The sequence below is a fragment of the Kitasatospora fiedleri genome (genome assembly GCF_948472415.1).
GTDB classification, from domain to species: Bacteria; Actinomycetota; Actinomycetes; order Streptomycetales; family Streptomycetaceae; genus Kitasatospora; species Kitasatospora fiedleri.
Map to the genome: position 1 here is coordinate 6,794,578 of NZ_OX419519.1, position 57,671 is coordinate 6,852,248.

The 57,671-nt window shown below is 73.0% G+C and carries 43 protein-coding genes and 6 pseudogenes (2 of these 49 only partly in view); 27 read left to right on the forward strand and 22 right to left on the reverse strand.

Translation table 11 applies throughout. The features are described from left to right. From QMQ26_RS30730 to QMQ26_RS30750, 5 genes are all read right to left on the reverse strand, one after another. On the reverse strand, positions 1-397 hold the 5' portion of the coding sequence (locus tag QMQ26_RS30730; protein ID WP_282203509.1) for a hypothetical protein. The gene continues 242 nt to the left of window position 1, outside the view; 397 of the gene's 639 nt are visible here — the first part of the coding sequence; it begins with the start codon at positions 395-397; its stop codon lies off the left edge, out of view. Positions 398-512: 115 nt separating this feature from the next. Next, positions 513-1,649 carry a beta-ketoacyl synthase N-terminal-like domain-containing protein gene (locus QMQ26_RS30735; protein ID WP_282203510.1) on the reverse strand — a complete coding sequence of 379 codons (1,137 nt, stop codon included), beginning with the start codon at positions 1,647-1,649 and terminating at the stop codon, positions 513-515. Continuing rightward, a complete protein-coding gene (locus tag QMQ26_RS30740) occupies positions 1,646-1,993 on the reverse strand; it encodes an acyl carrier protein (protein WP_282203511.1) in 348 nt (115 codons plus the stop codon). Before QMQ26_RS30740 ends, QMQ26_RS30735 begins: the two co-directional genes overlap by 4 nt. Continuing rightward, positions 1,993-2,259 carry an acyl carrier protein gene (locus tag QMQ26_RS30745; RefSeq protein ID WP_100839394.1) on the reverse strand — a complete coding sequence of 89 codons (267 nt, stop codon included), beginning with the start codon at positions 2,257-2,259 and terminating at the stop codon, positions 1,993-1,995. Before QMQ26_RS30745 ends, QMQ26_RS30740 begins: the two co-directional genes overlap by 1 nt. A 170-nt stretch (positions 2,260-2,429) precedes the next feature. Next, positions 2,430-3,836 carry a class I adenylate-forming enzyme family protein gene (locus QMQ26_RS30750; protein ID WP_282203512.1) on the reverse strand — a complete coding sequence of 469 codons (1,407 nt, stop codon included), beginning with the start codon at positions 3,834-3,836 and terminating at the stop codon, positions 2,430-2,432. Positions 3,837-4,024: 188 nt separating this feature from the next. Between QMQ26_RS30750 and QMQ26_RS30755 the strand changes: the two genes are divergently transcribed. The 6 genes and pseudogenes from QMQ26_RS30755 (at position 4,025) to QMQ26_RS37585 (ending at position 8,601) form a co-directional block, all read left to right on the forward strand. Then, positions 4,025-5,131, forward strand: coding sequence for an alpha-hydroxy acid oxidase (locus QMQ26_RS30755; protein WP_282203513.1), 1,107 nt, complete (start codon positions 4,025-4,027; stop codon positions 5,129-5,131). A 555-nt stretch (positions 5,132-5,686) separates the two neighbouring features. Beyond that, a complete protein-coding gene (locus tag QMQ26_RS37580; protein ID WP_404813995.1) occupies positions 5,687-6,130 on the forward strand; it encodes a class I SAM-dependent methyltransferase in 444 nt (147 codons plus the stop codon). Beyond that, a pseudogene (locus tag QMQ26_RS38455) lies at positions 6,130-6,507 on the forward strand (alpha/beta hydrolase); the annotation flags it as partial. The gene QMQ26_RS37580 and the pseudogene QMQ26_RS38455, both read left to right, overlap by 1 nt. Before the next feature lie 116 nt (positions 6,508-6,623). Further along, positions 6,624-7,088, forward strand: coding sequence for an alpha/beta hydrolase fold domain-containing protein (locus QMQ26_RS38460; protein WP_404814226.1), 465 nt, complete (start codon positions 6,624-6,626; stop codon positions 7,086-7,088). Then, positions 7,085-8,338 carry an aminotransferase-like domain-containing protein gene (locus QMQ26_RS30770; RefSeq protein ID WP_318552087.1) on the forward strand — a complete coding sequence of 418 codons (1,254 nt, stop codon included), beginning with the start codon at positions 7,085-7,087 and terminating at the stop codon, positions 8,336-8,338. The genes QMQ26_RS38460 and QMQ26_RS30770 overlap by 4 nt, the downstream gene beginning before the upstream one ends. Beyond that, positions 8,266-8,601: a hypothetical protein gene (locus QMQ26_RS37585; protein WP_318552088.1), complete on the forward strand. Its 336-nt coding sequence runs from the start codon at positions 8,266-8,268 to the stop codon at positions 8,599-8,601. The genes QMQ26_RS30770 and QMQ26_RS37585 overlap by 73 nt, the downstream gene beginning before the upstream one ends. Before the next feature lie 89 nt (positions 8,602-8,690). Here QMQ26_RS37585 and QMQ26_RS30775 read toward each other — a convergent pair whose 3' ends face one another. The 4 genes and pseudogenes from QMQ26_RS30775 to QMQ26_RS37595 form a co-directional block, all read right to left on the reverse strand. Further along, a complete protein-coding gene (locus QMQ26_RS30775; protein WP_100839389.1) occupies positions 8,691-9,455 on the reverse strand; it encodes an ABC transporter permease in 765 nt (254 codons plus the stop codon). A gap of 62 nt (positions 9,456-9,517) precedes the next feature. Next, on the reverse strand, positions 9,518-9,949 hold the full coding sequence (locus tag QMQ26_RS37590; protein ID WP_318552286.1) for an ATP-binding protein DrrA1-3 family domain-containing protein: 432 nt from the start codon (positions 9,947-9,949) through the stop codon (positions 9,518-9,520). Beyond that, entirely contained in the window at positions 9,910-10,470 is a 561-nt protein-coding gene (locus QMQ26_RS30785; protein WP_318552287.1) for an ABC transporter ATP-binding protein, read from the reverse strand. The genes QMQ26_RS37590 and QMQ26_RS30785 overlap by 40 nt, the downstream gene beginning before the upstream one ends. Before the next feature lie 370 nt (positions 10,471-10,840). Continuing rightward, a pseudogene (locus QMQ26_RS37595) lies at positions 10,841-11,188 on the reverse strand (glycosyltransferase); the annotation flags it as partial. 1,042 nt (positions 11,189-12,230) lie between these two features. Between QMQ26_RS37595 and QMQ26_RS30795 the strand changes: the two are divergent. The 6 genes from QMQ26_RS30795 (at position 12,231) to QMQ26_RS30820 (ending at position 17,942) form a co-directional block, all read left to right on the forward strand. After that, positions 12,231-13,163: a 3-oxoacyl-[acyl-carrier-protein] synthase III C-terminal domain-containing protein gene (locus tag QMQ26_RS30795; protein WP_282203514.1), complete on the forward strand. Its 933-nt coding sequence runs from the start codon at positions 12,231-12,233 to the stop codon at positions 13,161-13,163. Positions 13,164-13,317: 154 nt separating this feature from the next. Next, complete coding sequence (locus QMQ26_RS30800; protein ID WP_282203515.1) at positions 13,318-13,686, forward strand: acyl carrier protein; 369 nt, start codon at positions 13,318-13,320, stop codon at positions 13,684-13,686. A gap of 5 nt (positions 13,687-13,691) precedes the next feature. Beyond that, a complete protein-coding gene (locus QMQ26_RS30805) occupies positions 13,692-14,609 on the forward strand; it encodes a hypothetical protein (protein ID WP_282203516.1) in 918 nt (305 codons plus the stop codon). Next, a complete protein-coding gene (locus QMQ26_RS30810; RefSeq protein ID WP_282203517.1) occupies positions 14,606-15,376 on the forward strand; it encodes a 4'-phosphopantetheinyl transferase family protein in 771 nt (256 codons plus the stop codon). Before QMQ26_RS30805 ends, QMQ26_RS30810 begins: the two co-directional genes overlap by 4 nt. Before the next feature lie 9 nt (positions 15,377-15,385). Beyond that, the gene (locus tag QMQ26_RS30815) at positions 15,386-16,267 is read left to right on the forward strand and encodes a class-II aminoacyl-tRNA synthetase family protein (RefSeq protein WP_100839384.1); all 882 of its coding nucleotides are present in this window, start codon (positions 15,386-15,388) and stop codon (positions 16,265-16,267) included. A 4-nt stretch (positions 16,268-16,271) separates the two neighbouring features. After that, the gene (locus tag QMQ26_RS30820) at positions 16,272-17,942 is read left to right on the forward strand and encodes a condensation domain-containing protein (RefSeq protein ID WP_282203518.1); all 1,671 of its coding nucleotides are present in this window, start codon (positions 16,272-16,274) and stop codon (positions 17,940-17,942) included. On the opposite strand, the pseudogene QMQ26_RS30825 reads toward QMQ26_RS30820, so the two are convergent. Then, positions 17,939-18,497 (reverse strand): annotated as a pseudogene (locus QMQ26_RS30825) (MarR family winged helix-turn-helix transcriptional regulator). The gene QMQ26_RS30820 and the pseudogene QMQ26_RS30825 sit on opposite strands and share 4 nt — an antisense overlap. 118 nt (positions 18,498-18,615) lie before the next feature. Between QMQ26_RS30825 and QMQ26_RS30830 the strand changes: the two are divergent. From QMQ26_RS30830 to QMQ26_RS30840, 3 genes are all read left to right on the forward strand, one after another. Beyond that, the gene (locus QMQ26_RS30830; protein WP_282203519.1) at positions 18,616-20,133 is read left to right on the forward strand and encodes an MFS transporter; all 1,518 of its coding nucleotides are present in this window, start codon (positions 18,616-18,618) and stop codon (positions 20,131-20,133) included. Positions 20,134-20,358: 225 nt separating this feature from the next. Next, positions 20,359-21,054 carry an MIP family channel protein gene (locus QMQ26_RS30835; protein ID WP_282203520.1) on the forward strand — a complete coding sequence of 232 codons (696 nt, stop codon included), beginning with the start codon at positions 20,359-20,361 and terminating at the stop codon, positions 21,052-21,054. A 145-nt stretch (positions 21,055-21,199) separates the two neighbouring features. Next, a complete protein-coding gene (locus QMQ26_RS30840) occupies positions 21,200-22,153 on the forward strand; it encodes a DUF5996 family protein (RefSeq protein ID WP_282203521.1) in 954 nt (317 codons plus the stop codon). On the opposite strand, the gene QMQ26_RS30845 is transcribed toward QMQ26_RS30840, so the two are convergent. Beyond that, positions 22,147-23,679, reverse strand: a complete 1,533-nt coding sequence (locus QMQ26_RS30845; RefSeq protein WP_282203522.1) for an ArnT family glycosyltransferase — start codon at positions 23,677-23,679, stop codon at positions 22,147-22,149. The genes QMQ26_RS30840 and QMQ26_RS30845 overlap by 7 nt on opposite strands. Positions 23,680-24,000: 321 nt before the next feature. On the opposite strand from QMQ26_RS30845, the gene QMQ26_RS30850 reads away from it, so the two are divergent. From QMQ26_RS30850 to murQ, 3 genes and pseudogenes are all read left to right on the forward strand, one after another. Further along, complete coding sequence (locus QMQ26_RS30850) at positions 24,001-24,459, forward strand: hypothetical protein (RefSeq protein ID WP_282203523.1); 459 nt, start codon at positions 24,001-24,003, stop codon at positions 24,457-24,459. A gap of 98 nt (positions 24,460-24,557) precedes the next feature. Beyond that, the gene (locus tag QMQ26_RS30855; RefSeq protein ID WP_100839377.1) at positions 24,558-24,974 is read left to right on the forward strand and encodes a hypothetical protein; all 417 of its coding nucleotides are present in this window, start codon (positions 24,558-24,560) and stop codon (positions 24,972-24,974) included. An 818-nt stretch (positions 24,975-25,792) separates the two neighbouring features. Beyond that, positions 25,793-26,697, forward strand: a pseudogene (gene murQ, locus QMQ26_RS30865) (N-acetylmuramic acid 6-phosphate etherase). A 40-nt stretch (positions 26,698-26,737) separates the two neighbouring features. On the opposite strand, the pseudogene QMQ26_RS30870 reads toward murQ, so the two are convergent. Then, positions 26,738-28,809 (reverse strand): annotated as a pseudogene (locus QMQ26_RS30870) (SpoIIE family protein phosphatase). 270 nt (positions 28,810-29,079) lie between these two features. On the opposite strand from QMQ26_RS30870, the gene QMQ26_RS30875 reads away from it, so the two are divergent. After that, a complete protein-coding gene (locus QMQ26_RS30875; protein ID WP_282203524.1) occupies positions 29,080-29,535 on the forward strand; it encodes a hypothetical protein in 456 nt (151 codons plus the stop codon). Between the two features lie 161 nt (positions 29,536-29,696). On the opposite strand, the gene QMQ26_RS30880 is transcribed toward QMQ26_RS30875, so the two are convergent. The 8 genes and pseudogenes from QMQ26_RS30880 to QMQ26_RS30910 form a co-directional block, all read right to left on the reverse strand. After that, a complete protein-coding gene (locus QMQ26_RS30880) occupies positions 29,697-29,939 on the reverse strand; it encodes a chaplin (protein WP_199847186.1) in 243 nt (80 codons plus the stop codon). A 125-nt stretch (positions 29,940-30,064) separates the two neighbouring features. After that, a complete protein-coding gene (locus QMQ26_RS30885; RefSeq protein ID WP_282203525.1) occupies positions 30,065-31,381 on the reverse strand; it encodes a tetratricopeptide repeat protein in 1,317 nt (438 codons plus the stop codon). 91 nt (positions 31,382-31,472) lie between these two features. After that, positions 31,473-32,840: a DUF4331 domain-containing protein gene (locus QMQ26_RS30890; protein ID WP_282203526.1), complete on the reverse strand. Its 1,368-nt coding sequence runs from the start codon at positions 32,838-32,840 to the stop codon at positions 31,473-31,475. A gap of 798 nt (positions 32,841-33,638) precedes the next feature. Beyond that, entirely contained in the window at positions 33,639-34,037 is a 399-nt protein-coding gene (locus QMQ26_RS30895) for a hypothetical protein (RefSeq protein WP_159073268.1), read from the reverse strand. A 154-nt stretch (positions 34,038-34,191) separates the two neighbouring features. Beyond that, positions 34,192-34,554: a hypothetical protein gene (locus QMQ26_RS30900; RefSeq protein ID WP_100839369.1), complete on the reverse strand. Its 363-nt coding sequence runs from the start codon at positions 34,552-34,554 to the stop codon at positions 34,192-34,194. Between the two features lie 869 nt (positions 34,555-35,423). Continuing rightward, a pseudogene (locus tag QMQ26_RS30905) lies at positions 35,424-35,822 on the reverse strand (AMP-binding enzyme); the annotation flags it as partial. Between the two features lie 445 nt (positions 35,823-36,267). Next, positions 36,268-36,654, reverse strand: coding sequence for an IS3 family transposase (locus tag QMQ26_RS38470; RefSeq protein WP_404814227.1), 387 nt, complete (start codon positions 36,652-36,654; stop codon positions 36,268-36,270). 145 nt (positions 36,655-36,799) lie between these two features. Next, a complete protein-coding gene (locus QMQ26_RS30910) occupies positions 36,800-37,126 on the reverse strand; it encodes a transposase (protein ID WP_282203527.1) in 327 nt (108 codons plus the stop codon). Positions 37,127-37,706: 580 nt separating this feature from the next. Between QMQ26_RS30910 and QMQ26_RS30915 the strand changes: the two genes are divergently transcribed. From QMQ26_RS30915 to QMQ26_RS30925, 3 genes are all read left to right on the forward strand, one after another. Then, positions 37,707-41,753 carry a LamG-like jellyroll fold domain-containing protein gene (locus QMQ26_RS30915; RefSeq protein WP_282203528.1) on the forward strand — a complete coding sequence of 1,349 codons (4,047 nt, stop codon included), beginning with the start codon at positions 37,707-37,709 and terminating at the stop codon, positions 41,751-41,753. A 91-nt stretch (positions 41,754-41,844) separates the two neighbouring features. Continuing rightward, positions 41,845-48,327: an RHS repeat domain-containing protein gene (locus tag QMQ26_RS30920; protein WP_282203529.1), complete on the forward strand. Its 6,483-nt coding sequence runs from the start codon at positions 41,845-41,847 to the stop codon at positions 48,325-48,327. A 24-nt stretch (positions 48,328-48,351) separates the two neighbouring features. After that, positions 48,352-48,981 (forward strand): hypothetical protein, encoded by a 630-nt coding sequence (locus tag QMQ26_RS30925; RefSeq protein ID WP_282203530.1) that lies wholly within the window; start codon positions 48,352-48,354, stop codon positions 48,979-48,981. 121 nt (positions 48,982-49,102) lie between these two features. On the opposite strand, the gene QMQ26_RS30930 is transcribed toward QMQ26_RS30925, so the two are convergent. Next, on the reverse strand, positions 49,103-50,875 hold the full coding sequence (locus QMQ26_RS30930; protein ID WP_282203531.1) for an AMP-binding protein: 1,773 nt from the start codon (positions 50,873-50,875) through the stop codon (positions 49,103-49,105). 434 nt (positions 50,876-51,309) lie between these two features. On the opposite strand from QMQ26_RS30930, the gene QMQ26_RS30935 reads away from it, so the two are divergent. The 5 genes from QMQ26_RS30935 (at position 51,310) to QMQ26_RS30955 (ending at position 57,419) form a co-directional block, all read left to right on the forward strand. Next, complete coding sequence (locus tag QMQ26_RS30935; protein ID WP_282203532.1) at positions 51,310-52,140, forward strand: GDSL-type esterase/lipase family protein; 831 nt, start codon at positions 51,310-51,312, stop codon at positions 52,138-52,140. A 187-nt stretch (positions 52,141-52,327) separates the two neighbouring features. Beyond that, a complete protein-coding gene (locus QMQ26_RS30940) occupies positions 52,328-52,738 on the forward strand; it encodes a hypothetical protein (RefSeq protein WP_282203533.1) in 411 nt (136 codons plus the stop codon). A gap of 145 nt (positions 52,739-52,883) precedes the next feature. Then, positions 52,884-53,723 (forward strand): alpha/beta fold hydrolase, encoded by an 840-nt coding sequence (locus QMQ26_RS30945; RefSeq protein WP_282203534.1) that lies wholly within the window; start codon positions 52,884-52,886, stop codon positions 53,721-53,723. 238 nt (positions 53,724-53,961) lie between these two features. After that, complete coding sequence (locus tag QMQ26_RS30950) at positions 53,962-55,776, forward strand: glycoside hydrolase family 13 protein (RefSeq protein ID WP_282203535.1); 1,815 nt, start codon at positions 53,962-53,964, stop codon at positions 55,774-55,776. Then, complete coding sequence (locus QMQ26_RS30955; protein WP_282203536.1) at positions 55,773-57,419, forward strand: alpha-amylase family protein; 1,647 nt, start codon at positions 55,773-55,775, stop codon at positions 57,417-57,419. The genes QMQ26_RS30950 and QMQ26_RS30955 overlap by 4 nt, the downstream gene beginning before the upstream one ends. A gap of 40 nt (positions 57,420-57,459) precedes the next feature. Here the strand turns inward: QMQ26_RS30955 and QMQ26_RS30960 are convergent, their stop codons facing one another. Further along, positions 57,460-57,671, reverse strand: partial view of a low affinity iron permease family protein gene (locus tag QMQ26_RS30960; protein ID WP_282203537.1) — the 3' portion only. It continues 160 nt past the right edge of the window; 212 of the gene's 372 nt are visible here — the last part of the coding sequence; its start codon lies beyond the right edge, outside the window; it ends in the stop codon at positions 57,460-57,462.

The following is a 57,671-nucleotide window of genomic DNA, read 5'->3' on the forward strand; positions in this document are numbered from 1 at the left end:
CGGCGGCGGTGGCCCGGGCCAGCGCGTCCGCGGTGCCGGTGTCGCCGCTCGGGCTGGCCAGCAGCAGCGCGGTGCGCGGCGCCCCGGCGGCCGGGGGCGGGCCGTAGTGGGCGCGCAGGCAGCGCTCGGCGGTCTCGGCCACCAGCGGGCTGAACGAGGACTCCACGAAGCCCGCGATGGCGGGCAGTTCGTCCCCCGGCCGGTCCGGCCAGCGGGCGGCGGCCAGCACCCGCAGCGGCCCGGCGAGGACGCGCGGCGCCGCCGACGGGGACGCCGGGTGCGGGTGGCCGGGGACGGGGACGGGGGCAGGGGCGGGAACGGAGACGGAGACGGAGACGGGGACGGGGACGGGGACGGGGGCGTGGTCGGGGAGGACGGCGGGTCTCGGGGCGGTCATGCGGGAGTCACCAGGGGTGCGGGCCGGGCGGCGGCCGGACGGGAGCGGACGGGGAGGACGCGGTGGCGCGGGCGGTGCGGACGGCACGGGCGGTGCGGGTGGCCGGGGCGCGGGGTCATGCGGGGGCCACCAGGAGCGCGGTGTTGGCGCCGCCGAACGCGGCGTTGACGGTCAGCGCCAGGCCGGGGGCGGCCGGGCGGGGGCGGTCGAGCACCAGGTCCAGCGGGCAGCCCGGGTCGGGGGCCTGCCAGCCGGCGTTCACCGGCAGCGACCCGGCGCGCAACGCGCCCACGGTGGCGGCGAGTTCGAGCAGGGCGGAAGCCTCCAGGGCGTGGCCGTGCACGGACTTGGTGGAGCTGACCGGCGGGGTGCCGGCCGGGAAGACGGCGCGCAGCGCGGCGGCCTCGGCCAGGTCGCCGAGCTTGGAGCCCGCGCCGTTGGCGTTGACGTAGCCGATCGCCTCCGGTGCGGCGCCCGCCCGGTCGAGCGCGCCGTGCACCGCCCGGGCCAGGCCGGTGCCGTCGGGGTGCGGCCGGCAGACGTGGAAGGCGTCCCCCGTCCGAGCCCAGCCGGCGATCCGGGCGAGGGCCCGGCCGCCGCGCCGGCGCAGGGCCGGTGCGGACTCCAGGACGACGGCGACCGCCGCGTCGCCGAGCAGCATGCCCCGGCGGCCCAGGCTGAACGGGCGGACGGCGCCGTCCGTGGCCAGCGCCCGGCCGGCGTCGAACACCGCGAAGGTGTCCGGCTCGACCAGGTACCCGGCCGCGACCAGCACCCGTTCGCGGCGCCCGGAGGCGATCAGCGCGGCGGCGTCGGCGACGGCGCCGGACGCCGCGACGCACGCCCCGGTGTAGACCCGGGGCCGCAGCCCGGTCCGTTCGGCGACCTCCGCCGCGACCGGACCGGCCCGCCGGTCGCCGTGCAGGGCGAGCAGCACCTCCTCCTCCGCAGGCGGCTGTCCGGGGTCGACCGGGCCGGAGAGCGCGCCCGCCTCGGCGAGCACCGCGACCAGCTGGTCGGCCAGCCGGGGCGAGCCCGGCCCGGTGGCGGCCCGGTCGGTGCGGTGCGCGGCGGTGTCGAAGCGCTCCACCGGGGTGAAGGCCGGCCGCCCGGCGAGCACGCCGTCGGTCAGCGCCGCGAGCCCGGCGCCGAACGCCGAGCGCACGCCGATGCCGCCGACCAGGACGGCGCGCCGCGGCGGACCGTCCCGGAGCGCGGTCGCGGACGTGGTCGCGGACGCGGTCGGGGTCATGGCGCGGCGGCCCCCGCCTCCGTGGCGGCCTCGACACCGGCCGTGGCACCCGCCGTTACACCCGCACCGGGACCGGCACCGGCACCGGCACCGGCCCCGGCCGGGGCGGCGGCGAGCTGCGCGCCGAGCGCGGCGACGGCGTCGTCCACCGTGCGGATGGCGTCCAGGCGTTCGTCGTCCAGGTCGACCTGCACGCCGTAGCTCTGTTCGGCCTGGGCGATCAGCCAGGCCAGTTCCAGCGAGCCCAGGTGCTCGTCGACCTGCTCGGGGGAGCGGTCGCCGTAGCGGGCGAGCATGGCCAGCGCCTCGGCCCGGCCGAAGCGCGTGCGGGCGTCCGTGCTCATCAGGCGGTGCTCACCGTGGACTTGGCGACCCGGGCGGCCACCTCGGCGCTGAACTCGTCGATGGTCATCAGCGCGGTGGACTCCATGTCGTCCAGCTCGAAGCGGATGCCGAACTCCTCCTCGACCTGCACCGCGAGGTCGGCCAGCGCCAGCGACTCCAGGTCGAGGCCGGCCGGGCCGAGGTCGGTCTCCGAAGTGACCTGCGAGACGTCGTAGTTCATCCCGGCCAGGGCGGTCAGGACGAACGTGCGGATCTGTTCCTGCATGGACGGACTCTCTCCAGTGCGTCGGGGAGGGGGAGGGGAAGGACAGTGTTTCCGGGCAGGGCGCGCCGACGGACGGGCGGACGGTGTCTGGAGCCGTCCACCCGGCCGGTGGCGGCCGCACCGGAAGGGGGGAGAAAACGCGGGATGAGCGGGATGAGCGGAGGGGTGGATCAGCGGGCGGCGTCGGCCTGTCGGCGCAGGGCGGCGACGTCCCGCAGCAGCTTCCCGGTGGCGGTCCGGGGCAGCCGCGGCATCAGGTGCAGCCGGCGGGGCAGCTTGTAGCCCGCCAGCTCCTTGCCCAGCAGTTCGCGCAACTGCTCGGCGGGGCCGCCCCGTTCGGACGGCGCGGAGGTGACGCCCTCGGCGGTCGCGGCGTACGCCTCGATCGCGCCGTCGGCGAACAGCACCACGGCCTCGACCACACCGGGGAGCCCGGTGAGGGCCTGCTCGACCTCGTTCAGGTCGACCTTGAGGCCGCCGATGGAAATCTGTGAGTCACGCCGCCCGAGCACGGTCACCAGGCCGGTGCCGTCCTCGATCAGCGCGGCGTCGCGGGTGTGCAGCAGGCCGTCCGACCAGCGGGTCGGGTCGGTCGGGCCCAGGTACGGGGACCGCTCCCGGACGATGTGCAGCTCGCCGCCCGTGACGGACAGTTCCATCCCGTGGACGGGGGCCACCGCGGGGTGGTGGTGGCCGTTCAGGTCGGTGGCGATCACGCCGGTCTCGGTCATCCCGTACATGGTGCCCAGCGGGACCCCGAACCTGGCCCGGAACGCCGCGGGCAGCTGCGGGCGGACGAGTTCGCCGGCCACCACCATCCGCCGCAGCTGCGGCAGTTCGGGCGGCGCGGCGGCCGAGGCCAGCAGCTCGGCGTGGAACGGTACCCCGATCACGGTGGTCGGGGCGCCGCCCTCGGCGATCGCGGCCAGGATGCCGGTCGGGGTCATCCGCTGCGGCACCACCAGCTCCACGCCCGCGTGCAGGGCGTGCAGCAGTCCGCCGACCAGGCCGAGCACGTGCACCGTCGAGGACAGCAGCACGGTGCGCTCGCCGCGGGTCGGGAACTCCGGGAGCCGGGCGTAGCGGTCGAGTTCGCGCAGCAGGTCGGCGGCCGTCCGGGCGATCACCTTGGACGGGCCGGTCGAGCCCGAACTGAGCTGCACCAGGGCGTGCTCGGTCGCGGCTTCGGCACCCTCCGGCAGCGACCGGAACTGCGGTCTTCCGTCGGCGAGTTCGGCCAGCACCCGGGGGTGCAGCCGGTCCACCGCGCGGTCCACCTCGACGGCGGTCAGCCGGTGGTCCAGCAGGATCGCCTGGGCGCCGGAGCGCCAGGCGGCCAGCAGGACGGCGACGAACTCCGCCGACGGCGGCATCCGCAGTGCCACCGTCCCGCGTTCGCCGAGCCCGGCGGCGGCCAACTGCCGCTGCCGTTCGGCCACCAGGGCCCGCAGGGTGCCCCTGTTCACCGGAGCGCCGAAGCGCAGGCACGGTTTGCCGTCCGGTCCGGCGAGTAACTGCTCGTCCACCCAGTCCGCGGCGACCGTGCCGCCGCGTACCGGGGTTGGGGTAAGCGTCAACGCAACTCCACGCGCTCGTGTGGGAAGCAAGGTTCGGAAGTTGTGATGCTTCAGTGTGGAACCCCCGTCGGTGCCGACCTTTGCACGGGAGCGCATCAAGGGTCAAGGTCTATACCAGTGGCGGACTGCCCCCTACGCTGTCCCTCGTTTTCGCACGAGTTGACGGAACATCAGGAGGTTCGGACGCGATGGTTCCGCTCACCCTGGCAGAGCACGGCGCACTGGCCAAGGCCCGACTGCCCGCCGTGATCTGGGACTTCTTCGAGGGAGCGGCCGGGTCCGAGTGGACCGCCGAGGCCAACCTGGACGCCTGGCGCCGGTACGTGCTGCGCCCGCGCGCCCTGGTGGACGTCTCGGCCCCCGACTGCGGCACCGAGCTGTTCGGCGACCGGCTGGCCGCCCCGTACGGCGTCGCCCCGATGGCCTACCACGGGCTCGCCCACCCCGACGGCGAGTGCGCCACCGCCCGGGCCGCCGCCGGGGCCGGGGCGCTGCTGGTCACCAGCATCTTCGCCGGGTGCGCCCTGGAGCGGATCGCCGAGGCCGCCCCCGGCGCGCCGCGCTGGCTCCAGCTGTACTGGCTGCGCGACCGCGAGGCGCTGGCCGGGATCGTCCGGCGGGCCGAACGGGCCGGCTACCGGGCCCTGGTGCTCACCGTCGACGCGCCCAAGGTCGGCCGCCGACTGCGCGACCTGCGCAACGGCTTCGCGCTGCCGCCCGGCATGACCGCCGCCAACCTGGCGCCCCGGCTCACCAGCGCCGCCGGGCAGGCCGCGCCCGGCCGCTCCGGCATCGAGGAGCACTCCCGGCAGCAGTTCGACCCGACGGTCACCTGGGCCGACCTGGCCTGGCTGCGGCGGCGCACCGAACTGCCGCTGCTGCTTAAGGGCGTGCTCACCGCCGAGGACGCCAGGCTCGCCGTGGAGCACGGCGTGGACGGCCTGGTCGTCTCCAACCACGGCGGCCGCCAGCTCGACGGCACCCCGCCCGCACTGGACGCCCTGGCCGAGGTGGTGGACGCCGTCCCGGCCGACCACCCGGTGCTGGTCGACGGCGGCCTGCGGCACGGCTCCGACCTCGCCAAGGCGCTGGCCCTGGGCGCCCGCGCCGCGCTGGTCGGCCGGCCCGTGCTGTGGGGCCTGGCGCACGGCGGCGCGGACGGCGCCCGGGCGGTGCTCGACCTGCTGCGCGAGGAACTGCTCGACACCATGGTGCTGGCCGGCCGGCCCACCCTCGCGGACCTCGACCGCGGCGCGCTCGCGCCCTGGCCGGCGGCCCCGCAGACGTACCGCTGAGCGCGCGTCCCTCTCCTTATATATAGGGGCCCGTGACGGAGCACCGACAAAGCACGTGAAAGAGAACGGAAGAACCCCCGTGACGCACACCGAATCCCGCGCCTCCGACACCCCGAGACCCTCGCCGCACCCGCCCCACCCGCCGCGCCCGCCGCGCCCACCGCACCCGCCGCGCCCGCCGCGCCCACCGCACCCGCCGCACCCGCCGCACCCGCCGCGGAGCTGTTCGCGGACTGGGACTGGGAGGACCCCGACGGCCTGGCCGCCCGCACCGACGCCTTCACCGAGGACCTCGCCCGGTGCACCACGATCGAACTGGTCCGCCCCGAAGTACCGCACACGCACCAGGACTTCCGGGACCTCGGCGTCACCGGCATCGAGTTCGCCGCGTTCCGCACCCGCCACCCGCAGGGCCTCGGCACCGACCTGGTCGGCCTGCACACCGACACCGAGGAGACCCGCCCCGGCCCGGTCTACCGGATCGACGGCACCAGCCTGTACACCCGGCTGGACATCGGCGCGCCGCTCCCGTTCGCCGACCACAGCGTCGACTGGGTGTACGCCGAGCACCTGATCGAGCACGTCCCGCTCGACACCGCCGTGCGCTGGCTCGCCGAGGTGCGCCGCGTCCTGCGCCCCGGCGGCCTGCTCCGCCTCACCACCCCCGACCTGGCCCGGTACGTCGAGGGCTACCTCGACGACCGCGAGCAGTTCTTCCGCCGCCACCGCCGCCGCCTGCGCACCATGCGGGTCGGACCGCCGATGCCGGAGCGGCGGGCCTTCATGCTGAACCAGATCTTCTACCACTTCGGCCACCGCTGGATCTACGACGAGGCCGAGCTGCGGTACGTCCTGGACCGCGCCGGCTACGGCGCGTTCACCGTCGTGCGGCAGGAGTTCCAGGCCGGCGCCCGACCGGACGTCGCCGCCCTCGACACCGCCTTCCGCAAGGACGAGTCGATCTACCTGGAGGCCGTCGCCCCCGGAGGAGCGCGCTGATGCCGCTGCACCCCCAGGCCGAAGCGGTGCGGGCCCGCCGCGCCGCCGCCGGCACCCCGCCGCTGTACACCCGCACCCTGGCCGAGGCCCGCGCCGCCGACCTCGCCGACCTGCGCGCCGCCACCGGCGCCGGCGAACCCGTCCACCGGGTCGAGGAGTCCACCGTCGAGGGCCCCGGCGGCCCGCTCGCGCTGCGCCGCTACCGGCCCGCGCCGCGCCCGCAGGACGCCCCGCCCGGCCCGGCCCTGCTCTACCTGTACGGCGGCGGCTGGGTGCTCGGCTCGCTGGAGACCGGCGACCCGGTCTGCCGCGCGCTGGCCAACGCCACCGGCGCCGACGTGTTCGCCGTCGGCTACCGGCACGCCCCCGAGCACCGCTTCCCCGCCGCCCTGCACGACTGCTGGGCCGCCCTCGACCGGATCGCCCGCCAGGCCCGCGGTGGGGCCTCGACCCGGCCCGGATCGCGGTCGGCGGCGACAGCGCCGGCGGCAACCTGGCCGCCGCCCTCACCCTGCTGGCCCGCGAACGCGGCGGCCCCGCGATCCTGCACCAGCTGCTGGTCTACCCCAACACCGACCACCGCGTCCCCGCCGACGGCGAGGCCGACCCGGCGCTGTTCAACCGGCACTCCGTGGCCTGGTACTGGTCGCACTACCTCGCCGACCCGGCCGACGGCGCGAACCCGCTGGCCTCCCCGCTGCGCGCCCCCTCGCTGGCCGGCCTGCCGCCCGCCACCGTGATCACCGCCGAGTACGACCCGCTGCGCGAGGAGGGCGAGGAGTACGCCGAGGCCCTGCGCGCCGCCGGCGTCCCCGTCGAACTGCGCCGCTACGACGGCATGCCGCACGGCTTCTTCGCCATGCCCGGCCTGCTGGACGACGGCCGCCGCGCCCAACTCTTCGCGGCCGAAAGGCTGGTGGCGGCCTACCGGACCGGCGCGGCGGAGGGCGCCCGATGACCAGGGTGCTGCACCTCGCCGACCTGCACGGCTCGCTGTCCGACCCGCTGCTGGACGCGATGACCTTCCTCAACGAGGTCACCGCCCGCTACCCCGAGGCCGTCTCCTTCGCCCCCGGCCGCCCGTACGAGGAGTTCTTCGACCCGGCGGACGTCCCCCGCCACCTGGAGACCTACCTGCGCCACCTGCGCGAGGAGCGCGGCCTGACCGACGGCCAGGTCCGCCGGGAGGTGTTCCAGTACGGGCGCACCAAGGGCCTGATCGCCCCGCTGATCGCCCGCGCGCTGGCCGCCGACGAGGGGATCGACACCGACCCCGAGGCGCTGGTGGTCACCGTCGGCGCCCAGGAGGGCATGCTGCTGGTGCTGCGCGCCCTGTGCGCCGGGCCGGACGACGTGCTGCTGGTCTCCGCGCCCTGCTACGTCGGCGTCACCGGCGCGGCCCGGCTGCTCGACCTGACCGTGCACCCCGTCCCGGAGGCCGGGCGGGACGGCGGCCTCGACCCCGCCGCGCTGGCCGCGGCCGTCCACGCCCTGCGCGCCGCCGGGAAGCGCCCCCGGGCCTGCTACGTCGTCCCCGACTTCGCGAACCCCAGCGGCGCCAGCATGGACGAGGCGGCCCGCCGCCGGCTGCTGGAGGTGGCCGAGGAGACCGGCGTCCTGCTGATCGAGGACAACCCCTACGGCTTCTTCGGCCGCACCGCCGCCGCCCGCCCCACCCTCAAGGCCCTGGACGGCGACCGCGGCAACGTGGTCTACCTCGGCTCGTTCGCCAAGACCTGCTTCCCCGGCGCCCGGGTCGGCTACGTGGTCGCCGACCAGCGGGTCGCGGGCGGCACCTCCGACGGCGCTTCCGGCGACGCGCCCGCCGGGCTGCTCGCCGACGAGCTGGCCAAGCTCAAGAGCATGACCACCGTGAACACCTCGGCGCTCAGCCAGGCCGTCATCGGCGGCATGCTGCTCGACGGCGGGCTGCGCCTGCGGGACGCCAACGAGCCCGCCCGGCGCTTCTACGCCCGCAACATGGACACCCTGCTGGAGGCGCTGGAGACGGCCTTCCGGGGCGTTCCCGGCGTCTCCTGGAACCACCCCGACGGCGGCTTCTTCGCCGTCGTCACGGTGCCCTTCCGGGCCGATGCGCAGGCCCTGGACGCCTGCGCCCGCAAGCACGGCGTGCTGTGGACCCCGATGGACGGCTTCCACCCGGGCGGCGGCGGGAGCGCCAACTGCGGCTCTCCTGCTCCTACCTGACGCCGGAGGAGATCGCCGACGGCGTGCGGCGGCTGGCCGCCTTCGTGGCCGAGTACGCCGAGCACGCCGAGCACGCCGAGTACGCCGAGCACGCCGAGTACGCCGAGTACGCCGAGCACGCCGAGTACGCCGAGTACGCCGAGTACGCCGAGTACGCCGAGTACGCCGAGTGCGACGCGGAGCCCGCAGAGCCCGCAGAGCCCGCGGAGCGCGCGGCGGAGCGCGCGGAACCGCGCCCGGAGGGCGGCCCCGGGAACGGCTGAGCGCAGCACCGAGCGGGGCCCGGCGGCACGGGAGTGCCGGGCCCCGCTCGGGTGCGTCCCGCCCCGGACCGTCCGGGGCGGTCCGGGGGTCAGCGGATGCGCTGGGCGAACAGCCGGGCCGACCAGGCCACCGCGAGGGCCGTCATCAGGCCGGTCAGCAGCAGGCCGCGCCACACCTCGGGGGCGTCCAGGTGCCCGGCGAACAGGGCCCGCATGCCCTCCACGGCCCAGTAGCAGGGGTTCCAGGACGCGGCGGTGCGCAGCCAGGCGGGGGCCAGCGCGATCGGCAGCAGGGTGCCGGAGAGCAGGGCCAGCGGCTGCGCGATGGTGTTGACCACCGGGCCGAGCGCCGCGTCGGTGGGCACCAGCAGGGCCAGGCCGTAGGAGACCGAGGACGCCATCAGCGCCATCAGCGCGAGCAGCGCCAGCGCCAGCAGCAGGTCGGTGAAGCCCACGGTCAGGCCGAACGGGATGGCCAGCACGGCGATCAGCACCGCCTGGATGAGCAGCGCGGTGGTCTCCCGCAGCGCCCGGCCGAGCAGCAGGGCGACCCGGCTGACCGGCGTCACCCGGGAGCGCTCGATCACGCCCGCGTGCAGCTCGCCGAGCAGGGTGAAGCCGGTGAACAGGCCGCCCATGACGGCCAGCGCGGACAGCAGGCCGGGCACGTACATCCGGTAGGCGTCGGCGGTGCTGTGCGCGCCGGACGCGGCCAGCGCGGAGGTCAGCAGCGGGGCGAACAGCAGCAGGTAGCACAGGGGTTGGAGCAGTCCGACGGCGATCCACACGGGGGAGCGGGCCATCAGGAGCAGTTGGCGCTGGTAGACCAGCCAGGTGTCGCGGGCGAGCTTCAACGGGGACCTCGGGGGCGTCGGTTCGGGACGGCGGTTCGGGGCGGCGGTTCCGAGCACGGGGGTCAGCTGTGGACCAGCGCGCGGCCGGTCAGGGCCAGGAACACGTCGTCCAGGCTGGGGCGCTGCAACTGGACGTGCTCGGGCTCGATGCCGGCGGCGGCCAGGGCGCGCAGCAGCTGCGGGATCGCGGTGGCCGCGGAGTCCACGTGCAGGCGCAGCCCGTCCTCGCCGGGCAGGGCCTCCAGGCGCCGCACGCAGGGGAGTTCGGCCAGGGCGCGCTCGGCGCCGGCGGTGGCCTCCGGGTCGGGCAGGCCGATGGTGACGGAGTCGCCGGCGATCTTCTGCTTGAGCTCCTCGGGGGTGCCCTCGGTGACGATGCCGCCGTTGTCGACGATGCCGATCCGGTCGCACAGGGCGTCGGCCTCGTCCAGGTAGTGGGTGGTCAGCAGCACCGTCATGCCCTGCTCGCGCAGGCGGCGGACCTCGGCCCACACCTGGGAGCGGCTGCGCGGGTCGAGCCCGACGGTCGGCTCGTCCAGGAACAGCACCCGGGCCGGTGGACGACGCCGAGCGCCAGGTCGAGGCGGCGGCGCTGGCCGCCCGAGTACGTCTTGCAGACCCGGTCGCCGAACTCGGCGAGGTCGAAGGCGGCCAGGCCCTGCTCGGCGCGCTGCACCGCCTCGGCCTTGCGGATGCCGTACATCCGGGCCTGCATGACGAGTTCCTCGCGGGCGGTGGCCTGGTCGGTGGTGCCGCCGCCCTGGGCGACGTAGCCGATCCGGCGGCGGACCTCGCCGGGCTCGGCGCGCAGGTCGGCGCCGGCCACGGTGGCCGCGCCGCCGTCGGGGACGAGCAGGGTGGCGAGCATGCGCAGCGTGGTGGTCTTGCCTGCGCCGTTCGGGCCGAGGAGGCCGTAGATCTCGCCCTCCGCGACGTTCAGGTCGATGCCGCGCACCGCGTCGACGGTGGCGGCGCCGCGGCGGGGCCGGAAGGACTTGCGCAGCCCCTTGGTCACGATCAACCCGGACTCCTGTGGTCGGTGGGTGCGGTTGGGTGCGGTCGGGTGCTTCGAGGGAAGCGGATGCTTCGAGGGAAGCGGGTGCTTCGAAGGAACGGATGCTCCGAGGGAGACGGATGCTCCGGGAGGCGGATGCTCCGGGGAAGCGGGGTGGGGGGCGGATGCCGGAGCAGACCCTAGGCCCCGACCGGGCTTCCCGACAATGGTCTGGACCAGGTGGCGGGGTGGTGCCGGTGCGGTGCGCGCGCGAACCGCTCCAGCCGTTCGGCGGCGACCACCGCGCCGCCCCCGCGCGCAGTTGACGCCCCAGCAGTTCGGCGGCGGAGCGGAACGCGGGATCGTCGAGGACGGCGCGCAGCGCCGCCCGCAGCCGCTCGGGCCCGGCGGTGGCGAAGTCGACCCGGACGGCCGCGCCCAGCGCGGCCAGCCGCCCGGCGGTCACCGGCTGGTCGTGCCGGATCGGGGCGAGGACCAACGGCCTGCCGTGGACGAGGGACTCGCCGACGGTGTTCATCCCGCCGTGGCACAGTACGGCGTCGACCGCCCCGCGCTCAAGCAGTTCCAGCACCGGAACGCGCGCACACCCGATCGCACCCGGCGGCAGCGGGACGTCCCCGGGCGCGGCCACCACCGCCTGCACGTCCGGAAGTCCGGCCAGCGCGGTCGCCGCCCGGCCCAGGAAACCGCCCGCGACCTCGGCGGACAGCGTGCCCATGGTGACCAGCACCCGGCGCCGCGCCGGGTCCAACCGCTCCCAGGGGAACGGCGGTTCGGGGCGCTCCGCGAGCAGCGGGCCGACCAGCGCGTACGTGTCCGGGACGGCCGCGGCGTCCAGGCCGAGCAGGGCGGCGCTGCTCGCGGCCAGCACCAGGCCGGGGGAGAAGCGCGGGTCGGCGTACTCCGCGGCGGGCAGCCCGGCCCGCTCCCACAGGCCGCGCAGCACCCCGTCCCGCCAGGCGGCCAGGTCACCGCCACCGCTGCCGCCGTCACCGCTGTCGCCGCTGCCGTCCCTCGACCCCTCGTCCGGCAGGTCGTCGTCCCACAGGTCACCGTCCAGCGGGTCGCCGATCTCCAGCGAGGACGGTGCGAAGCTCGCCCACGGCACGCCCGCGCCGTGCGCGGCCAGCGCGCCCGCCGGGCTGTGCTGGTCGGCCAGCACCACGTCCGGCCGCCACTGCTCGACGGCCCGCCGGACCGCGCTCAGGGTGAACCGGGTGTGCGGCACCACGAAGCCCTCCCACAGCGAACGCACCGCCGCCGCCCGCCCACCGCCTGCTCGCGGAACACCCGGGCACCGGTCGGGTGCACCACCGCGTCCGGCCCGAGCAGCGGGCGCAGGGCCGACTCCGGCCCCACCCAGGCCACTCGGTGCCCGCGCGCGGCCCAGGCCAGGGCCAGCGCCCGGCCGGCAGCAGGTGCCCGGCCAGCGGGGGCACCACGATCAGCAGGCGCAGAGGGGGGAGCGGAGGGAGCGGGGGCGTGGCGGCGGGCATGGGCGGTTCTCCTCGGAGCGGCGGATCGGGAGCGGGCTGGAGGGGGCACGGGAGCGTTGCTGGGAGGGCGCGAGGGCGGGCGGGAAGGGGGCGCGGGGCGGCCCGGCGGGGCCGGAACCGGCGCGGGCGCGGCGGCACCGGCGGGAATCCCGTACGAGTCGTGTGCAAACGAGGGAGAACTGGTACAGACCACAGGGGGAGGCCGGGAAGGAAGCGTCGGCGATCTCTTGTGCGGGCCGGTGAGGCGACGGAATACTAGCCCGCGTGACCGCTCTGGAGGCAGTCGCCGTCCACCTGCCGCCCGTCGCCGAACCGATCGAACTGGTCGGGGAACGCCTGGGGCTGACGGACCGTCAGATCAGACTGTTCCGCCGGTTCCACGGCCTGGACCAGGTCAGGGTGGACCCCGACGGCGACCTGACCGATCTGCTCACCGCCGCAGCGACGGCCCTGGCCCCGCTGCGCGGCAACGAACACCGCGTGAGGTACGTGCTGCACGCGCGCAGCCTGCCGATCGCGGCACCCTACCCGCACAACCCGCTGCACGACGTGCTCGGCCGTCTGGGGCTGACGCACGCCCGTGCCTTCACCATCACCCACCACGCCTGCGCCGGCTCCCTGCTGGCCCTGGACGTGGCCGGTCGGCTGCTGGCGGCAGATCCCGACCCCGAGGCGCTGGCGTTGATCCTGGCGGGCGAGAAGACCTTCACCCGGGACGCCCGCATCGTCCCGGACACCGCCCTGTTCGGCGAAGGGGCGGCCGCCTGCCTGGTGCGGGCCGGAGGTGAACGCGACCGCGTGCTGTCCTACGCGGTCGACCAGCACGGCGAGTTCGACGGGCGGCTCGCCGACGATCCGGAGCTGATGCTGGACTACCAGCGCAGCTACCCGGAGCTGATGGTGGCCGTGATGGAAGCGGCACTGGAGGAGGCCGGCGAGAGCTGGAACTCGATCCGGCTGCTGCTGCCGCACAACGTCAACCAGATCTCCTGGAAGCGGATCTGCCGCACGACCGGGTACCCGCCCGAGCGCGTGGTGCTGGACAACGTCCCGGCGGTGGGGCACAGCTTCGCCGCCGACATCCTGCTCAACCACCACACCGCCACCACCCGCGGCCTGCTCCGCCGCGGCGACCGCTACCTGGTCGCCGCGTCCGGGATCGGCGCGACCTTCGCCGCCATGGTGCTCCAGCACTGACCCGCGCCGACCCGCACCGCCCCGGAACCCGGGGACGGTCGGACGCCCGGGCCCGGCGGCACGGCGCCCCGCCACCGCCGCGCGCCCACGCCACCCAGTCCACCCGCCCGCACCCGCCGTCCCGCCGGAGTGCCGGCCAGATCAGGGGATCGCCATGACCGACTCCGCCACCGACTTCGCCGTGCCCGCAACCGCCACCGACGCCGCGGGTACCACTGATGCCGCCGCCGACGCCACCGATGCCGTCGACGCCGCCGTCGACCCCGAGCTGCGCGGCCGGGCCCTCGACGGCATCCTGCTGCTGCTGCCCCGGGTGCTCAAGCGCGAGCTGCCCGAGATCGGCGAGAACGCCTGCCTGTTCGACGAGGTCGGCCTGACCTCCGCCGCCACCCTGGAACTCATCCTGGAGCTGGAGGACCACCTCGACGTGCAGATCGACGTCGAGGGCATCGACCAGGACGACCTGCGCTCGGTCGGCACCCTCGCGGGCTTCGTCGCCGGGCACGTGATCGCCGAGGACTGACGACCGTGCGCGTCCGCGGACCGCTCCCCGCCACCACCCTGCCGCGCGCCGCCTCCCCGCTGCGCCTGACCGCCGCCCACGCCCTCGACCTGCCCGGCGACTCCCCGCTCGCCGCCGACCCCGACCTGCGCGTCTTCACCGCCGACCTGGCCCGCCCGTACGGCGTGGCCCTCGACGAGGACGCGCTGGCCGGGGCACGCGGCCAGTCGTACGCCGCGCTGGCCGAGCGCGCCATCGGCGCCCTGGTGGACCCGACCCGCCCGGTCGACCTGCTGCTGCTGGTGTACGCCACGCCCGACGTCCGACCCGGACAGGCCGTGGCCCTGCACCTCGCCGGGGTCTGCCCGGGCGCGCCGCTGTCCTTCGCGCTCTGCGACGAGGGCGCCGGCGCCGGGTTCAGCGCGCTGCGGATCGCCGACGCCTACGCCCGTACCGCCGGGGCCCGGCGCGCCCTGCTGATCGCCGTCGAACAGGCCGACCTGCACCACCGCCCGCACCGGCCCGCCCGGCTCCCGGACCGGCACTCCGCCGCCGCCCTGCTCTGGGAGGCCGAGCAGGAACCCGGCCGCCCCCTGCAAGAGCTGCGCAGCGCCCACGAAGTGACGGACCGTCAGATCGCGGACACCCTCAAGGAGTGGTGCGCCGACCTGCCGGAACAGGCCCTGCTGCTGCTCGGCCCCGGCCTGGCCGGAACCGAACCACCGGGCGGCCCGGAGACCCGGACGGCCCGTCCCGGCAACCCGTACACCGGCGGCTGGGCCGCGCTCGGCGCGGCGCTCGCCGATCCCCGGCTCGCCGGACGGCCGCTCGCGCTCGCCGACCACGAACCGGAGACCGGCCGCCTCGACCTCGCCCGCTGGGCCCCGGCCCCCGGCGCGGCCCCGGCGCTGGTCCCGGGTACGGGAACGGGGTCCGCCCGGTGACCGACATCTGGCTGATCCGCACCGACGCCGTCCTCCCCGGCGCCCTCGCCCTGCTCGACGCGGACGAACGCGCCCGCGCCGCCCGCCACCCCGACGGCCCCGCCCGCCACCGCTTCGTCACCGCGCACGCCGCCGCCCGGCTGCTCACCGCCGCCGCGGCCGGCCTGCCGCCCGACCGCGTCCGCTGGCGCCGCGGCCCGCACGGCCGCCCCGAACCCGACGGCCTCCAGGGCGAGTTGAGCGTCAACCTGAGCACCGCCGGCCCGTGGGCGCTGTTCGCCGTGGACCACTGCCACGAGGCGGACGGCGGCGGCATCGGCGTCGACCTGGAACCCGTCCCGGACGGCCGGGCCGCCGCCCGGCTCGCCGCCCGCTACTACCCGGCGGACGAACCCGCGCCCGACGCCGAGGAGTTCACCCGCCGCTGGACCCGCAAGGAGGCGTACACCAAGGCGTACGGCGGACGCCTCGCCGACGGGCTGCGCACCCACGCCGGACCGCCCGGCGACACGCCCGGCCCGCACCGGCTGCACGGCCCGCTCGGCCCCTGCACCGTCCACGACCTGCCCGCGCCCTCCGGCCACCGGGCCGCCGTCGCCCGCACCGGCACCCGCCCCGTCCGGCCACGCCTGCGCAGCTACCCGGAGCCGGAGCCGTCCGCCCACCCGGCAGCACCGGACGCGCCCGCCGCCCCGCAGCCCCCCGACGCACCCGCCGCGCCCGGCGACGACCACCGCACCCCCGCCGCCCGTCGGCCCCGACCCTGAGGCAGAGCCATGAGCACCCGCCACCCCGACGACGCCACCCCGCTGCCCACCGCCGCGCCCGGCGTCCAACTCCAGCCCGCCGCCTACGAGAAGCTGCTCGACGCGCTGCGCGGGTCGATCGCCCGGCTGGCCGCCGAGGAGCCCTTCGAGCGCCTGGTCGTGCCGCCGGTGATCTCCCGCGCCACCATCGAGCGGGCCGGTTTCGCCGCCTCCTTCCCGCACCTGCTCGGCACCGTGCACAGCTACACCGGCAGCGCCGCCGAGTGGCGCGGGCTCGCCCCGCTGATCGCCGAGTCCGGCCCCTGGCACGCCCGGCAGGACATCTCCGACCTGGTGCTGCTGCCCGCCGCCTGCTACCCCGTCTACGCCACCCTCACCGGCCGTGACCTGCGCGAACCCGTCCGCTACAGCGTCGAGGCGCAGTGCTTCCGGCAGGAGGCCACCGCCGAGCCCGGCCGGCTGCGCAGCTTCCGGATGGCCGAACTGGTCACCGCCGGCACCGCCGCGCACTGCCAGGAGTGGCGCGAGCAGTGGCTGGGCAAGGTCGCCGACTGGCTGGAGGGGCTCGGCCTCAAGCCCGCGGTCGAACTCGCCGACGACCCGTTCTTCGGCGGCGGCCGCAAGCTCTACCAAGCCGCCCAGCGCGCCCAGGAGTTGAAGTTCGAACTGCGCGTCCCGGTGGCCGACGGCCTGCCGCAGGCGATCGCCTCCGCCAACATCCACAAGGACCACTTCGGCGAGGCCTTCGACTTCACCGCCGACGGCGAGACCGGGAACACCGCCTGCACCGCCTTCGGCCTCGACCGGATCGCCCTCGCCCTGCTGCACACCCACGGACCCCGACCCGTGGACTGGCCCCCGCACCTCGGCACCGCCCTGAACGGAGACTGACGGCATGTCAGCCGCACCAGCCGGAAGCAACCCGGAGCCCACCACCCTCACCCTGCACTACCGCGCCGACGCGCCCGAGGCCGAGGGTCCGCTGACCCTCGGCCAGGACAACATGATCCGCTGCCTGCGCCACGACGAGCCCTCGCACATGAACAAGCAGGCCACCTGGTACGTCCCGCCCGGCGCCGAACTCCCCGCCTGCCTCGACGCGCTGCGCGCCCTCGCCGAGCGCCACGCCGCGCTGCGCACCGTCTTCCCCGGCCCCGCCGACCGCCAGCCCGAACGCCAACGGGTGCGCGCCGAAGGCGAGTTCACCGTCCGGGTGATCGCCCTCGCGGACGGCGAGGACCCGGCCGCCCGGGCCGAGGAGTACTGCTGGGACGGGCGGCGGCAGGCGTTCGACCTGGCCGAGGAGTTCCCACTCCGCTTCGCCCTGCTCACCCGGCACGGCACGCCGGTCCTGCTCGCCGTGGTCATCTGCCACGCCCAACTCGACGGCGTCGCCACCGGGTTGCTGTTCCAGGAGTGGCTGACCCTGGCGGCCGGCGGCACCCTGCCCGCCCCCACCGCACCCACCCCCGTCGAGGTCGCCGCACAGGAGCACTCCTCCTCCGGACAGCGCCGCACCAAGGCCGCGCTCCGACACTGGGAGCACATCCTGGCCGAGCAGCCCACCTCGGTGTTCGCCGACGACCGGATCGGCCCCAACGACACCCTGCTGCCCACCCTCGGCGTCCGCTCCACCGCCGGCGCGGCCGCCCTGGAGCGCGCCACCGCCCGTACCGGAGCCTCCCACTCGGCCGTCCTGCTGGCCTGTTACGCCGTCCTCGCGGCCCACCGGGCGGCCCGCGCCACCGTGGTGATGGCCGCGCTCTCCGCCAACCGGCACCGCCCCGGCCTCGCCGAGCACATCGGCACCCTCGCCCAGGACGCGCTGCTCGCCGTCGACACCGACTGCCCCGACCTGGACACCCTGATCGGCCGCACCCAGGCCCACGCCCTGTCCGGCTACTGGCACGCCACCTTCGACGCCGAACGGATCTGGCAGCTCATCGAGGACGTCGCCGTCCGGCGCGGCGCCCGGTTCGCCCGGCACGTCGTGGTCAACGACCTGAGCGCCACCGTCCCCGCCGAGATCGCCGCCGCCCGCCCGCTGCCGCCCGGCGAGCCCGACCTCGCCTGGTACCCCGCCGAACCCACCCCCACCCGGCTGATGCTCAACATCTGGCGCACCGCCGGCTGCCTCGAATTCACCCTGCACACCCACCCGGACGTCCTCGACCGCGAGGAGACCGAACTCTTCGCCCACGCCCTGCTCCGCCTGCTCGACCTCGCCGGCACCCGCACCGTGGCCCTCGGCCCCGGCGGCGAGATCGCCGCCCTCAGCGGCCTGCCCGCCGGCCGCCGGGAGAAGGCCCGCTGGCGGCAGGTCGGCAGCAACTGGGTCGACCTGGACGCCGTCGCCGACCTGCTGCGCACCGCCCTGCCCACCCTGCGGGACGTCGAAGTCACCTGGGAGGAAGGGGAGTTGACCGCCACCGCCGATACCGGCCCGGACCCGCTCACCCCCGAGCAGGCGCACGCCGCGGTGATGGCCGCCCTCCCCGGCCACGACACCGCGATGGCCCCGCAGCGCTACGTCCTGCCGCACGGCGCCGGCACCGGGCGCGGCTAGGCCGTCCCGCTGCCCCCGCTGTCCCCGCGGCCGTCGCGGCCCCCGCTGCCGTCGCCGGTGCTGCTGCCCGGCGGCAGCGGGGGCCGCTCGGCGAGGTGGGCGTCCATGGTGGAGTTCAGCTCGGCCATGAACTGCTCGAACTGCTCCAGCAGCCGGGCGGGTAGGGGACATCGCGGCGTCGAGGCGCCGGGCGAGCGGGCCGAAGAACTCGTCCGCCCGTTCCCGGACGTGCGGGCCGCTGCGCAGGGTGACGATCCGCCGGTCGGAGTGCTCGCGGGTCCGGGTGAGGTGCCCGGCCGCCTCCAGGCGGTTCAGCAGCGCGGTGGTGGCCCCCGTGGACAGCGAGATGCGCTCGCTCAGCCGGGCCGGTGACAGCGGGGTGCCGCGTTCCTCGGCGGCGGCGATCTCCAGGACCGCGGTCGCGTCGGTGGAGTGCAGGCCCAGCCAGGCCGCGAAGCGCCGGCTGAGCTCGGCGTAGTGGCCGCCGTAGATCCGCAGCCCCTCCATCAGCCGCTCGCGCCGCGCCGCGACCTCGTCGCCCATCGCTTCCGCCATCCGGGCCCGCCACCTTTCCTCTCTCCGGCCGGGCGTCCAGCCGCGCGGCCCGCTTTGACAACCTACCGCCACCAATTTACCTTCATGGTGTAATTACTTCACCATGGAGGTATCTGGCATGCGCGACCCGTCCCCGACCACCCGCCAGAGCGGCGGCCAGGCCGCCGAGCCCTACCGGTGGCGGTGGCTGATCCTGGTCGCGATGCTCGTCGCCGAGATCATGGACCTCCTGGACGCCTCGATCGTCAACGTCGCCGGACCGGCCCTGGAGGACGCCCTCGGCGCCACCTCCGCCGGCCTCCAGTGGGTGATCGGCGGCTACGCCCTCACCCTGGGCGCCGGGCTGGTGCTCGGCGGCCGGCTCGGCGACCGCCACGGCCGCCGCCGGATGTTCCTGATCGGCCTGGCCGCGTTCACCGCCACCTCGCTGCTGTGCGCCCTCGCGCCCACCATCGAGACGCTGATCGTCTTCCGACTGCTCCAGGGCACCGCCGGGGCGATGCTCCTGCCCCAGGGCCTCGGCCTGCTGCGGGAGAACTTCTCCGGGCCCGAACTCACCAAGGTCTTCGCGGTCTTCGGCCCCGTCCTCGGCCTGGGCGGCATCATCGGCCCCGTGCTCGGCGGCTTCCTCGTCGAGGGCGACTTCTTCGGCCTGGGCTGGCGCTCGGTCTTCCTGATCAACCTGCCCGTCGGCGTCGCGGCCCTGGTCATCGCCGCCAGGTTCGTGCCCAGGAAACCCGGCGACCGCACCGTCCGGGTCGACGTGACCGGCGCCGCCCTGGTCGCGGCCTCCTGCGCGCTGCTGGTGCTCCCGCTGAACCAGGGACAGGAGGACGGCCGGCCGCTGTGGACCTGGCTGTGCACGGCCGCCTCGGTGGCCGGGTTCGCCCTGTTCGCCGTCCAGCAGCGGCGCACCGCCGCCGCGGGCCGCGAGCCGCTGGTCACCCCCGGCCTGCTCCGCAAGCCCGCCTTCACCGTCGGACTCGGCGGCATCGCCCTGTTCTTCGGCGGACTGGTCGGCGCCCAGCTCGTCCTGACCCTGTTCCTCCAGCTCGGCCGGCACTTCACCGCCGGGGAGGCGGGGCTCGGCAACCTGCCGCTCGCCGTCGGCACGGCCATCGGCGGAGCCGTCAGCGGCGCGTTCCTCGCCGACCGGATCGGCCGCAAGGTGCTCCAGCTCGGCCCGCTGGTCCAGCTGGCCGGTGCGGCCGTGCTCTGGTTCGAACTGGACCGCCTCACCCCGGACTCGTTCTCGATCCGGGACATCACCCCCGGCGTGGCCCTGGCGGGCATCGGAGCGGGCATGGTGATCGCCGCCCTGTTCAGCTTCATCCTCGCCGCGGTCGACGACGACGAGATCGGCTCCGCCTCCGGCGTCCTGTCCGCCGTCCAGGCCCTCGGCGGCTCCATCGGCGTCGCGGTCTTCGGCTCGGTCTTCTTCGCCCCGGCCAGGACCGGCGACTTCGTCGGCGGATTCCACCGCGCCCTGATCGTCCAGGCCGTCCTGCTGGCGGCGTTCCTGGCCATCACCTTCCTCCTGCCCCGCAAGGGCCGCCCCGACGACGAACAGCACGGCGTCGACACCGCACCCCACGCCGGTACCGACGCCGATCCGGAGCGGCACCTCGCGGTGTGAGGCCCGCCCGGGTCGCCCCGGCTGAACCCGCCCGGGCGACGGTCGTCCGCGAGCCGCCCGGAGGCCGCGCCGGTCCCACGTGGCTCGGGCTTCACGGTGCCCGCCCGCCGGGTTGCGGACCGGCCGGTTCCGTGCGGGGCGCTACGGATGCGTCCGCCCGGCGACGCGCCGACCATGGACGGAGATCCCGCACCTGTCCGAAGGTGCGGCCGCAGGAGGTGAGACATGAGTAGGCGGGCAGTCATCTGTGAGTTCCTGGGCACGCTGCTGTTGGTGCTCTTCGCGGTCGGCGCCGCGGTCCTGGCCGCGAAGAGCATCGGCGACCTGGGCGTGGCGCTGGCATTCGGCTTCACCCTGCTGGCCCTGGCCTACGCGCTGGGCCCGATCTCGGGTTGCCACGTCAACCCGGCGGTCACCCTCGGGTTCCTGCTGGCCCGGCGGATCGACGTCCGCACGGCCGCCGCGTACTGGGTGGCGCAGTTCGCGGGCGGCATCGCGGGTGCCGCGCTGGTCTTCTGGCTGGCCAAGACCGTGCCGGGGGTGCAGACGCACGGGAAGATGGGCAGCAACGGCTGGGGCTCGCGCTCCGAGGTCGGCATCAGCGGTGGAGGTGCGTTCCTGGCCGAGGTCCTGCTGACGTTCCTGCTGGTCTTCGTGGTCCTCGCGGTCACCCACCGGCTCGCGGTCACCGGCTTCGACGGGCTGCCGATCGGCATCGCCCTGGCGACGATCCACCTGATCGGCATCCCGCTGACCGGCACCTCCGTCAACCCGGCCCGGAGCCTGGGCCCGGCCCTGTTCGCGGGCGGTCCGGCGCTGTCCCAGCTGTGGCTGTTCATCGTCGCCCCGCTGGTGGGCGGCGTCCTCGCGGCCGGTGCCCACCTCGTCACCCATCCCCAGCCCAACACCGCCGCTTCCTGACGGCACCCCGGCCCCGTCGGCCCTCCCGCCACCCGGCGGGAGGGCCGACTCCGTGCCGCCCGCCCGGGCGCGTCGGACGGGAGGCCCGCCCCCTGCGGTGAGGATGGTCAGCGGCCCCCGATCCCCCCTCACGCCGGAGCGCACCATGGAGCTGTTCCCGCCCCTGCCCCTGGAGTCCTGGCGGGACACCAAGGAGACACTGCACCGCTTCACCCAGGTCATCGGCAAGATCCGCCTGGCCGGCAGCCCCCGCCGCAACCACTGGTGGAACGTCCCCTTCCACCTGACCGGACGCGGCATCACCACCCGCCCCACCGGCCCCACCCGGGGCGGCGACGCCTTCACCATCGACTTCGACTTCACCGACCACCGCCTGTACGTCCGCACCCTCGACGGCGCCGAGGACTCCTTCCCGCTGACCGGCCGCTCCGTCGCCGACTTCTACCGCGACACCCTGCGCGCCCTCGTCCACCTCGACATCGACGTGCTCCCCGACCACCCCTACCCCTACGACCTGCCCGACGCGCACCGCCCGTTCGCCGACGACCACGAGCACCGCAGCTACGACCCGGCCGCCGTCACCACCTACTGGCACGTCCTCAGCCAGGTCGCCCTGCTGCTGGAGGAGTACGCCGCCGGGTACGCGGGCAAGACCAGCCCCGTCCACCACTTCTGGCACACCTTCGACCTCGCCGTCACCCGCTTCTCCGACCGCGAGATCGCCCAGCCCGCCGCCGACAGCGTCACCCGCGAGGCGTACTCCCGCGAGGTGATCAGCGCCGGCTTCTGGTTCGGCGACGCCGACGTGCCCGCCCCCGCCTTCTACTCCTACACCGCCCTCGAACCCGCCGGCCTGGACGCCCGCCCGCTGCACCCCGCCGCCGCCCGCTGGGCCCCGAACCGGGGCGGCCACCTCGCCCTGCTGATGTACGACGAGGTGCGCACCGCCGACGACCCGTGGACCACCGCCCGGCAGTTCCTCGACTCCGCCTACCGCGCCGGAGCCGACCTGGCCGGCTGGGGACGCGCCCGCGAGTGCCCCGGCGGGATCACCGACACCGAACTGCGCACGCTGCCCGACGGGGCCGAACGTCAGTAGAAGTGCCGCAACCGGGGCCACAGCCGCGACCACGGGGCGACCGTCCCCGCACAGAGCAGCACCGGCGCGTGCTGCTCCTCGTTCGCCACACCCCGGCCGTTGTCCACCTCGGCGACCCGCCGGCACCCGGTGAAGGCCCGCTCGACCTCCGGGTACGGCGCCGGGTGGACCACCAGCACGGGGCCGGTCGCCGAGTCCGGCGGCGGGCCCCAGTCGTAGAAGGACATGTGGCCCGAGTACACGGCGGGCAGGCCGTAGCCGCCCCCGTAGCGCACCAGCGCCCCCGCCTCGCCGTAGTCGGCGGCGAACACCACCGCCCGCCCGCGCTGCTCCGGCGGGACCCGCGCCCACCCTGCGGCGACCGCCGCCGTCAGCTCGGGCCAGCCCACCTGCTCGGCCGACTCCGGGTAGAGCCAGGAGACGGCCGACAGCCGGTCGGCGGGCAGCACCGGCAGCGTGATCAGCGAGTTGAGCAGCGCGGCCACCAGCAGCAGCCCCACCGTCCGGACCCGGTCGCGCCGCGTCCCGCCTCCGGTCCCGTCCCCGCCCTCCTCGGGCGGGCGTCCCCACAGCCGCTCCGCGAACGGACCGCACCCGGCCGCCAGCACCAGCAGCAGCGGCGGCAGCGCGTAGTACGGCTTGCCGCCGAGGGCCAGCACCAGCCCGCACAGCGCCAGGTACGCGTACCCCCACGGCCTGGCCCAGCGCACCCGCCGGTCCTCGCGCAGGCGGCGGAACCCGGCCAGCCAGATCGGGACCAGCACGGGGGAGAGGTAGACCAGCTGCATCGGGACGAAGGTCAACCGGCTGGTCAGCCCGTCCTGGCCGCTGATCCCCGAGGCGACGGTGAGCTGCGGCCAGCCGTGCACCGCCTGCCAGGACAGGTTCGGCGCCGCCACCAGCAGCGCCAGCAGCGCCCCCGCCGGCAGCCACCAGCCGCGCAGCACCGCCCGCGGGCCGGGAGCAGTGCCGCCACCGGGGCCGCAGCAGGCGATGGCGGGCAGCAGGACGAGCGCGAACAGCAGCACCAGGTCCTTGTTCAGCAGGGCGACTCCGGCCGCCGCGCCGATCGCCAACCACCAGCGGCGCTCCCCGGTGCGCAGCAGGCGTAGCACCAGGACGCCGAGCAGCGTCCAGACGAACAGGTCGAAGCTCGCCGTGCTCAGCACGTGCCCGAGGGCCAGCACCATCGCGGAGACCGCCGCCCCCGCCGCCGCCAACACCTGCCCGGCCCGGCGCGCCCCCAACTCCCTTGCGGCGAAGGCCGTCAGCACGATCGTCGCCGCGCACAGCAGCACCGCGACCATCCGCAGCCCGGCCGGGCCGTCACCGAACACCGCCGTGGACAGCCGGGCCAACAGCGGTGTCAGCGGCGGCTGGTCGACGTACCCCCAGGCCAAGTGCCGCCCCGCCGCCAGGAAGTACAACTCGTCCCGGTGGAACCCGTACCGTCCGGCCAGCGCCGCCTGCACCGCCACGACCGCGCCCGCGATCCCGAGCACCGGACCGACCGCGAAGCGCGCCAAGCCCGTTGCGCTCTCCCCCAGCTGTCCCGAGCCGTCGGCCGGAGCCGACCCGTCCCCCGCGTACCCATGCCGCGAGCCTGGCAGAACGGACCCGGCCCGCCCACCCGGGAGAACCCGGAGACCGCCCCGGGAAAACCCTGATGATCGGGAACCCGGCGCGGGTCCTGGAACGACCGGTGCCAGGAAGGACCGTCCGCGGCGATCCCCGGAACCCCGGCCGGCGGCGCGGGGGTTCCGCGCGATACGGCGGCGTTACGCGGCTGCGCCAGCATGGTCGGCGTTCGATCGATCATCAACGATCCACCTCAGACAGGGTTCCGCATGCACGTCCTCCGCCGAGTCCTCGCCGTGGTCGCCAGTGTGGCGCTGCTCGCCGGCGTCAGCCTGTTCGCGTCCTCCGCCGCGCAGGCCGCCACCTCCTGCTCCGGCACCGTCACGTACGACCAGACCGTCTCGCACGACGGCAGTGCCATCGGCGAGTTGGTCATCTACTACAACAGCAGCAACGGCGGCACCAACAGCGCCTGCTTCTACCACCGTGGAGCGTCCTACGGCGTCGCGGCGACGACCAGCGTCGAGATCTACCGGTGCCTCCAGAAGTCCGGTACGGGCGGAGGCTGCACCGTCGACGTCTCGTCGCGCGTCGACAAGGGGTCGTACGCGTACAACGCCGGACCGGTCGGCGTGACCGGCACGGCGAACTACTGCGTCTACGCCTACGGCTACGTCAACTGGGCCGGCCACGAGTACTCCGTGTCGAGCGGGACCCGGGGCTGCTGAGCCCCACGGCCCGCCCCGACGGGCCGACCGGAGCCCGACAGATCCGCATTTCCAACCGTGCCGAACCGCTGGGCGTTCGGCGCAAGAGAGGTATGTCCGTGCGCAAGAAGATCGTCTCCGTCCTCGGTGCCCTCGCGATGGCCGGAGCCGCCACCGTGATGACCGCGCCCCAGGCCTCGGCTCTCACCGCCTCGCCGACGGAGGTCTGCGGCCCCGGCTATAAGGTCGTCGACTCCGAACAGCTCATCAACCGCACCGTGTGGGTCTACCTGACCTACAACAGCTCCAACGGCTACAACTGCGTGGTCACCATCCGTGGGAACGGGGGCGACCCGGTGCACATGTCGGCCGACCTCACGGTCCAGGGCGGCACCCAGAAGACCGACACCGGCTACTACGGGTCCTACGCCGGCCCGGTCTACGCCTACGCCGCGGGCAAGTGCGTCAAGTGGGGCGGCTGGTTCAGCGACTTCGACCAGAGCGCGTACGAGAGCCCCTGGAGCCACTGCGGCTGACCCGCCGACGCGGCGGCCCCGCCACCGGACCCGGGTCCCGCCCCCACGGCGGTCCGGCCCGGTGGCGGGGCTTCGGCGCATGACGACGCATCGCGTCCGACACGGTCTCTGCCCGACTGATCATCTTGGAAGACGCCCTGAGGGCCGTCCCGCAAAGGCAGCCTGGCACGTGTACGAGGGCCGGAGAGACGTCACGCAGGTTGAGCTGTGGCTGGTCGACGACCACGGTGTCTCCACCCGTGTGATGAGCGGAACGCACCGGTGCCTGCTGGTTGACCGGGCCGGGGCCCACGAGGGCCACGACCCGGGCGGCCGGGGTCGGATCGACGTCCAGCTCGACGCCGATGAAACCCCCTGCGCCCGCCACCTCGGCGACACCGTGCTCGCCGCCCGGGAGGGGTGGGAGCCGCTCACGGGACGCACCGCACTTGAGCTGGACTTCACCGCGGGGACGGTCTGTTGCGAGAGTCGGACCGGCGACCCCCGCATCACCGCCCTCGACCGGCCCGAAGACCTGGAAGATCCTCCGCGACCGCCACCTCGAAGGCAACGGCGTCCACCACGCCGTGCGCGGCGTCGCCCACCTCCACCACCTCCTCCAGGCCGCGTGAGGCGGGCGACCACCGGGCAACGACCCGCGCCCGAGACGCCCGAAGACCAAGAACCGGCCAGCCCATAGGGTGGGCGCCGTGGCAGACATCCCGAATACCCCGCACACCCCGCACACCCCGCACACCCCGCACCCGCCGTCCGGTCCCGCCGTCCCCGCCGTCCCCGCCGTCCCGTCTGCGCCGGAGCGCGGGGACGGCTCGCCGCCGCTGGACGGGCTGGTGACCGAGGGGCGGCGGGACGGGGGTGCCGGGATCGACCTGCTGACGACGGCGGAGCTCGCTCGGGTGATGAACGCCGAGGACCGGACGGTGCCGGCCGCGGTGGCGGAGGAGCTGGACGCGATCGCGGCGGCGGTGGACGCGATCGTGGCGCGGATGCGGCGCGGCGGACGGCTGGTGTACGCCGGGGCGGGGACGGCCGGGCGGCTGGGGGTGCTGGACGCCAGCGAGTGCCCGCCGACGTTCGGCACCGCGCCCGGCCAGGTGGTCGGGCTGATCGCGGGCGGCCCCGGCGCGATCACCGCCGCCGTCGAGGACGCCGAGGACGACCGGGCCGCCGCCCTCGCGGACCTGGACGCACTGGGCCTGACCCCGGCCGACACCGTGGTCGGCGTCTCCGCCTCCGGCCGCACCCCGTACGCGCTGGCCGCCGTCGAGCACGCCCGGGCCCGCGGGGCGCTCACCGTCGCGCTGGCGGGCAACCGGGGCTCCGCGCTCGGAGCCGCCGCCGAGCACCGGATCGAGGTGGTCACCGGTCCCGAACTGCTGGCCGGTTCCACCCGGTTGAAGGCCGGGACCGCGCAGAAGCTGGTGCTCAACATGGTCTCGACCCTCACCATGGTCCGGCTCGGCAAGACCTACGGCGACCTGATGGTCGACCTCCGCGCGGGCAACGACAAGCTGCGCGCCCGCAGCCGCCGGATCACCGCCCTCGCCACCGGGCCGAACCCGCTGCCGTGGACGCCGCGTTGGCCGCCACCGGCGGACGGGTCAAGGACGCCGTCCTGCTGCTGCTCGCCGACGTGGACCCGGCCCGCGCGGCCGAACTGCTGGAGCACAGCGGCGGACGGCTGCGCGAGGCCCTGCGCGCGGCGCTGGACCGACCGCACTGAACTGACGGCACCGCACCGACGCCACACCACTGACGACCCGTCAGATTTCCTGCTCCGCCCAGATGGTCTTGCCGCGCGGAGTGTGCCGGGTGCCCCAGTTGCGGCACAGCTGCGCCACCAGCAGCAGGCCGCGTCCGCCCTCGTCGTCGTTGTGGGCCCGGCGCAGGTGCGGTGCGGTGCTGCTGCCGTCGGAGACCTCGCAGAGCAGCATGGAGCCGTCCCGGATCAGCCGCAGCCCGATCGGGGCAGGCCGTAGCGGACGGCGTTGGTGATCAGCTCGCTGACCACCAACTCGGTGACGAAGGACGCCTCTTCGAGCCCCCACTCGGTGAGCTTCGCGGCCGCCACCTTGCGGGCCCGGGCCACCTCGGACGGGTCGCGGCGCAGCGGCCAGTCGGCCACGTCCTGGGTGTGCAGGGCCTGGGTGCGGGCCAGCAGCAGGGCGACGTCGTCGGTCGGGGCGTTCGGGCCGAGCGTGGTGGACAGCACCTGGTCGCACAGGTCCTCCAGCGAGTCGGCCCGGGCGGTGAGGGCCGAGCCGAGCCGGTCGAGGCCGAGTCCGGGATCGCCGTGCAGTTCGGAGGCGCGCAGCAGGCCGTCGGTGTACAGCGCCAGTACGCTCCCTTCCGGAACCTCCAACTCGACTGCCTCGAACGGGAGTCCACCCAGGCCGAGCGGCGGCCCCGGCGGCAGCTCGGGGAAGGTCACGGTGTTGTCCGGGCCGACCAAGGCCGGCCCGGGATGCCCGGCCCGGGCCAGCGAACAGGACCGGGCCACCGGGTCGTACACCGCGTACAGGCAGCTCGCGCCGACGCTGCCGCCCGCCCAGGCGGTGCCGCCCTCCGGCTGCTCGTCCAGGTCCACCCGGAGCACCAAGTCATCCAGGTGGGTGAGGAGTTCGTCCGGCGGCATGTCGATGTCGGCCAGGGTGCGCACCGCCGTCCGCAGCCGCCCCATCGCGGCGGAGGCGGGCACGCCGTGGCCGACCACGTCGCCCACCACCAGGGCCACCCGGGCGCCGGACAGCGGGATCACGTCGAACCAGTCGCCGCCGACGCCCTCCCGCCCGCCCGCCGGGAGGTACCGGAAGGCGACCTCGACCGCGGCCTGCCGGGGCGTCCGGCTGGGCAGCAGGGAACGCTGCAACGCCAGTGCGGTGTCGCGCTGTTGGGTGTACTGGCGGGCGTTGTCGACGGAGAGCGCGGCGCGCGACGTCAGCTCGGTGGCCAGCAGCAGGTCGTCCTCGTCGAACGGCTCCGGCGAGCGGTGCCGCAGGAAGATCGCCACGCCCAGCGTCACCCCGCGGGCGGTCAGCGGCGCGATCAGTCCGGAGTGGATGCCGAACTCCTCGGCCAGCCGCTCCCGTTCGGGCTCCTGGGCGATCCAGGACCGGAGCTCCGGATCGCGGTAGTCGACGGAGACGGGCCGGCCCGAGGCGAGCACCCGGGCCATCGGGGAGTCCGGGGCGATCACGTCCCCGGCACCGGACACGACCGTGGACTCCGGACAGCCCGGCAGCACCGACTGCTGCGCCACCCGGTAGAACACCAGCCCCGCGCTCGACGGCGGGCCGCCGCCGAACACCGAATCGAGCAGGTCGACCGCCACGAAATCGGCGAAGGAACCCGTCGCCACCTCCGCCAACTCCTGCGCGGTGCGGTCCACTTCGAGGGTCGAGCCGATCCGCAGACCGGCCTCCCCGAGCAGCGCCAGACGGTGCCGGGCCCGCTCCTCGGAGGACCCGGACAGCACCGAGGGCACCGCCGCCGGCCGCGCGGCGGCCCCCGGGGTCAACGGCTGCAACGCCTGGGCCGACACCACCCAGGTCGGCTCTCCGCGCGCCGTCCGCACCGGCACCACCCCCAGCTCGACCGCCACCGGCTCGTCCTCGGCCCGGCACAACCGCACCATCCCGGTGAACGGCTCGTGCCGAACCGCCGCCCGCAGCAGGGCGACCGGCACCCCACCCGCCAACAGCCCCACCGCGCTCCGCCCGAGCGCCTGCCCCGCCCCGAACCCGGTCAGCCGCTCGGCCGCCGCCGACCAGCCCGTCACCACCCCGCCGCCGTCGACCGTCGCGGTCGCCGCCCGGCCGGTCACCCGAGTCGCCATGTCCGTCCATCCCCCTTGGAAGCAGCAACCGCCAGGCCGTCCTGCCCAGCATCGCGGCCCGACGTGACCGCCCCAACGCGCCACGCCGGAAGACCCCGCCACTTGCCGACCGCCCCCGACCGGCGCGTCACCGACGGGCATGCTCCCGACGGGCACCGTCCTGACGGGATGTCAGAGCACCCTGGCAGGCTTCACCTCGACACCTCGACACCTCAATACCTCGACAGCTCGACAGCCCGGCCACCACCATCCCGGACGAAGGACGTGTCCATGCCCCTACAGCAGCACCAGCGTTCGCTCCGCCGCGGGGCGTTCGCCCTGCTCCCCGCCGTCCTGCTGGCCACCGCCCTGGCGGCCTGCTCCTCCGACGGGGGAGACACGATGCCGAGTTGGTCGAAGGACGGCGGCCAGGAACAGATCCGGGTGATCGGCGAGGACCTCACGGTCCTGCTCAACGCCGACGCCACCTCGGCCGACAGCACCGAGCACTGCCAACAGGTCCTCGACGACATCAAGAGGGCCCGGGACCACCGGGCCATCCCCGACGCAACCGCCCAGACCTACTGGCAGCAGGCCCTCGACCAGATGGAGACCGCCGCCACCCACTGCACCCGGAACACCGGCGCGCTCACCGGCGGCGCCAAGCTCAGCGAGGTCATCCCGGCCCAGGAGTCGTACCACCTGTTGGTCGGCCGGATCTCCGACCTCGCCGCCGGCACCCCCTGATCCCCGGCCCGCCCCGTCCTGTCGGGGACACGGGGCACGGGCACGGGGCAGGGACACGGGGCGGCGGCCGTCAGTGAGAGCGGCGCCGACCCGGAGCCGGTTTCCCGGCCCGGATCGGCCTTCCGGTCTCCCGGTCTATCGGCCTACCGGCAGGGGCCGGGTCAGCCGATGTTGGCGCAGGAGTTGCCGAACGCCGGGTTCAGCGCACCGATCAGGCTGATGCTGTTGCCGCACAGGTTGACCGGGATGTGCACGGGGATCTGGATCACGTTGCCGGAGAGGACGCCGGGCGAGCCGACGGCCACGCCCTCGGCGCCGGCGGACGCCGAGGCCGCGCCGGCGGTGCCGAGCACCGCGGTGGCGGCCAGCGCGACGGCGGCGAAGTACGTGCGGGTACGGGACATGTCTGCTCCTTGGTTTCGGTCGGGTGCCGTCCCGGACGGGGCGGCACCTGTCATTCGGGGTGCTCGTGCCGGCGGCGTGGCCGAGGGGCGGTGGTTCACCCGTTCGGGTGCGTCCCGGCACGAGATCAGGGGGTGAGCGCCGCCAGGTCCGAGCGGGCCAGGGGCGCCTGGAGCGGGTCGAACCGCGGGTCGGTGGCCAGCGCCCCGGCGAGGTCGGTGCGGGCCTGGTCGGTGCGGCCGAGGGCGCGTTCGATCTCGCCGCGGTGGTAGTGGAAGAGGGCGTTGTGCCAGCCGTGGGCGAGGGCGAGGTCGGCGTAGCCGAGCGCCTCGCGGTCGGCGCCGGTGCGGTGCAGGGCCCAGGCGAGGGCGTCGGCGACCAGCACGTGGTGGCGCCGGTCCCATTCGGCGCGCAGCAGTCGGACGGCGGTGGCCGGGTCGCCGTGGTCGGCCTCGAACTGGCCGAGCGTCAGGTCGTCGACGACGCCGCCCGCGGCGGCGAGGTCGGCTTCGGCGCGCAGCAGCCGGTACTGCTCGGCGGCCTGTTCGGGGTGGCCGAGGGACTCGTGGAGTTCGCCGAGTTCGAGCAGGTACTGGGGGAGCGGCACCGCGGCGGCGGCCTGCGCGTAGTGGGCGAGCGCGTCGTCGGTGCGGCCGAGGGCGGCTTCGGCGCGGGCCTGTCCGGCGAGGGCGGCGGTGTACGTCGGGTCGGCGGCCAGGGCGCGGCGGTAGCCGTCCAGGGCGGCGTCGGTGCGGCCGGCGCTGCGGTCGAGTTCGGCGAGCTGGTGGAGGCAGAACGCCTTGTCGCCGGGGTCGTAGGCGCCGTCGAGGGCGCGGCGCAGGGCGTCGGCGGCGTCCTCGGGCCGACCGTGCTGTTCGAGGTCGTAGGCGGCGCGGGTGAAGGACGCGGTGCCGGGGTGCAGGTCGAGCAGGTGCTGGGTGGCCTCGGTGGCGCCGGTGTCGTCGCCGAGCTGGGTGCGGGCGTCGGTGAGGACGGCCCACGCCTGCCAGTGCAGCGGGGCTCCGTCCAGGGCCTGTCGGGCGTGGTCGGCGGCCTCGGCGAACAGGTGGCGGGCGTTGGCGAGGGCGCCGAGGCCGGTGAGCGCGTCGGTGTTGCCGGTGGGGGCGAGGGCGAGCGAGCGGTGCAGTGCCTCGTCGGCCTTCGGGTAGTAGGAGGCGTCGGCGGTCAGCCGGGCCTGTTCGACGTACTCGCCGCCGAGCCGGGCCCAGACCGCGGCGTCGTCGGGGCGGGCGCGCAGGTGCCGCTGGTCGGCGCCGATCGCGGCGGCGAGCGCGCCGCCCGGCGGCGGCGCGGCCGGGTGCGCGGCTGCGGCCCGGGGCGCGGGCGCGGCGGTGGCCGACCGCGGCGGGTCGGTCAGGCCGCCGGCCGCGGCGAGGCCGCCGCACACCAGGACGGTGGCGAGCACAAGGGGGAGACGGCGCACGGGAGTTCGGTCCTCGATCGGCGGCGTGGTCGACGGTGTGGTCAGTGGAGTGGCCGGCGGCGGCCCCGGTCCGGGGCCGCCGCGCAGGTGGTCACTTCTGGTTGACGGCCTTGTCGTACGGCAGGGCGAGGTACGGGAAGGTGGCGGCGAACGGCCGGTCGGGCCCGTTGACCTTGTCGCCGGCGGCCAGGGCCTGGACGAAGTTGCCCGGGGTGGCGCCCTCGACGACCTGGAGGGCGATGTCGACGACGTCGTCGCCGAGGCGGCGGCCGTTGGGGAAGCCCTGGAAGTCGCCGTTCAGGACGCCGAGGCGGTCCGGCTTCGGCGTCACCGGGGTGGTCAGGTTCAGCCGCAGCTCCTCGGCGGGGACGAACCGGTTCGGGTCGATGTCCTGGTTCATCAGCTGCGAGTTGAGGTCGACGGCGAGCGGCCCGTCCGCGGCCTTGGCGATGCCGGTCAGGAAGATCTCCTGCAGGTCGGTGCGCGGCGCGGCGGGCGCGGGCAGGCCGTAGATCGCCTGGACGAGCTTGGGCACCTCGGGGTCGAGGACCTTGGCCACCACGGCGGGCTGGTTGTGGTCCTCGGACGGGGGCAGCGCGTTGAAGGCGTCCTTGAGCCCGGCCGGGACGACCACCTCGTTGACCAGCGGGTTGCCCAGCCGCGAGACCTGGACGTACGGGCCGACCGGGTCGGACTTGCCCGGGCTGAGCTTCATGCTCTGCTTCTCGGTGCTCGACCAGACGCCGATGACCGGGTTGCGGGTCGGGTCGCCCTTGTAGGCGAGGCGGCTCTTGGGGATCTGCAGCGCCACGGAGTTGACGTTGTACCCGGCCAGGGTGTTCTGGCCGACCTCGGAGAGGTCGCCGCCGTACAGCAGGTCGAAGACCCGCAGGTCGAGGAAGAACGGGTCGGCGGCCTGGGTGGCCACCGTCTGCCCGCCGCCCGGGAGTTGGACGGTGGCCTGCTGCCGCAGCCGCCCGTAGTCGGGCATCGAGGCCCGGCCGGTGTCGGACGGGGCCGCCTGGCCGTGCTCGACCAGCGTCACCGGGGCGCAGTTCGGGTGCAGTTCCTGGAGCGTGTAGTACTGGCGGAAGCGCAGCGTGTCGTCGCCGAGGTTGTTCACCGGCCCCTTGTTGTAGAGGAAGGTGTCGGTGCCGCGCAGGTCCTCGGTGTGGAAGGTCCACCGGTAGGTGACGTCCGGCTGCCCGGTGCCCTGCGAGTCGATGTTGATGTCGTAGTGCGCGCCGTCGGCCCACGGGTAGAAGTTCGGGCCGCCGTTGGGCTCCTGGAACGGGAGCCAGTTGGCGATCAGCGTGACCGTGTCCGGGTTGTCCGGGCTGGTGAAGGCGTACACGTCGGTGTTGTCGACCTGCGGGTCGGCGGCGATCAGCGGAGCCTCGCGGTGGCTGGACGCCGAGGAGGTGCCGGCTCCGGTGCCGAGCAGGGCGGTGCCTGCCATGCCGAGGGAGAGCGCGGTGAGGACCGCGGCTCCTCGGGCAGCGGAGCTGCGACCCGTGGATCGACGAAGAAGGCTCATCAAGGAGTCTCCGATTTCCGGTTCGGGAACGGTCGTCCGCATTCGTACCGGATGCGGGCCGTGGGGATGTCGTGCGGCGGGTCGGCCGACACGTACTGTCCTCCGCCGCCGCCCCCGGTTCGTCCCGACCCGGCTTCCGGCGTGCCCCGATCACCCTCGCGGCCCAACCCCACCACCCGTCCGGCCGCACCGCCCGGCCCCGTCCGCCCCGACCCCGCCCCCCTCCGCCCCGACGGCGGCCCCGCCCCCCTCCGTCCCGGGCCCACCCGCCCCTGACCAGGGCCGACGCGCCCCCCACTGGGCCGATCGGGTGAACCTCCATGACCGGCACCAAGCCGACGGCCCCCGCCCCACGAAGGACAGGTGTGCGCGGAGCCAGGGTCGGCCGCCGCGCACACCACGGGGACGGGACTCCTCGGCTGGCACCACGAGTCCCGTCCCCCTCGCCTCATCCGCCTTCGGGGCCGGGCGGAAGAGGCACGCCCCCGCCCTGGCCGACGTGGCCTGCACCGGCGTCGGCGGAACGTTCGCCGTGCCGACCAACGCAAGGGCGAACTCCTGGGAGCCCGTGACAACATCTTGCGGGCGTCAGCAGGCTGAGACCGGTGCGACAGTTCGCTGCGGCCCGACACGCGCACCGGCTTGCCGTGGTGGGACGCGCCCGCTGCCTCACCACGGGCAGCGGGCGCTCTTCGACCGATCCGGCGCTCGCGCGGGGATCTACTCGCTGATGCTCATCCAGGCCGAGCAGCGGACCGGGCTCGTGTCCCCCGCGCCGTCCACGGTGCACACCTGTGCCCGGTACTTGTTCCAGGAGTAGAGGTTGCCATCGGTTTTCCTGACGTACGTGTCGGCTCCCTTGCCGTTGTAGAAGGAGCCCCACTCCTGCCAGGTCCCGTTGTTGACCTCGATGAACGCCCGTACGCCGTGGCCGTCGGCATAGCGGTCCCAGAGCTCGAAGTCGTCGCCGTCGTCGATGAACTTCAGGCTGGCGACGGTGTGGCCGTCGACCTTGAGAGTGACGGACTGGTCCGTAGCCGAGGCCGGGCTGCTGATGCCGAGGATCAGGGCGGGAACGGCGAGGAGAGCCGCCGCTCGGGCGACCATATTCTTGGACACGGAATTCCCCCTGTGTGAGTCGTGGAATCTTTGGCGCTTCCGGCCGTCTCTCCATATTGCTGGAGAGCGGCGCGGATCTGCGATCCGGATGCGCCGGTGGTTGATCAATGGACGGCCGGTTTTCTGTTCACCCCGTCCGCCGCGTCGGTAAAATCTACTCGTTGACGTACATCCAGGCGGAGCACCGGACCGGGGTCTTGTCATTGGCGCCGTCAACCGTGCACACCTGGGCGCGGTAGTCGTTTATCGAGTAGAGGTTCCCGTCGGTCTTCTTGACCATCGTCCCCGCGCCCTTGCCGTTGTACCAGGAGCCGTTGTCCCAGTCGTACCAGTTCCCGGTGGCGCGCACCTGAATGTAGGCCCGGACGCCGTGGCCGTCCGCGTAGTAGTCCCAGAGCTCCCAGTCGTCGCCGTCGTCGATGAACTTCAGGCCGCCGACGATGGTGTTGCCGGAGTAGAGGTAGAGGTTCTGGTCCGTGGCGAAGGCGGGGCTGCTGGTGACCCCGACGACGAGCACGGGAACTGCGAGGACGGTCGCCAGCCTGGCAAAAACCTTCTTCAACATGTGAAACCCCCGATTTCAAGGAAAGGATGGCGAGGGTGGACGCAATGACATTTCCACCCGCATTGCTGCAGGGACCTCCGGCTGGTCGGGCGGGCCGGGCCTCTCGAAAATCCCTCTGGGGAAATTCTGCTCCATGCGGGATTTTCAGACCCGGGGTTGCTGCACGGAAAATTCCGGACCAGCCCAATCGGCCCTGCGTGTGACCCTGGTGGTCGATGGCCAAGAAGATACCCTCGCGGGTGGTCCTGACGCCACATCAAGAGCGAGAAAATCAAGAAGGTATTTTGCTTCTTTTTGATCCAATATTGGACAAATCTCTACGGAGCCGACCGTGAAGCTCAGATGAACCTCAAATTTTATTCGCGCGGACTCTCGTCGCCGGGCGTGTGTGCGAAGAACTCGTCACACGACCACTGCGCCTGTCGGTCGAGGCGTCGCCGGTGGATGCGTGCGCAGGCGAGTGAGACGAAGGTGTTGTGGAGGTCGAGGCGTCTCTCCCCGCGGACGGCGAGGCGTTTGAACCGGTGGGGCTGGCCGCGGCGGGAGATGGCGGGCGGAATCCGGCATCGGCGCGGTTCCCGGCGGTCGGGGTTGCTGTCGCAGCCCTTGTCGCCGAGCAGGGCGTCGGGGCGCGTGCGGGGGCGGCCGACGCGGCCGGCGACCGGTGGGATGCCGTCGACTGGGCCGAGGGTCCGGGTGGCGCCGTCGCCGGTCAGGCGGTGCTTGCTCCCGCTCTTGCGACGGTCGACCGGCGAGAGGCTGGTGGCCTCGCTCCTTTTTTCGCCCGTACGGGGGAGGCATCCACGCGACGCTCCTGCGGGTCAGGCGTCCTTGAGGCCGGGGAAGTCCTCCTCCCAGAACTCGCGTTCGCCGCGGGTCGGGGCGGCGGCGGGTTGCTCGGCGTCGGTGTGTCGGGTCTCTTCGAGGTGGCGCAGTTCGATGCGGCGGATCTTGCCGGAGATGGTCTTGGGGAGGTCGGCGAACTCCAGGCGGCGGATGCGCTTGTAGGGGGCGAGCCGCTTGCGGGTGAAGGCGAGGATGGAGCGGGCGGTCTCGGCGTCGGGTTCGTGGCCGGGGGCCAGGATGACGTACGCCTTGGGCACCGAGAGCCGCAGCGGGTCGGGGGAGGGGACGACTGCGGCCTCGGCCACCGCCGGGTGCTCGATCAGCACGCTCTCCAGCTCGAACGGCGACAGCCGGTAGTCGCTGCTCTTGAACAGATGCACGCTTCCGGGCTCCCTATCATTCCGTATGGAAGTAGCCCCTGACCTGGGAAAATGGTGGGAGTCGGGTCTCCTGGGCCTGGCTCCTGCGTTGTCTTCGGGCAGAAGTTCGGTGTCCCGGTTCGAGACTGGATGGCATGGGTCTCTGTTTCTACAAGGGAGCGGTGGTCACGGCTGCGACCCCGATTCCGGCCAGGTCGGCTGTGATGCCGCTCTTGACCGTTGATCACGGGAGCTGGCAGCGTGCCGGTATGCCCGCGGCCGGGCAACGAGGCGGCGGCCGGGGCCGGGAGACGCAGGGACGGACAGATGGCACCGGACACGGCCGCTCGACGGGATTCCGCCGCTCACCCCGACTTTCGCGCTGCGCGGGACCACCTGCTGCGCACCCGCGACGACCTGGACGCCGCCCGCGGCTTCCCGCGCCCGGCAGGCGAGCGCTTCAACTGGGCGCTTGGATGCTGCGGTGCCAGTGGTGCCGAGGTGCTCGGCTAGCCGGTATGACGTGTACCCGATGCTCGCGTTGCCGTGGTGCGTCAACTCGCCCGACCAGGGCGGACATCCGTTGCGGCCGCGCCGCTATAGAGGCATCTCCAGGGTATCGAGGACGAGCGAGATGGGTCTCCTTCGTGGCCACTGCTGACGGGTCGGTGACCGTGGTGACGACGTGCCTACCGCAGACGGCCCCGGTGATGCCGAGCTCGCGCATCAGCCGCTCGATGGTGCAGCGGACCACCATGTGGCTGCGGCGGTTCAGCTCGCGCCAGAACTTGCGGGCGCCGTAGATACGGAAGTTGTCCTCGCACGTTGTCGTGATCAGATCCTTCAGTTCCCCGTCGCAGACCGAACGAGCGGATCGGCACGGTTGTTGAAGGAGTAGTAGGTGGAGGAGTCGCTACTGCAGCCGTGCTCGGAGAGCACTCGGCAGATCGGCTCGACACCGTCGAAGCGGCCCCGGTACCCGTCGATGAACGCTACGAGCTCAGATGTGGCCGGTCGAGCTCGGCCGCGAAGAAACTCGCCGCGGCCTTGAGGATCTCGCTCGCGCGCTTCAGCTCAGCGATCTCCTTCTTCATCGCCTTGATCTGCGCGGACTCCTCCATCGTCGTCCCCGGGCGTTGCCCGAAGTCGACCTGGTCCTGTCGACCCCAGTGGCGCAGCGGCTCGGCCGAGCCGATACCTAGTTTCTGCGCGACGGCTCGCAGCGCAGCTGACTCGTTCGGGTAGTCGCCGAGGACCTCGGCGACCATGCGCACCGCACGACAGCGCAGCTCAGGCGGGTAGGAGGAGGACCGTGCCATGACTCGAATCCGTACATGAAATCTAGCCTTCGCCGAACCCGGGGCGGTTCACATGGAGTGGTACTTGCAAGGTGGTGCTATATGAGGCCAGAGAAGGGCGCTATGTGCTTTTTTACCCTATACATCTCTCATTTTCTGGCATGTCGTGATTTTTAATTACAGCCCTCCGGAAATTAGTTGACATGATCCAACTCTCCCCGTGAAGATCATGTTCTACATGTGTAGTTTTCTCGCACTCAGGGGATGTAGCGTGGGTGGAAGATTCGTGCGGAGAGGGTGGGGTCGCGGTCTGACCGCTGTTCTGCTCTCCGCCGGGGTGGTGGCGGGGGCGGCCGGTATACCGGCAGTGGCTCCCGCGGTGGCGGCCGAGGAGGCCACGCCGGCGGTGAATCCGACGGTGTCGGTTCCGGCGCAGGAGACGGCGGAGACGCTGGCGGTCGCGGAGGCGAAGCGGACCGGTAAGCCGGTGGAGGTCGATGCCCTGCGGCGCGAGAGTTCGGATGTCGTGGCGCAGCCGGACGGCCGGTTGGTGTCGACGACGTATGTGCAGCCGAAGCGGGTGCGTCGGGCCGGTGGCTGGGTGGATGTCGATCCGGCGCTGGCGGTGCTGGCGAGCGGTGCGGTGGCGCCGAAGGCGGCGACGGCGGACATCGAGTTCTCCGGTGGCGGCAGCGGGCAGCCGCTGGTGCGGATGTCGCGGGCCGGCAAGGAGTTGAAGCTCGCCTGGCCGAAGGCGCTGCCGAAGCCGGTGCTGGACGGGGAGACGGCCGAGTACCGCTCGATCCTGCCGGACGTGGACCTCAAGCTGACCGCGTCGGCGACGGGCTTCAGCCAGGTCCTGGTGGTGCACACCCCCGAGGCCGCCAAGAATCCCGAACTCGCCTCGCTGCGGCTGGGGTTGCAGGCTGACGGCCTGACGGTGAAGCAGGAGGGTGACGGTTCGCTGAAGGCGGTGGACTCCTCCGGTGGCGGTACGGTGTTCCAGGCGCCGGTGCCGGTGATGTGGGATTCCGCGACGGCGGCCGACGCCGCGCCGGCGTCCGCGTCCCCGTCGGCCGGTGCGTCGGCCGCGGCGAAGGCTCCGCTCGCGAAGTCGAAGTCCGCGGCCGCCCCCGCCGCCCCGGCCGCTTCCGAGGCCGAGCCCGGCACGGTGCCGGGTGAGGGCGCGAAGATGACCCGGCTGAAGGTGGATCTGCCCAAGGACTCGATGGTCCTGACGCCGGACCGGACCATGCTGGAGGACCCGTCCACGGTCTACCCGGTGATGATCGACCCGGCGTGGAACACCCCGAACGCGGCTGACTGGGCGGGCGTCTCGCGCGCGTACCCGAACCAGGCGTACTGGCACTTCACCTATACCTCCACCTACGTGCACGACTGGGGCGTGGGCTACTGCGGCGACACCTCGCGGTGTGCGCCGACGGACGTGAAGCGTGCGTTCTTCCAGGTCCCGAGCAGCGCGTTCGTGGGCAAGCAGATCCTCAGTGCGGAGTTCGGCACGTACGAGAGCCACTCGTACTCGTGCGACGCGCGCACGGTGGAGCTGTGGAACACCGGCTACATCGCCAAGGGCCTGAACTGGAACTCCCAGAACGCGTCCGGGTTCTGGAGCCGGCACCTGCAGGACATCAACACCGCCAAGGGCTGGAGCGGCAGCTGCCCGGGCGGCTGGCTGGAGTTCGGCGGTACCTCCGGTGCGGTCAAGGACCTGGTGCAGGACGCCGCGAACTGGGGCTGGTCCTCCATCACCTTCGGCCTCAAGGCGCAGAACGAGAGCGACACCCTGGCCTGGAAGCGGTTCACCGACGACGCGTTCCTGCGGGTCTACTACAACCTGCGGCCGAACCAGATCGCGATGAGCGACATGACGATGTCGCCCGGTGGCGCCTGCCAGTACCCGGCGGTGTGGGTCAACAAGATGCCGCAGGTCACCGTCAACCGGGCGACCGATCCGGACGGCGACGCCATCGGCGTGCAGTTCGCCGTAGCCTGGGACGACGGTACCGGCCTGGCCCGCCGCTGGTGGTCCACCGGGGCCGAGAACAACACACCCGGCGACTTCAAGGCATCGGGCTCGTTGTTCACCTACCAACTGCCCGCCAACCTGCCGCAGGGCAAGCAGCTCGACTGGGAGGCCCGGTCCTGGGACGGCGCGAGCTGGGGGCCGTGGTCCTCGGACGGCGATCCGACCGCCTGCTACTTCAGCGTTGACACCTCCCTGCCCGCCGGGCCCGACATCACCTCGGCGAACTACCCGGGTTCCACCAACGCCACCGACCCGCTCCCCCCGACCGACGGCATGGGCCGCTACGGTTCCTTCACGCTGAAGGCCGCGACCACCACCATCACCAAGTACCAGTGGGCCGTCGATGGTTCGGCCTTCACCGACGTCGCCACCACCAACGGTGCTGCGCAGACGGTGAAGATCCTTCCCCTGACCCCCGATCTCCACACCTTCACCGCCCGCTCCGTCAACGCCGCCGGTACCGCCTCGCAGACTCAGACGTACTACTTCAAGGTCCTCAACGGTCAGGGGCAGCGAGCCGGCTGGAACATGGACGGCAACCTGGACGGCACCGGTACACAGCTTCCGGTCACCCTCGGCTCAGGGGCCACCGCCGGCGCGCCCGGCCACCTCGGCAACGCCTTGGCTCTCAACGGCGACGCGCAGAACGGTTACGCGCAGACCGAAGCTGCGGTGCTCGACACCTCCAAGAGCTACTCCGTGTCCGCCTGGGTGAAGTTCGACGGCGCCACGAGCAGCCGCATCGCGGTCAGCCAGAACGGCCAGAACTACTACGCGTTCACGCTCGGCGCGAACACGGTCGGCACCGAGAACCGCTGGACCTTCAAGGTCCAGAGCCTCGCCGGCGACTCCGACAGCACCACCTTCTCGGTGAGCGCGCCGACTGCGGCCCCGACCGGGCAGTGGACCCACCTGACCGGTGTGTACGACTCGGCGGCGAAGACCGTCGTGCTGTACGTCAACGGCGCCAAGGCCGGCTCCACCAACGTCCCCTCGGTGCTGTGGGACGGGCACAGTTCGGTGCAGATCGGCCGTGACCGCTGGAAGGGCCAGTGGTCCGCCGCGTGGCCCGGCACGGTCGACGAGGTCAAGCTGTGGGACCGCCCGCTGAGCGCCGCCGAGGCCGCCAAGGTCGCCGCCGACCAGCAACTCACCACCGGCACCCCCGCCAAGGCCGTCTGGAGCTTCGACGGCGCCAGCCCGACGACCGGTGCGGGCGAGACCGACGCACTGGCCGTCAACGCTGGTGTACAGACCGGTACGTCCGGTGTGTCCGGCCAGGCCATCCACACGGACGGCTCCACCGGCTACCTGCGCACCGCTCGTCCCCAGGTCGACGCCACCCGGGACTTCTCGGTGTCGGCCTGGGTGAAGCTGCCCAAGCCCGCTGCCGGTGACAGCACCGCCAAGGTCGCGATCAGCCAGATCGGCCAGCACAACAGCGAGTTCGCCCTGTACTACTCGCCCTACTGGGGCCGCTGGATCTTCGGCCGCTACAAGGAGGACACCGCCGCCGACACCCTGGTGCGCACCTGGCAGAACGACTGCACCGCCGGCACCGTGACCAACGGCGTGCCGTGCTTCGCGGGCACCACCGGCGAGTGGACGCACCTGATCGGCGTCAACGACACCACCGCGAAGAAGACCCGCCTGTACATCAACGGCTACCTGGTCGGCGAGGCCGACTACACGCAGAACTCGCCGTGGGCCAACCCCGGCCCGCTGCAGATCGGCTCCGCCAACCGCGAGGGCGCCAACACCGAGTTCTTCGGCGGCGACATCGACGACGTCCGCGTCTTCGACCGGATCATCACGAACCCGGAAGCCACCGCGATGGCCCAGCAGCACCCGGTGCTGGCCGGCCGCTGGAAGCTCAACACCGCCACCTCCGGCACCACCCCCGACGAGAGCCAGGCCCACCGCAACGCGACCCTGGACGCCGGCGCAGCCGTCATGCCGAACGACCTGGGCATGCTGACGGCGCCGGGCTTCCTCCAACTGGACGGCACCGACGACTACGCCGCCACCGCCACCGCCCCGGTCCACACCAACCAGAGCTTCACACTCGCAGGCTGGGCCAACACCGCCAGTGCCGTCCCCACCCGGGACATGACGGTGCTCTCACTGAGCGGCCCCAACAACAGCCCTGTCACCGTCCGCTGGCACTACCTCGGCAAGAACGCTGACGGCGCCGACCTCGGCGAATGGCAGGCCGAGCTGCGCACCACCGACGCCGCCACCGGTTTTGTCCGCACCATTGTCAACCACAGTCCGGAAGCGCGACAGGAGAACTGGACCCACCTCGCGGTCACCTACGACGCCTTCACCAGCCGGCTCGTGCTGTACGTCAATGGGGTACCCCAGAACCAGGTCTGTGCCACCGGCACCACCGACTGCACTACCTACGTCTCCTCGACCGGGGCCCCGCAGCCTTACGAGGCCAACGGCGGACTCCAGTTCGGCCGCAACCACATCAACGGTGCCTGGGGTGAGTACTTCTCCGGGCAGCTCGACGACGTCTGGGCCTACCAGGGCGTTCTGAGCCCCGGCCAGGTCAACGTGCTCGCCGGCATCGACGAGCTGCCGACCCCGACGACCTGACCTTCCCTCGCGTCGGGCCGGGCAGCCGGCAGCTGCCCGGCCCGTCGTCCCTTCACGCCCGGAAACGGGCCCGTACCCAAGGAAACCCATCGTGAGAACGGACAGGTCCGCCGAACGGCGGACTCGAGGAAGGGTCGCCGCCGCCGTCGCGGCCACCCTGGTGGGATCGCTGATACCCACCCTGTCACTGGCCTCGGCGGCCGCCGACACCTACCGGAAGCCGTCGGCCGTCTCCCCGGAGAAGCCGGTCAAGGGCCACGACACCAAGCCCAAGCCCGCCAAGGCCGACACCACCGTCAGCAAGACCGACGGCAAGAAGGGCAGCCTGCCCGGCCAGGGCAGTGCCACCCTCGACCTGCCCGGCGAGCGGGGCAAGGCGGTGAAGGCCGGCAAGCTGCCGGTCTCCCTCACCTCCTCCGGCGCGGCCGCCAAGGACGCCAAGGTCGAGGTACTCGACCAGAGCGCGGCGGCCAGGGCCGGGATCAGCGGCCTGGTCCTCACCGTCGCGGGCGTGAGCGACAGCTCCGGCGTCAGCGTGGACTACTCGTCGTTCGCCCAGGCGGCGGGCTCCGGCTTCGGCTCGCGCCTGAAGCTGGTCCGACTGCCCGACTGCGCGCTCACCACGCCCGAGCTGCCCGAGTGCCGGGTGCAGACCCCGCTGCCGGGCGGCAACGACGTCGAGGCGCAGACCGTCAAGGCCGACGCGCTGACCGCCGCCACCGCCGGCTCCACCCGCCTCCAGGGCACGGGCGGCGCCGTCGTGCTCGGCGTCACCGCCGGGACGGCCGGGCCCAGCGGCGACTACAAGGCCACGCCGCTGTCCTCCGCGTCCTCGTGGTCGACCTCGCTCAACAGCGGGTCGTTCACCTGGTCCTACGACATGCCGCTGAGTCCCATGCCGGGCGGCCTGACGCCGAAGGTCGGCCTGTCGTACAACTCCGGTTCGATCGACGGGCGCACCGCGAACAGCAACAACCAGGCGTCGTGGGTCGGTGACGGCTTCGACCTGTCGCCCGGCTTCGTAGAGCGCTCCTACAAGGCGTGCGCGGACGACGGTGCCCCCAAGACCAACGGTTCCAACCCCGGTGACCTGTGCTGGGGCACCGACAACGCCACGATCAGCTTCGCCGGGCACTCCGGCGAGCTGATTCCCGTCTCCGCCGACGAGTGGCGCCTGAAGGACGACGATGCGACGAAGGTCGTCCGGGTCCGGGACACCGCGCGCGGCAACGGCGACAACGACGGTGAGTACTTCAAGGCCACCACCACTGACGGCACCGCTTATTACTTCGGCTACAACCGCCTGCCCAACTGGGCCAGCGGGAAGCCGGAGACGAAGTCGGTCTACACGGTGCCGGTGTTCGGCAACAACGCGGGCGAGCCGTGCAACGGCGCGAACTTCGACGCGTCGTGGTGCCAGCAGGGCTGGCGGTGGAACCTCGACCTGGTGGTCGACGCCCACGGCAACGACATCACCTACTGGTACACCCCCGAGACCAACAACTACAGCCGCAACCTGAAGACCGCCAACCGCACCCCCTACATCCGCGGCGGGCACCTCGACCACATCGAGTACGGCCAGCAGAAGACGGACCTCTACTCCGCGACCGTCAAGCCGATGGCCCGGGTCGAGTTCGGCACCGCCGAGCGCTGCCTGGAGAGCAACGCCGCTCTCTGCGCAGCGAATTCGATCGACACCAACCGGCAGTACTGGTACGACACCCCCTGGAACGAGAACTGCAAGGACGGCACCGACTGCACCACGCAGTTCTCGCCGACCTTCTTCACCCGCACCCGCCTGACCCAGGTCGTCGCCAAGACCCTCCAGGCAGGCGGCACCTACGCTCTGGTGGACACCTGGGACCTGACCCACAAGTGGGGCACCGCCGACTACGACTACCAGCTCCTGCTGGCCTCCATCACCCACACCGGCAACGCCGCCACCCCCGCCGTCCCGCTGCCCCCCACCACCTTCGCCTACAAGCAGATGGCCAACCGGCTCGACAAGACCGGCGACGGACGCGCCCCCTTCATCAAGCAGCGCCTGGGCACCATCACCGACGAGATCGGCGGCCAGGTGGACGTCAACTACTCGGCCGCCCCCTGCGACTGGGCCAGCCTGCCCACCCCGCAGACCAACACCACCCGCTGCTTCCCGCAGCAGTACCAGGCCTCCGACGAGTCCCCGGTCACCACGGAGTGGTTCAACAAGTATGTTGTCGACGCGGTCATCCAGACCGACCGCACCGGCGGCGCACCCGACATGGTCACCCGCTACAGCTACCTCGGGGACGCCGCCTGGCACTTCGACGACGAGGACGGCCTGACCAAGGAGAAGCTCAAGACCTGGTCGCAGTGGCGCGGCTACGCCCACGTCCGCGTCCAGACCGGCGGCAGCGCCGCGATGTCCACGCAGTCCGACCACTTCTTCCTGCGCGGCATGGACGGCGACCGCAACAACCCCACCGACAAGAACAGCAAGCGCACCGTCACCGTCAACGACGGCCAGGGCACCACCCTGACCGACGACCAGGCCTGGGCCGGCTACGAGTACCGCACCGAACAGTACGACAAGCCCGACGGCGCGATCCTCAACAAGACCGTCAGCACCCCCTGGAAGAAGCAGACCGCCCAGCGCGTGCGCGACTGGGGCACCACCACCGCTAACCTCACCGGCACCAGCACCACCCGCACCTTCACCTCCCTCGACAAGGGCGCGGGCACCAACTGGCGCGAGACCCGCACCAACACCACCTTCGACGACTACGGCCGCCCGGTCACCGTGGAGAGCCTCGGCGATATCGCGGTCCCCGCTGACGACAAGTGTGCTCGTACCACGTTCGCCGACAATACCGGCGCCTGGGTTCTCTCCGGTGTGATCCGTAAGGAGACCGTCGCGGCGAACTGCTCCGCGACCGTCGACCGCACCACCAAGGCCGACGGCACCTCCGCCGTCCTGTCCGACGTCCGCTACCACTACGACGGCCAGGACTACGGCACGGCACCCGTCAAGGGTGACATCACCCTGACCCACGCATTGAAGTCGATCACCGGCACCAGCGCCACCTACCTCGACACCTCGGCTACCTATGACGTCTACGGTAGAGATCTGGTCACCACTTTGCTGGCCTCGTCCACCGTGTTCGACACCATCGGAGCGGGTAACCCGGTCATCACCGCCCTGCCCAACCTCCAGCCCACCACCACTACCTACATCCCGGCCACCGGCCGACCTACCAAGTCCACGATAACCACACCGTCCGCTGTAGTCGGGAACTCCGCGACCGCCCAGACCACGATCACCGACTACGACCTGCTGCGCGGTCGGCCAATCGACTCAATCGACGCCAACAACCGCCGCACCGACATCGTTTACGACGCGCTCGGCCGCACGCTGAAGGTCTGGCAGCCCGACCGCTCCAAGACCAACGGCCAGACCCCTGACCAGGAGTACATCTACACCGTCGCCGACGGCCAGATCGCCGCCATCGCGACCAAGACCCTCAACGAGGACAGCTCCCAGCAGACCTCCTACACCCTTTACGACGGCTTCGCCCGCGCCAGGCAGAACCAGGTCCCGGGTCCCAACGGCGGCCGAATCCTCACCGATACCTTCTACGACGAGCGCGGCCAAGCCGCCCGCTCCTACACCGCCTACTACGCCAACGGAGCCCCCTCGGCCACCCTGCGCGCCGTCGACGACACCACCAGCGTCGAGACCCAGACCAAGCAGGAGTTCGACGGCCTCGGACGGATCGTCAAGTCCACCGTTCTGGCGGGCAATGGCGTCGGAACCCCGTTGTCCACCACGCTCACCGAGTACGGCGGCGACCGGGTCACCGTCACCCCGCCCACCGGCGGCACCCCCACCACAACCGTCAGTGACGCGGCTGGCCGTAAGACCGAGCTGCGCCAGTACAAGTCCGCGACACCCACCGGCGCTTACGACAGCACCGCTTACACCTACGACTCGGCGGGCAACCTGTCGAAGCTGATCGATCCGGCCGGCACTGTCTGGACCTGGATCTACGACCAGCGCGGCCGACTGGCCAAGGCTGTCGACCCCGATAGCGGTACCACCGTCAAGACGTACAATGATCGCAACGAGTTGACCAGCACCACAGACGGGCGCGGCAAGACCGTGGCCAGCGTCTACGACAACCTGTCGCGGCGGCTGGAGACCCGTGACGGTTCGGCGACCGGCCCGCTGCTGACCTCCCAGGTCTGGGACCCGGCCAACAACAAGGGCCAGCTGTCCAGCACGTCGCGCTTCAGCACGGTCGGCGGGGTCACCCGCGAGTACAAGACCGCGTACTCGTTCTTCGACAGCATGGGCCGTCCGACCCGCACCACCGTGACCGTCCCCTCCGTCCCCGGCCAGGAAGCACTCGCCGGCAACTACCTGACCAGCACCACCTACCGCTTCGACGGCCAGATCGGCTCCCTCTACTACCCGGCAGCCGGCAACCTCACCGCCGAAACGGTCGCGTTTACCTACGACGGCCTGCACCGGCTCACCGCCGTCGGCAACTCCCTCACCAACCAGACCTACCAGACCGGACAGACCTACAGCCTGACCGGCAAGCCGCTGCAGACCACGCTCTCCAACGGCACCGCCAACAAGCAGGTCTACGTCACCGACTCCTACGAGTGGGGCACCCAGCGCCTGGCCTCCAGCCGCACCGACCAGTACGGCATCGCCACCCCGGCCCGCGCCGCCGCCTACACCTACGACCAGGCCGGCAACGTCACCTCCCTGACCGACACCTCCTCCTCCGGCACCGACCGGCAGTGCTACCAGTACGACTACCTGGCGCGCCTGACCCAGGCGTACACCCCCAACACCGGTAGCTGCACCGCCCCCAGCGGCACCCAGCTCGGCGGCCCCGCCCCCTACTGGACCAGCTGGACCTACAACACCAACGGCACCCGGGCCACCGAGACCCGCCACGACACCACCGGCAACACCGCTCAGGACGCCACCACCACCTACACCTACCCCGCACCCACCGCCGCTCATCCGCACAGCCTCACCTCCACCAGCACCACCACCGGCGCCCTCGGCACCCCCGTCGTGGAGAGCTACGGCTACGACGACGCGGGCAACACGGCCACCCGCAGTCTCAAGCCCGCCGCGAACCAGACCAACGACCAGACCCTGACCTGGAACACCGAAGGCCGACTGGCCAAGGTCTCCGCCACGGTCAAGACCACCACTGGCACCACCACCACGACCACCGACCAGAGCACCGACTACCTCTACGACGCCGCCGGCAACCGCCTGATCGGCCACACCGCCGACACCGCCAACCCGGCGGTCGAGAGCTGGACGCTCTACCTCGGTGCCACCGAACTCAAACTGGTCAAGGGCGCCACCAAGGCCACCGCCACCCGCTACTACTCCCTCACCGGCGCCACCGCCGTCCGCACCGACGACAACAAGACCACCTTCCAGATCACTGACCACCACGGCACCGCCACCACCAACATCGACGCCACCGCCGGCACCGTCGACCAGCGCCGCTCACTCCCGTTCGGTGCCACCCGCGGCACCAACCCCACCACCTGGGCCGGCACCCGCGGCTTCCTCGGCGGCACCACCGAACCCACCGGACTCACCCACCTCGGAGCCCGCGACTACGACCCCACCACCGGACGCTTCATCAGCGTCGACCCCCTCCTGACCTCCACCGACCCCCAATCACTCGCCGCCTACACTTACAGCGACAACAACCCCCTCACCCTCAGCGACCCCACCGGGCGCTCTATCGGCGATATATTCAGGCAAGTAGAACAGCTTGCCTTTTTTTTCGAGGAGCTTGCTGAAGAACTGGCGGCCGCACGTACCGGCACGCACCCATTCGATCGTACGACCATGCACAACAATGCACAGAAAGTAGCGGCCGCACAGATCCTGCAGCAGGCGGTCAAGATGGGGGCCACCAAGTTTCAGGTGGCGGAGAACGTTCCGATCCCGGACGCCAACAAGGAATGCATGCCTGACCTGCAGAAGCCGTGCGGGAAAAACGGCGAGGCAGATATCGTTGGATATGACCCTAATAGCGACGTCTACTTTGTCTGGGAGGTCAAGTCTGCGGGAGCTGCCGCGAAGGCCGTCCCCGAGGCCCAGTGGTATGTGGATAAACTTCGACAGGACGGTAAGAAAGCTGTTCTCGGATGGGCTATCGGCGGTCCCTACAGTGTCCCGGATGGAAATTCGGTGGTTGGCCGGGCCGAAGGGGAGGTAATTTACGGAAAGCTCAACGACAAGAGGATGCCCAAGAATAATCCCTCCGCGGGGGCCGCCCAGCAGTCGCAGGCAGCTCGCGTTCCTACCGCACTCCCCGGCCCGGCCCCTGGTAAGTATGCTAAGACCGTGTACCAGCCTGGCCTGGGCACGACGCCGATGGCAACCGATGGTGTCGACATGTCATACTTGTTGATTCCCGGCGGCGTTCTGGTGATTGCTGGAATCGTTGTCACGCTACCGGAGGATATCGGGGCGGCGACGGTTGTCGGCGGTAGCGCAGTGGTCACCAATTTCGTTCAGGAAATGTTCACAACGGCCGCCTAGCCGCAGGAATGGAAATTTCGAGTGATGAGCCTTTCGAGATGGATCAAAAAACATGTGGGTGAGGTTGCCGAAGAGTCGGGACTGGTCCGCGACGGGCTGGTCTACCGGTTGACTTCGGGCCGGGGCGACGTCGCTCTTGTCGAATTCGTTGACATGAGGCTCGATCGTGAGTCGGAAGTTTTCTCCGTTCGAGCCTCGATCGTGCCGTCATCTTCCTGGGGTTGGTCGCAGCGCAGGAACTGGGAGCGGGCCGTCCGGCAGGCGCCGGACTCCTCGGCCGCGCTGATCCGCTGGGATGTCGAACCGCCTGAGGCGGTTGCCAGGGATTTCGGTCCGCTCGCTCCCGGCTGGACGTACGGCGGGTCGGTGGATCCGGAGGCGACGGGCGCGGCGCTGGCGGCGGTTCTCGGGGAGGAGACCATTCCGGCCATGAAGCGGCTGCTGGACCGCCAGGAACTGCTGGCCGAGTTCCTGACCCCCTCCTTCGCCTTCCACCGGGGCCGCCCGGTCGGCTGGGCCAGGACGCTCCTGCGGGTCGATGACGCCTCGCCGGAGGAACTCGAAGGGCTTCTCGGCCGGGTGGAGACCGATTACCCGGTCGCGGACGAGTTCGTAGCCTGGGCCCGGGCCCGGGCGAGTGCGGGTCGCGTCTGAGATCGGTGGCACGACGGTGGAGCGCTCGGCGTGACAGATCGCCGGGCGCTCCACCGTCGTCCGGCGCGTCCCGGCTCGGCGGATCCGGGCTTGGGACGTCTCCGGTCGGCGCGACGGCGGGTCAGGCGTCCTTGAGGCCGGGGAAGTCCTCCTCCCAGAACTCGCGTTCGCCGCGGGTCGGGGCGGCGGCGGGTTGCTCGGCGTCGGTGTGTCGGGTCTCTTCGAGGTGGCGCAGTTCGATGCGGCGGATCTTGCCGGAGATGGTCTTGGGGAGGTCGGCGAACTCCAGGCGGCGGATGCGCTTGTAGGGGGCGAGCCGCTTGCGGGTGAAGGCGAGGATGGAGCGGGCGGTCTCGGCGTCGGGTTCGTGGCCGGGGGCCAGGATGACGTACGCCTTGGGCACCGAGAGCCGCAGCGGGTCGGGGGAGGGGACGACTGCGGCCTCGGCCACCGCCGGGTGCTCGATCAGCACGCTCTCCAGCTCGAACGGCGACAGCCGGTAGTCGCTGCTCTTGAAGACGTCGTCGGCCCGGCCGACGAAGGTGTAGTAGCCGTCGGCGTCGCGTTGCGCGACGTCGCCGGTGTGGTAGCGGCCGCCGGCCGTGGACCGGGCGTGCCGTTCGGGGTCGTCCTGGTAGCCCGTCATCAGGCCGAGCGGCGCGGAGGCCAGGGGCAGGCAGAGTTCGCCGTCGACGCCCTCGCCGGTGATCTCCTCGCCGGTGACCGGGTCGACCAGGACGACCTCGTAGCCGGGCAGCGGGCGGCCCATCGAGCCGGGCTTGACCGGCTGGCCAGGGGTGTTGCCGATCTGCGCGGTGGTCTCGGTCTGGCCGTAGCCGTCGCGCAGGGCGACGCCCCAGGCGCGTTCGATCCGCTCGACCACCTCGGGGTTGAGCGGTTCGCCCGCGCCGACGAGTTCGCGCAGCGGCGGCTGCCACCGGCCCAGGTCCTCCAGCAGCAGCATCCGCCACACGGTGGGCGGCGCGCAGAACGAGGTGACCCGGTGGCGGACGAGGGCGTCGAGCAGCGGGCGGGCCGAGAAGCGGGGCTGGTTGACGATCAGGATCTCCGCGCCGGCGTTCCACGGGGCGAAGAAGTTGCTCCAGGCGTGCTTGGCCCAGCCGGGCGAGGACACGTTCAGGTGGACGTCGCCGGGGCGCAGTCCGATCCAGTACATCGTCGACAGGTGCCCCACCGGGTAGGAGCGGTGGGTGTGCTGCACCAGCTTGGGGCTGCTGGTGGTGCCGGAGGTGAAGTACAGCAGCAGCGGGTCCTCGGCCCGGGTCGGCCCGTCCGGGGTGAAGCCGCCGGTGTACTCGGCCGCCTCGGCGTAGGCCAGCCAGCCGGGGACGGGCGTGCCGACCGCGATCCTGGTCCGGTCGCCGTCCTGTTCGGCGAAGCCCCCGGTGAGCGCGGACTCGGCGATCACGTGCCGCACCCGGCCGCGGGAGAGCCGGTCGGCCAGGTCGTCCGCCGTCAGCAGGGTGCTGGCCGGGATGACCACCGCGCCCAGCTTGATCGCCGCCAGCATCACCTCCCACAGCGCCACCTGGTTGCCCAGCAGCAGCAGGATGCGGTCCCCGCGCGCCACGCCCTGCTCGCGCAGCCAGCCCGCGGTGCGGTCCGAGCGCTCGCTCAGCTCGGCGAAGCTCAGCGCGCTCTCGCCCAGGAGCGCGCCGTCCGCGTCCAGGTCGACCACCCGCAGTGCGACCGCCCGGTTGTCCGCCGCCAGGACGTCGAACCAGTCCAGCGCCCAGTTGAAGTGCTCGCCCGCCGGGCGCGGGAAGCCGCGGGCGGCGTCCAGGTCGTCGCGGGTGCGCAGCAGGTGGTCCCGCGCAGCGCGAAAGTCGAGGTGAGCGGCGGAATCCCGTCGAGCGGCCGTGTCCGGTGCCATCTGTCCGTCCCTGCGTCTCCCGGCCCCGGCCGCCGCCTCGTTGCCCGGCCGCGGGCATACCGGCACGCTGCCAGCTCCTGTGATCATCGGTCAAGGGCGGCACGGAACCGAGGAGCCGGGCCCCGGCGGCCGGATTCCGTCGTCCGGGCAGGTCAGGCGGCTATCTCCGGGCGGAGCGACGGGACCCCGGGGCTATACGCCCCACCCGGCAACCCGAGCCGGTGAGGACGGCCCCGGAGCGGTGGGCTTGGCGGCCCGTCGGGCCGGGGCCGCAGGAGACGCTGCCGGCACCGGCGCGGGTCACGTCCAGGGCGGCGGCGCGGGTTCACCCGTTGGGCTGGTCGGTGGCCGTTCCGGGCCCGTCCGGTCGGTGGCGGTCCGACGATGGCGGGAGCCCCGCTCCTGGCGGGCCGGTCCGACCGAGGGAGTGCACCGTGGTACCTGTCGACTACGACGTCCCCGAACGCGTGGAGGTCTCGCTGATGATCGTGGGGGACTCGATCAGCCACGGCAGCAGCGGGGACTGGACCTGGCGCTACCGGCTCTGGAAGCACCTGCGCGCGTGCGGGGTCGAGGTCGACTTCGTCGGGCCGTACAAGACCCTGGACAACATCCGCACCGAAGAGATCGGCGACGGCGACGACACCTACGCGGACGCGGCCTTCGACAAGGACCACGCCGCCAAGTGGGGGCAGCCCTACGTGGTGGCCAAGACCCTGGTCCGGGAGCAGGTCGCCGCCCACCGGCCCGACTTCGTGCTCGTCCTGCTCGGGATCAACGACATCGTCTGGTACGACGCCACCCCGGACGAACTCGAAGCCCACCTGCGGGAGTTCATCGCCAACGCCCGGGCCGGGCACCACGCGGTGCGCCTCGTCCTGGGCACCGTCCTGGAGACCGCCAGGGCCACCGCCGACTTCGCCTTCGCCCGGCGGGTCGCCAAGTGCAACGACCGCATCCGCGCCGTCGCCGCCGAACTGCGGCGCCCCCTGTCGCCCATCGAAGTCGCGGACACCGCAGTCGAGTTCACCGCGGCCGAACACACCTGGGACGACACCCACCCCAACCCCAACGGCGAGATCCGGATCGCTGCCGCGTTCGCCGACGTCCTCGCCCACCGCTTCCACCTCGGCACGCCCTTCCCCCGCCCCTACCCGGTGCTCGACACCATCCGCCCCGAGGCCAAGGCCCCGGTGCACGTCGACACCGCCCACGACGCCGGGCTCACCGGACACGACGACCCGCGCGGGACCCGAGCCCTGTAGGGAGGACGAAACGCCCGGGTCCGGGTCCGTGCCGCGGTGGACGAACCGTTCCGCTCCCGGCCGGTCCGGAAGGCGAAGCGCTGTCCGGCGGAGGGGTGACCGGGCCGGACGGCCGGTGTCGGCGGGGCGGGAGTGGGCAGCCGCCGGACGTGGTGTCCGTTCCGGGGTCGCGACGAGGGAGCTGTCCATGGGTGTGCGGGAAGCGGGCCGGGAGACCGGCGGAGGCGGTGACCGGGGGCCGGACCGGGCCACGGTCGAGGCGCTGGGCCTGCTGTCGGAGGCGTTCGAGACGACGCAGCGGGCGCGCGGGCGGCTGTACGACTTCCACCAGCTGACCGGCGGCGCCGACCGGCTGCTGGGCGAGGCGGTGCGGGCGCTGCGGGCGGCCGGCCACCACGAGCAGGCGGACCTGGTCGAGCGCGAGGTGCAGGGGGCCGACGTGCTGCCCGGGATGTGGACCTTCGAGGTGGTCGAGGCGTACGAGGACGGCTACCACCGGCGCTTCGCGGAGGTGGAGGAGCGGGTGCGCCGGGCGCTCGCCGGGGGACGGCGGCACCTGGCGGAGGCGGAGATGAAACGCCGCCGCCGCACGACCTGAGCGGGCGGCCGGCGGCCGGCGGCCGGCGCGCGGGGAGCCGCCGGGCGGTCCCGTTCGGGGGAACGGCGGGCGGTGGGCGCGTCGGACGGCGGAGCGCGGGTAGTCGCGGTTACCCCACCGCGTCCAGGTCCAGGAGGAAGCACCCATGTCCGAGGTCACCGCCCACCACGGGCTGTTCCGCGACACCGCGCTGCACGTGGACGACACCGGCGGGCCGGGCCGCCCGGTCGTCCTGATCCACGGCTGGCCGCTGTCGGGCGAGTCGTGGAAGTACCAGGTGCCGGCCCTCGCCGAGGCCGGGTACCGCGTCGTCACCTACGACCGCCGGGGGTTCGGCCGCAGCGACAAGCCCTTCCTGGGCTACACGTACGACACCCTGGCCGACGACCTGGACGCCCTGCTCACCGAGCTGGACCTGCGCGACGTCACGCTGGTCGGCTTCTCGATGGGCGGCGGCGAGGTCGCGCGCTACGTCTCCTCGTACGGCACGGAGCGGCTGCGCGGCGTCGTGCTCGCCTCCGCCGTGACGCCCTTCATGCTGCGGACCCGCGACAACCCGCAGGGCCCGCTGACCGAGGAGGCGGCGGCCGGGATGGCCGCTTCGCTCGCCGAGGACCAGGACGCCTTCTACGACGGGTTCATGCGGGAGTTCTTCTCCGCGGACGGCGAGCTGAAGGTCACCGAGGAGCAGCTCCGCGAGGCCCGCGCCCTGTGCGACCAGGCGGACAAGAAGGCCGCCCTGGAGTGCATGACGATCTTCGGCGCCACCGACTTCCGTGCCGACCTGGAGAAGTTCGGGCCGCTGCCGACCCTGGTGCTGCACGGCGACAGCGACGCGACCGTCCCGTTCGAGGGCTCCGGTGCCCGCACCCGTGCGGCGCTGCCCGGCAGCCGGGTCCACCTGGTCCCGGGCGGCCCGCACGGCGTCAACGTGAGCCACGCCGCGGAGTGGAACCGGGCGCTGCTGGAGTTCCTGGCCCGCTGAGGCCCACGCACCCCCGCGCCCGGCCCCGGCGGGGGGCGTCGGCCCGCCGGCCGAACAGGTCCTTCGGACCGAGCCGCCCCCGGTCCACCCGGTCGCCCGCCCGGCCCCGCACGCCCACGATCCGCCCGGCCGCCGCCCCCGCCCCCGCCCCCGATCGGCCGGAACCGGTCCGGTGGATTCGGCGCCAGGGGGAAGGAGGGGCCGTGGACGGTGCGGCGAGCGGGAGGAGGACGGTGCGGTGACCGAGGACGGGAGGGACGGTCCGGTGGGCCGGGAGGACGGCGGGAGCGCGGCGGAGCCGGACGGGGCGTGGTGGCGGTCGGCGGTCGTCTACCAGGTCTACCCCCGCAGCTTCGCCGACTCCGACGGCGACGGGGTCGGCGACCTGGACGGCATCACGGGGCGGCTCGACCACCTCGCCGACCTGGGCGTCGACGTGCTGTGGCTGTCGCCGGTGTACCCGTCGCCGCAGGCCGACAACGGCTACGACATCAGCGACTACCAGGACGTCGACCCGCTCTTCGGCGACCTGGCGGCGTTCGACCGGCTGCTGGCGGCCGTGCACGCGCGCGGCATGCGGCTGGTGATGGACCTGGTGGTGAACCACACCTCGGACCGGCACCCGTGGTTCCAGGAGTCCCGCGACCCGGCGAGCCCCAAGCGCTCCTGGTACTGGTGGCGGCCCCCGCGCGAGGCCACCGGTCCGGGGGCCGCCCGGCCGCACGGCACCGAACCGAACAACTGGGGCTCGTTCTTCTCCGGCCCGGCCTGGACGTACGACGAGGCGTCCGGCGCGTACTACCTGCACCTGTTCGCCCCCGGGCAGCCGGACCTCAACTGGGAGGAACCGGCGATGCGGCAGGCGGTGTACGCGATGATGCGCTGGTGGCTGGAGCGGGGCGTGGACGGCTTCCGGATGGACGTCGTCAACCTGATCTCCAAGGACCCGGCCCTGCCGGACGGCCCGCTGCGCGGCGACGGCCCGTACGGCGACGGCTCGCCGTCCTACCTCTGCGGGCCGAGGGTGCACGAGTACCTCCAGGAGATGCACCGCGAGGTGTTCGCCCACCACCCGGGCCGGCTGCTGACGGTGGGGGAGATGCCGGGGGTGACGGTCGAGCAGGCGCGGCTGTTCACCGACCCGGCGCGGGCCGAGGTCGACATGGTCTTCCAGTTCGAGCACGTCAGCCTGGACCACGGCCCCGGCGGGAAGTTCGACCCGAGGCCGCTGCGGCTCACCGACCTGAAGGCGTCCCTGGCCCGCTGGCAGCGGGGGCTGGCCGACACCGGCTGGAACAGCCTGTACTGGAGCAACCACGACCAGCCCCGGATCGTCTCCCGGTTCGGCGACGACGGCCCCCGCCACCGGGCGCGCTCGGCCACCATGCTCGCCACCGTCCTGCACCTGCACCGCGGCACCCCGTACGTCTACCAGGGCGAGGAACTGGGCATGACCAACGCCCCGTTCGCCTCGATCGACGACTTCCGCGACATCGAGTCGCTCAACCACTACGCGCAGGCGCTCGCGGCCGGACAGGACCCGGAGCGGGTGCTGCGCGGGCTGCGGGCCATGGGCCGGGACAACGCCAGGACGCCGATGCAGTGGGACGCCTCGCCCGGCGCCGGGTTCAGCACCGGCACCCCGTGGATCGCGGTCAACCCGAACCACACCACCGTCAACGCCGCCGACGCCCGGCGCGACCCCGACTCGGTCTACCACCACTACCGTCGGCTGATCGCCCTGCGCCACCGCGAACCGGCCGTCGTGCACGGCGACTTCACCCCGCTGCTGCCCGAGGACGAGCGGGTGTACGCCTTCACCCGCCACCACCGCGGCACCACCCTGCTCGTCCTCGGCAACTTCACCGGCGAGCACGTGCCGGTCGACCTGCCGCCGCGCTGGCGGGACGCCGAGCTGCTCCTCGGCAACCTGCCCGCCGCCGACGCCCCGCAGCCCGGCGCCACCCCGCAGCCCGGCGCCCCCACCGTCCTGGCGCCCTGGGAGGCCCGTGTGCACCGACTCACCGAGACCGAAGGGGAGAACGCCCGATGAGACTGACCGAGACCTCCGACCTGTGGTGGAAGAACGCCGTCGTCTACTGCCTGGACGTCGAGACCTTCCAGGACGGGAACGGCGACGGCGTCGGCGACTTCGTCGGCCTCACCCAGCGGGTCGACCACCTGGTCCGGCTCGGCGTGACCTGCCTGTGGCTGATGCCCTTCCACCCGACCCGCGAGCGCGACGACGGCTACGACATCACCGACTACTACGCCGTCGACCCCCGGCTGGGCACCCTCGGCGAGTTCACCGAGTTCGTCCGCACCGCCCGCGACCGGGGCCTGCGGGTCATCGCCGACCTGGTCGTCAACCACACCTCCGACCACCACCCGTGGTTCCAGGACGCCTGCTCCGGCCGGGACGCCCGCCGGCGCGACTGGTACGTGTGGTGCGACACCCCGCCCGCGGACGGCCCGCAGGGCATCACCTTCCCCGACGCCGAGCAGAGCCTGTGGCAGTACCACGAGCCCACCGGCCAGTACTACTTCCACCGCTTCTACAAGGAACAGCCCGACCTCAACGTCACCAACGCCGAGGTCCGCGACGAGATAGCCAGGATCATGGGCTTCTGGACGCAGCTGGGCCTGTCCGGCTTCCGGGTCGACGCGGTGCCGTTCCTGCTGGAGACCGCCGGACAGGTGGACGCCGACGACCTGCCCGACCCGCACGCGTACCTGGCCGACCTGCGGGCCTTCCTCGGCCGCCGCAACGGCGAGGCGATGCTGCTCGGCGAGGTCAACCTGCCCTACGACGACACGCTCAGGTTCTTCGGCGACCCCGCCTCGGGCGGCGACGAGCTGACGATGTGCTTCGACTTCATCGGCATGCAGCGGATGTACCTGGCGATGGCCCGGCAGCGGGCCGCCCCGCTGGCCGACGCGCTGCGCGAACGCCCCCGGCCGCCCCGCGACGCGCACTGGGCCACCTTCGTGCGCAACCACGACGAACTCACCCTCGACAAGCTCTCCAAGACCGAACGCGACGAGGTCTTCGCGGCGTTCGGCCCCGAGGCCGACATGCAGCTGTACGGCCGCGGCCTGCGCCGCCGACTGCCCCCCATGGTCGGCGGCGACCGCCGCCGGATCGACCTCGCCTACAGCCTGCTGTTCACCCTGCCCGGCACACCCGTGCTCTTCTACGGCGAGGAGATCGGCATGGGCGAGAACCTCGCCGCCGACGGACGGCTCGCCGTCCGCACCCCCATGCAGTGGACGCCGGAACCCCACGCGGGCTTCTCCGACGCCGACCCGGCCCGCTACCCCCGGCCGCTGACCCGGGGCGCCTACGGCCCCGAGCACGTCAACGTCCGCGACCAGGCCCACGACCCGGACTCGCTGCTGACCCGGATGCGCTCCTTCGCCCAGGGCTACCGCGAGGCCCCCGAACTGGCCTGGGGCCGCTGCGAGATCCTCGACGCGGGCGACCCCGCCGTCCTCGCCCACCTCAGCTCCACCCGAGACGGGGCCGTCCTGGTGCTGCACAACTTCGCCGACCGGCCCGCCACCGCCACCCCCGCCGGGGTGCCCGACGGCCCACTGACCGACGTCCTCACCGGGGCCGCCGTCGAGCAGACCGGCGCGCCGCGCGTCGAGCTGCCGCCGTACGGCTACCGCTGGCTGCGGGTCGGCGAGCCCTGACCGGTGCGCCGGGCCGTCACCGAACGGCCCGGCGCACCGGTCAGAGCCGCTCCTCCAGGCGGATCGCCTCGCGCAGGCCCCGGTGGGCCCGGTCGCCGCTGCCCGCGTGCTGCTCCAGCAGGGCGGCGGCGATGGCGTCCAGCTTGCGCTGCAGCGCGTGCTCCGCGCGGCGCTCCGCGTTCTTCAGCAGGGCCAGCAGCACCAGCGTCACGGCGGTCATCACGTCCCCCGCGAGGATCTGCCACTCGGTGG

What these genes read in the sequence shown, in the direction of transcription:
- QMQ26_RS30735 (WP_282203510.1), bottom strand. Translation starts at nt 1,649, where the DNA reads ATGACCCCGACCGCGTCCGCGACCACGTCCGCGACCGCGCTCCGGGAC.
- QMQ26_RS30740 (WP_282203511.1), bottom strand. Translation starts at nt 1,993, where the DNA reads ATGAGCACGGACGCCCGCACGCGCTTCGGCCGGGCCGAGGCGCTGGCC.
- QMQ26_RS30745 (WP_100839394.1), bottom strand. Translation starts at nt 2,259, where the DNA reads ATGCAGGAACAGATCCGCACGTTCGTCCTGACCGCCCTGGCCGGGATG.
- QMQ26_RS30755 (WP_282203513.1), top strand. Translation starts at nt 4,025, where the DNA reads ATGGTTCCGCTCACCCTGGCAGAGCACGGCGCACTGGCCAAGGCCCGA.
- QMQ26_RS30770 (WP_318552087.1), top strand. Translation starts at nt 7,085, where the DNA reads ATGACCAGGGTGCTGCACCTCGCCGACCTGCACGGCTCGCTGTCCGAC.
- QMQ26_RS30800 (WP_282203515.1), top strand. Translation starts at nt 13,318, where the DNA reads ATGACCGACTCCGCCACCGACTTCGCCGTGCCCGCAACCGCCACCGAC.
- QMQ26_RS30815 (WP_100839384.1), top strand. Translation starts at nt 15,386, where the DNA reads ATGAGCACCCGCCACCCCGACGACGCCACCCCGCTGCCCACCGCCGCG.
- QMQ26_RS30820 (WP_282203518.1), top strand. Translation starts at nt 16,272, where the DNA reads ATGTCAGCCGCACCAGCCGGAAGCAACCCGGAGCCCACCACCCTCACC.
- QMQ26_RS30830 (WP_282203519.1), top strand. Translation starts at nt 18,616, where the DNA reads ATGCGCGACCCGTCCCCGACCACCCGCCAGAGCGGCGGCCAGGCCGCC.
- QMQ26_RS30835 (WP_282203520.1), top strand. Translation starts at nt 20,359, where the DNA reads ATGAGTAGGCGGGCAGTCATCTGTGAGTTCCTGGGCACGCTGCTGTTG.
- QMQ26_RS30840 (WP_282203521.1), top strand. Translation starts at nt 21,200, where the DNA reads ATGGAGCTGTTCCCGCCCCTGCCCCTGGAGTCCTGGCGGGACACCAAG.
- QMQ26_RS30850 (WP_282203523.1), top strand. Translation starts at nt 24,001, where the DNA reads ATGCACGTCCTCCGCCGAGTCCTCGCCGTGGTCGCCAGTGTGGCGCTG.
- QMQ26_RS30875 (WP_282203524.1), top strand. Translation starts at nt 29,080, where the DNA reads ATGCCCCTACAGCAGCACCAGCGTTCGCTCCGCCGCGGGGCGTTCGCC.
- QMQ26_RS30880 (WP_199847186.1), bottom strand. Translation starts at nt 29,939, where the DNA reads ATGTCCCGTACCCGCACGTACTTCGCCGCCGTCGCGCTGGCCGCCACC.
- QMQ26_RS30890 (WP_282203526.1), bottom strand. Translation starts at nt 32,840, where the DNA reads ATGGCAGGCACCGCCCTGCTCGGCACCGGAGCCGGCACCTCCTCGGCG.
- QMQ26_RS30910 (WP_282203527.1), bottom strand. Translation starts at nt 37,126, where the DNA reads ATGGCACGGTCCTCCTCCTACCCGCCTGAGCTGCGCTGTCGTGCGGTG.
- QMQ26_RS30925 (WP_282203530.1), top strand. Translation starts at nt 48,352, where the DNA reads ATGAGCCTTTCGAGATGGATCAAAAAACATGTGGGTGAGGTTGCCGAA.
- QMQ26_RS30930 (WP_282203531.1), bottom strand. Translation starts at nt 50,875, where the DNA reads ATGGCACCGGACACGGCCGCTCGACGGGATTCCGCCGCTCACCTCGAC.
- QMQ26_RS30940 (WP_282203533.1), top strand. Translation starts at nt 52,328, where the DNA reads ATGGGTGTGCGGGAAGCGGGCCGGGAGACCGGCGGAGGCGGTGACCGG.
- QMQ26_RS30945 (WP_282203534.1), top strand. Translation starts at nt 52,884, where the DNA reads ATGTCCGAGGTCACCGCCCACCACGGGCTGTTCCGCGACACCGCGCTG.
- QMQ26_RS30955 (WP_282203536.1), top strand. Translation starts at nt 55,773, where the DNA reads ATGAGACTGACCGAGACCTCCGACCTGTGGTGGAAGAACGCCGTCGTC.